Genomic DNA, 57,671 nt, shown 5'->3' with positions numbered 1-57,671 from the left:
GGCTCACTTGGCCAGCAAGCTAAGTTTTTCACATCAATTAATGGCTGATACTCTGATGAGTTATTTAAACTCACTTGCTGTTGTAATAACACAGAAGCAACACAGTTTTGGCCACTTTCATCAATCCCAGGTGTAAGTTGCTGTAGTTGATGGAAGAATTCAAAGTTAACGCCTCTTTGTTTTAATAGTTCATACAATGGCGCAAAAATAACATCGCCCATTCCCGCCTGCATTTTCCACATTACCCCACCGCGATAACACAATGCGATTCTAAGCATGGCAAGTGCAGCAACTCCAGCTTCTACATTTGGTTTTTTAAAATCACCTTGTGGGTAGGCAAACACTAAATCATAAAAACCACGCACGGGCGCAGAATCGACACTGTATTGTTTATTCGCACCATTTTTTAATAACCATTGACGAAAATCATACTTGTTAATGACCCCAAAACCATCGCGATAAACTTTATCTTTAATCAATCCAACCAGCATCGCTATCGCTAAATCGGCACAAATATAAATACGCCTCAACTCTGCATTGTCATCCAGTAACTCGGTTAACTCTTGGTTAATCCAGCGTTTTAGTTTTCTGACAATATACCAAATCACTAAACTATCTTTCTTCTCAGAAATTTGTGGCTGCAGTGTGTTGTTACTTTGCACAAAGCTATTTAATTTATCAACAAGTAAGCTAGGTGTTGAAGTGATTTCTTGATTGAGATTTTGTATATCGTTGGTAAAGGTTTGCCATGCATCACTGCCATCAGAAACCAAGGTCTGAATTTGTTGATGAAAATGGCGTAGTAGGTATCTATCTCGTGGTTTTTTTGTCGTTAATTGTGTGCTCTTAGCTTGGACTCTGGCGGCCAGTTCAAATTGTGGTATCCATTTTTTTAGCCATGCAAGGGTCATTTTTACAAAGTCCCACACGGTAATATCTAAACTCCCATTCGCTGGATTGCCAGGTAAAACAGGAAACTCTATAGGCCACGTTTGCCACTGTTCATCAATGTGCTCCTCAAGGGCAATAAAACTATGCGGTTTAAGTGCTTGTTGCCAGGTACTCAGTGCACTCGTTGGCGGACGCTGTAGCTTGTCGTATACAGTTTCAATGGTTTTAAAACTATTAACATAGGCACCAAACCAGACATGTAAACCATGCTCTTCTATGCGCTGCCCCATAACAGCATTACGGCCACTGGCTCCTTTTCCTCCTAAACGCCAACCTTGTTGGTACACTGTAATATGTCTTTTTTGCTGCCAATTAGGTTGTTCAGTCAGGTATAAAGCAGCCGTCATTGCGGCAACACCACCCCCTATAATAACTATTTTTTCTTGCTCCATAATGGATCCTTACTTAGGGAGTATTTGTGTAGCTTGAAGTTGGTCAAAATCCATCTTGATATAAAACGGCAAATACACAGCTTGCGCTCCTAGCTGTAAACCAAACATTTGCGCTAAAGGAAAACTATCTAGTTGCTGTAAATGTAGCTGATAAGCACCACTGAGTAGCTTAAATTGATGGATTTTCTTTATTTCTGAAGGAGAGTGCATAACCGCTTGAAAAACAGCCTTATCGCCTTGCCCGTCAGGTAATTGCTTAAATAGTATTTGATCCATCTGTGGATTCACAAAACCCTGTAACAGCTGCTTTAATAGCGAAAAATCAATACCAATATGATCCCCATCAAACAAATTGGCGACATGCTCGCCAAAGTCCTCTAATACAGATAATAAGCCATCGCTTTGCGTCTTGACGTTTTTGGTGACTGAAAATAAATGCTGTGATTGTAATTTTGACGTTGGCGAAAAATGCTTAAAACAATCCAATGAAACTGAAAAGTCGGTTATATCACTTACCGAACTGGGCATCTGGTAATCACATAAATATTTATTGTAACCCCATGTTTCTCTGCCGTTTATTAATGCATAAACATTATTTACGCAAATAAACGCCGGATACCAATAAAGATGAGTAATATCTTCATCATTGCCTTGCTTTTCTACCTTTGCAACTGGTAACCAAATAATAATATCAGTCTCTTGCATCCAACCGTGCTCACTAAAAGGCGGCGTTAATGAGGCAATTTTTTCTATGTCGGTAAAAGTTAATAATGCATATTCGCCTATGCCTTTAAAATATAACTCATCCGTTGCAACAATATTAAGCGTTGTATCGATATACTGTTGAACTTTATCCTGATCTATTTTTGCAAAAAAACCATACATATTTGCATTAGTCATTCGACATGGTGGCTTTGCAACAGGGTTTGATAAAAAGTGACTATAAGGAGGTAGTTGTACGGTCATGATTTATAATTATTTTATTGGATAAAAAATAAGTATAGCCAAGATTTTTTACAAGGTAGTAATTTCAGTTAATTATTTTCAGTGAGCAAGTATTGGCTATATTGTTGATAACCAAAGCTATCGAAGCCTTTTGACAAGGGATTCATAAACCCATGACCGTAGTCTGCACGCTGGCATTGCACTTTGATTTGCTGCTCTAAACAAGCGAGCACAGGATGAATATCAAAGTGCACTTCTTGCTTCGCAAAAATAAACTCGCAGGCCACGCTGGCAGACAAATCTAAATAATGACGAACTTGATTTGGATAAAATGCCACTAATCTTTTTATCTGTGAATTTTTCACAGTTGCTTGGCTTCGCCACGCAGCGGCTCCACCAGCACTAAAACCGATTACCGTAGTTGGTTTAGTTACTCTACTAAGAATGGTATTAAGCTTGTTGAAATAGTTATCGTGACCACACTCAGTGATAAATAAATCATACTGTAATTGCTCATCAATCACTGGCTGCAATTGCCCATCGTACGGATCGACAATTATGCTTTTAGCGTTAAATTGCCGTGCAAAGTGACTCAAATGAGCGGTTTTACCAAAAATATCACTAACGATAATGTATTCCATAGCCAAATCTTATTATTTACAGTTAAATTACCGCACAACAGTTAAAATACCGCTAAACGCCTTTTTCAGATTAGCTAATTAAAATACAGCAGTTAAAATACAATGGCTAGAATAAAGTTAAAATAATGCTTGCGTAAATAAAATTACTGGGGTAAATTGTCCTCTTGGTCCTAAAAAAGCCTCGCGGTTAACCTCTTTACCCTGATCCAGTAATCCCCGCAAAACGTATATTATAGAGCTAAGTTATTGTACGGCGAGAACCCCAATTCAGACTACGGCATATTTTTAAATAGTCGCATAAATGTCATAAAGATCGTCAACACTGTAATGAAGCTAAACACAACACGGTCTATCTAATTGTGCTTTGAAAGCTAATAAAGAAATTAGCGCACATTAAAGATAACAAGAAAAAAGTGAGTTTTATTATGTCTTATAGTTACAACGGATCTATGATCCAAATCGCACATCCAGTGCAATCAATTTCAGTAAATAAACAACGTGTTATTTTTTCTGATACACAAGGTTTAAAAAATACCTTATTTACAAAAGCAAGTGACGCACGTCAATTTGTTAAATGGTTAAAAGCCAATTAATCGATACTGATTTGCTTCCTCGCAATTTAAATGACGCCAGCTAATGCTGGCGTTTTGCTTTTTTTAAGCTAACTATTTAACAGCTGCTACACTTAGTATATTAATAATTTATCTGTGGTTGAATTAATGCATTATGCCTTTCGTTATGCTTTTTTATCATTGTTAATTAGCACTCCTTTGCATGCTAAAACAATTGATTGGATAGTCACTGACTTTGCCCCTTATTATATTTTTAACGATCAATACGCAGGAACAGGCCGCGATGAAGGTGTTATCGCCTTATTAGAACAACAGCTTCCTAGCTATACATTCAACCGTACTATTTTTCCATCAAGTCGCACAATACAGGAGCTGTCTAACCCAAATCATACTTACTGCATGCTCTCGCTATACCAAAGCCCGCACCGCAAACAACACATCAGCTTTAGTGAACAGACTTCGACGGTTGGCTTATCGCCTTCTATTGCTATTCACCAAGAGCTTGTGCAACATCTCAAGCTTGAAACAAGTACACCTGCATCATTGAAAACCCTACTCAATCAATACCAACTTGCACTGGGGATTTCTATGAGCCGATCATACGGTAATGCTATTGATGCAGTAATTAATAATAGTGCCGACGCATCGATAATTATTCGACCTGGTCGCGATACCCTTGCCAGTTTGACTTACATGTTAAAGAAAAAGCGCATTGATATTTTATTGGGCTACCCAAGCGAGCATTACTATTTAGCAAAATCGATGGGGTTTGAAGATCAGTTAATGCAATTGCCTCTGACTGAAGCTCCCGATCTGAGTTATGGCTATATTGGCTGTACTAATACCGAGCAAGGTATCGCGCAAGTTGAAGTGCTTAATGCAGCACTGAAAGAAATAAAACAACAACCAGCCTACCACGAAGTGTTATTACGTTGGTTACCAGATAATTTAAAACCGTTACTAGAGCAACGTTACAAGCAAACAAAAACGCCCCAACTGAGTGAGGCGTTTATCAATATTAGCATATTTATTTAACCTGAATTCAGGTTAGGTTTTACTTACGCACACCTTCAATATACAAACCAATATCAACATGTGTAGATGCAGGACCTAGGTTGTAATCAATACCAAAATCAGCAAGCTTTAAACTGGTTTCACCTTCAAAGCCAACTCGGTAACCACCCCATGGATCTTTACCTTCACCAATTTTATCGATTTCAAAGGTAATCGTTTTTGTTACACCATGAAGGGTAAACTCACCTGTTACATCAGCTTCATCACCCTCTTCATCAAACTTAATTGACGTACTTTTGAAGGTCGCTGTTGGAAACTTATCAACATTTAAAAACTCTTTACCACGTAAATGCTTATCACGTTCAGCATGGTTCGAATCGATACTTTTAGTATCAATATTAACCATGATCTGTGATGCGTCTGGGTTAGCTGCATCGTAGCTAAAGCCGCCGTCAAAAGTATTAAAACGACCGTGTAACCAGCTATAACCTAAATGCTTAATTTTAAAGTTTACAAATGCATGGGCACCTTGAGTGTCAATAACATAATCTGCAGCGTGTGCAGTATTAGCACCAAACAATGTTGCTGCTACTGCAGCTGAAAGTAATATTTTTTTCATTTATTAATCATCCTTTTGTGGTTTTATCATTCTAACTAAGGTTTTATCTTTATCGATAAAGTGATGTTTTAACGCCCCAAGAGCATGTAAAACCACTAATCCTATGAGGCTACACGCCACATAGTAGTGAACTTTACCTGCAATATCTGCTTGATTAGCTACTGAAAAATCAATTGCGGGAATACTAAATAAGGTAAACACCTCAATTGCACGACCATCCGCAGTAGAAATCAAATACCCTGAAATCACAATGACGCTAAGCAGTAGATATAAAAATATATGTACTGTATGCGCTACATTATTTAACGCTTTACTGCTGCCCGCTACTGGCTCAGGCTGCGTGCCCAATGCACGCCAAGCAAATCTAAAAATTAATAAAGCAACTAAGGTGATCCCTACGCTTTTATGTAAATCCAAAGAACCTTTATACCAACTATCGTAATAAGTAAGTTCAACCATGTACAAGCCAAGGCCAAATAAGCCAATCACCATTACCGCCATTAACCAATGTAATAAAATGGCAACCACACCGTACGAAGATTTTGTATTTTTAAGCATGTGTTATTAATTCCATTATCGAATGACATCAGAATAGCGCGTACCTAGATAGAAGAAAATAGCTAATAACAAACAAGTTATGTGCGTATATGCACAAGTAAGATTAAATTTAGCAAGTTAGCAAGTTAGCAAGTTAATCAATGATAAACATCATCACCCTAATAATTGTTTAATTATTTTCAACCAAACCGATATAAATTTGTGTTGTAGGATCGACTTGCAAGCAAGTGATAAGGTTTTCTTTGATGAGCTCTAGCATAGCAATAAAGCTAACCACTACACCACTGCGGCCTTCGTCAAGAGTGAATAAGTCAGTGAAAGGAAGTTGCGTGCCGACTGTCGATAACTTTTGCAAAATTAAACTCATTCTTTCGCGAGTTGATAAAGCTTCAGCGGTTATTTGATGATGCTCAAAAGTTTTAGCTCGCGCCATCACATCACTGAGCGCAAATAGTAAATCTTTTAAATCAACATCCGGTAACAATTGAGCATGCTCGCTCTGCTCAGGCACTAATGCGTGGGCAATAAAAATATCACGGCCAACACGTGGAATATCATCAAGGTTCTGCGCAGCTAGCTTAAATTGTTCATACTCTTGTAAACGACGAACTAATTCAGCCCGTGGATCTTCTTCTTCCTCAAGCTCTTCATGTTTTGGCAGTAATAGTCGTGATTTTATTTGTGCAAGTAATGCCGCCATCACCAAATATTCACCAGCAAGCTCCAATTGAAACTCGGTCATCATTTCAACATAACGGACGTATTGTTCAGTAATGCTAAAAATCGACAATTCCAGAATATCTAACTTATGTTTTTTTATTAAATATAGTAATAAATCAAGTGGCCCTTCAAAGGTTTCTAAAATTACTTCTAGAGCGTCTGGCGGAATATACAAATCTTCCGGGGTATTCATTACTTCTTTGCCATGCAAAAAAGCCAGCGGCAACTTTTGTTGCGCCGGCTCTCGTATTTGAGCTACATCATCAGTATGTAGTTCGTTCATGGTTTATCGGCGTAGTTATTCAAATGGAGCTGTATCGCCACAGCCTACACGCAGCACCTCAACAGTATCTTCTGACAGGTCGATCACTGTGGTTGCTTGCTCAGCTAAATAGCCGCCATGAATAATTAAATCAACTTGATTACCTATGCGATCACGTATCTCGTCCGGATCAGACTCAGTAAACTGCTCACCGGGTAAAATTAATGAACACGACATCAATGGCTCACCTAACTCGGCTAACAATGCGCAGGTAATTGGATGTTCTATTACACGAATACCAATGGTTTTTTTCTTGTCGTTTAACAAACGTTTTGGTACTTCTTTAGTGCCTTTAAAGATAAACGTATAAGGCCCGGGTGTATTGTTTTTAATTAATCTAAACAGTTGGTTATCTACTCGTGCATAAGTAGAAAGCTCAGATAGATCACGACATACTAAGGTAAAGTTATGGTGTTTTTCAATACCACGGATGCGCTCAATACGCTCTTTTGCTTGTTTGTTACCTAAATTACAGCCTATTGCATAGCCTGAATCGGTTGGGTATACCACCACACCACCTTGTTTGATAATGTCGACCGCTTGATTAATTAAGCGTGGTTGTGGATTATCTGGATGAATATGAAAAAAATCACTCATTTAGTTCTCCTGTTTGCCCTTCCCAAGTTTGCCAAACGCCTTGGCAATCTTTTGGCAAATATAAGTTTTTTCCTAATTCTAGCCAACTAGTAGGAAAATGAAAATCAGATCCTTGCGAACACAGTAAATCGTATTCACGGCTCAATTCGCCTAAAAACTGTCGCTCAGTTGGTGCTTGTTGTGGTTGTGCAACTTCCATTGCATCGCCACCGGCATCTTTAAACTGACTCAATAATTTGCGCAGCCATTTATTTGACATTTGATAACGCCCAGGGTGGGCAATCACAGCAACGCCACCTGCGGCATGAATGGCGGCAATGGCGGTTTGCATATCACACCAATCGCTTGGTACGTAACCCGTTTTAGCGCGGCCAAGGTATTTTTTAAACACCCCAGGAATTGTGGTTGCAACGCCACGAGCAATAAGTGCTCTTGCATAATGTGCACGGGTAATTTGTGCATCTGCGGCAAGCTCTTGCGCTTGTTGATAAATGCCATCAAAGCCATTTTTCTCTAAACGGCGACCAATCTCGACAGCTCTATCAGCACGTTTTTGCTGTTGGATAGTCAATAAGCTGGTCAGTGTTGACTCGTTGATATCTACGTTTAATGCCACGATGTGGATCTCAAAACTTTCCCACTTAGTGGAAATTTCAACCCCTGATATCAAGGTTAATGGTAGAGATTCGCTTTCTATATATGCTTGTGCAGGTTTAACCGCAGCAGTGGTGTCGTGATCAGTGATCGCAAACACATCTATCTTTTTTTCAACTGCACGCAATAATAATTGCTCAACAGTTAATTGCCCGTCAGAATGTGTGGTATGACTGTGTAAATCGTATTTTATCAAAAGAGAAGACTGCTCTTATTAAATGTGCGAAAGTTGTTATTAAGTATAACAAAATTTTTTAATAAATTGTTTTAAATAAATACTTGACACTAACGCCGTTGATACGGTTTACTGTAGTCACTTGAGACACAAATAGAACTACAACAATGATCAATTCAATCCAAAACACTATCTGGTGGTGGCACTCGTAAATTATCGGGTGACGAATTGTCGTGTCTAACACATTCTAAACCCGCTTATTGCGGGTTTTTTTATATTTAAATTTTAGGGTAACAAACATGAATAACGTAGCAACTCTTACACATCATTGGTGGTGGCGCCTGGTATAGCGGGACGGTAATGGTCTATCTGAAACATAGGTATCGTTATTCAAACCCCGCATAGCTTAGCTTGCGGGGTTTTATTTTTTTGAGGGAATGAGGTTTGATTTTTAGTCATATAACAACAACGCCAGGTGAAGTTACTAGCATCACCGAAGTGCGAGAATATATACATAGCCCATTGGCACTATATGGATTGCTTGATAAAGATAATTCATTACTGTTAGAGTCAGCAGAAATTGATTCTAAAGACAGTGTCAAAAGTTTAATTTTGGTAGATTGTGCACTAAAAATAATCTGCACAGGTAAAACAGTCACAGTAACGGCGCAATCTAATAATGGTCAGCAATTACTGCCTTATTTACAAACTAAATTAGAAAACTGCCATACTCAATTAAACAAGCAAACTCTCAGCATCGAATATCAAGGTATCGATCATAATATTGATGAAGCCTCAAAGCTGATTGCCGATAATGCTTTTAGTGCCTTGCGCTGTTGTATAAATAGTATCAGCAGCACCACAAACAATCCATTTTCGTTATTTTTAGGCGGTGTGTTTGCTTACGACATGGTAGCCAACTTTGAACAACTGAGTGATGTACCAGATGGAGAAAATAGCTGTCCTGATTACGTATTTTATTTAGCTGAAACCTTAGTGGTAATTGATCACCAAGCTAAAACCACTGAGCTGATTGGTAACGTTTTTAATGGCCCTGATGTGCATGCAAACTGTTTTGAAGTGGGTAAAAAGCTCGAACGTTTAAATACCTTATGCGACCAAGCCGATAGCTATAGTGCGCAGCAAAGTGCTGGCAGCAGTGACGTCAGTGTTGATATTAGTGACGAGCTCTATTGCCAACAGGTCAATAGTTTGAAAAAACACATTGTCGATGGCGATATTTTTCAAGTTGTGCCATCGCGTACCTTCTCGTTAGCTTGCGCCAACCCACTACATGCCTACAGCCAACTAAAAAAACAAAATCCAAGCCCGTACATGTTTTATATGCGCGACAGTGAATTTGCGTTATTTGGTGCCTCTCCTGAGTCAGCTTTAAAGTTTTGCGCTACATCACAACAAGTTGAAGTATATCCAATTGCAGGAACTCGCCCGCGAGGAAAGTTTGCTAATGGCCAAATTAATCCAGATTTAGACAGTCGTATTGAACTGGAACTGCGCAACGACCAAAAAGAGCGTGCTGAGCATTTAATGTTGGTTGATTTAGCACGAAATGACGTAGCTCGTATCAGTGTCCCGGGAACTCGCCACGCAAAAGAGCTATTAAAGGTCGACCGTTATTCGCAAGTAATGCATTTAGTGTCACGCGTTGTTGGTACATTAAAACCTCAGCTGGATGCCCTACACGCTTACCAAGCCTGTATGAACATGGGCACTTTAGTTGGTGCGCCTAAAGTCAGCGCGGCAGAGTTGGTAAGGCAAACTGAAGGTAAGCGCCGTGGTAGTTACGGTGGTGCGGTAGGTTATTTAACCGGTGACGGCGCCATGGACAGTTGCATTGTTATTCGCTCGGCCTTTGTTAAAAATAATACCGCGTATGTACAAGCCGGTGCCGGAGTTGTGTTTGACTCAGACCCTCAATCTGAAGCTAATGAGACTCGTGCTAAAGCACAAGCGGTTATTACAGCCATTCAATCGACGTACCAAGGACACTAAAATGAGTGAAAACATCAACAACTTAACGGACTTAAAAATCTACTTTTTAGATAATTTTGATTCATTTAGTTATAACTTAGTCGATGAACTTTCTATGTTAGGCAGCGATTTAGTGGTATATCGTAACAACATAGACGCGCAGGTGATTTATGACAAAATGTGTGCGGAAACTAAACCAGTGATCTTAGTACTGTCGCCGGGTCCAGGCACCCCCACTGCGGCGGGCTGCTTAATGGCATTGATTGAACTATGCAAAGGCCGTTTTCCAATGTTGGGGATTTGCCTTGGCCAGCAAGCACTAACACAAAGTTATGGCGGTATTATTGGCCATGCTGGAGAAACCGTACATGGTAAATCATCAATCATTGAGCTTGGTGAGCACCCAGTATTTGCAGGTATGGGTGAACGTATGCCTGTGGCACGTTATCATTCACTGATGGCCACGAAAGTACCCGACAGTGTTGCAGTGATAGCCCACTATGAGTCAATACCGATGGCAATTTATCATCGTGACGATAAAGCCCTTGGCTATCAATTTCATCCTGAGTCTATTTTGACGCCCAATGGCGCCGCGCTACTTCAACAAAGTATGCAATTTTTAGCCAGTGCACAGCAGTAGAGGATAGTATGTCAGTAAACCAACAATCAGCCAGTGAGGCGAGCATTGGCTCAATGATTGATGTGTTATTAACGCAAACATCATTAAGCTTTAGTCAAAGCCAACAGTTATTTGATGCCATTATGCAAGGCAAAGTAAATGACATCGAACTAGCAGCCATCTTAGTGGCACTGAAAATAAAAGGTGAAGTAAGCGACGAAATCGCAGGAGCTGCCGCATCGATGCGTGCTAATGCGATACCTTTTATTACTCACTTAACAAACCTTGTCGATAGTTGTGGCACTGGCGGCGATGGCTCAAACACTATTAATATTAGCACCACCGCCGCCATCGTTGCTGCAGCTTGCGGTATAAATATGGTCAAACACGGTAATCGCAGTGTTTCGAGTAACTCCGGCTCCGCTGATTTACTCAAAGCATTGGGCATCAATATAGACATGAACCCAGCACACGCGGCGCAGTGTTTAGAGCAAACCGGCTTTACATTCTTGTTTGCTCCGCATTATCACAGCGGCGTACGCCATGCTATGGGTGTGCGAACGACCTTAAAAACCCGTACTATTTTTAATATTTTAGGGCCATTGGCAAATCCAGCAGCACCGGATGTGCAATTATTGGGGGTATATGATGAAAGTTTATGCTTAGCGATGGCACACACCTTAAAAACGTTAGGTACACCGCGCGCAATGGTCGTTCATGGCTCGGGTACCGATGAAATAGCCTTGCACGGTGAAACGACCGTCGCAGAGCTTAACAACGGAAAAATCAGCCAGTACACACTTACCCCTGCCGATTTTGGTCTTGCAAACTATTCACTTGAACAACTTGCCGGTGAAGGGCCAGAATATAACGCCAAGGCTAGCATGGCTATTCTAGCTGGTAACGGCACCGACGCGCACAATGCGGCCATTATTGTTAACGTTGCTGCGTTGCTTTATTTAACCAATAAAGCCGACGATTTTAAAAGTGCCGCAATGCAAGTTAAAGAGGTTTTACAAAGCGGCCGTGCATTGAATACCTTAAATGCCATTGTCATAAGCAGTAATAAAGAATACGCAAACTCCGAGGTAAGTAATGGCTAATGTATTAGACAAAATAGTTGCAGATAAAAAAATAGAGCTCATTGAACGCAAATCCAAGCGCCCTCTTGAGAGCTTTAAGCATCAAGCAATACCCACAAATCGTGATTTTTATAAAGCCCTTGCAGCGCCTGGCACTCAGTTTATTTTGGAATGCAAAAAGGCCTCGCCGTCAAAAGGCCTTATTCGAGAGCCGTTTGATTTAGCCGAGATCACCCGTGTTTATAAAAACTACGCTAGCTGCATCAGTGTGTTAACCGATGAAAAATATTTTCAGGGTAGTTTTGATTATCTCGAATTTGTGCGCAGTCAAGTAGAGCAACCATTGATCTGTAAAGATTTCTTTATTGATGAATACCAAATTTATTTGGCCCGTATTTATGGCGGCGATGCTATTTTATTAATGTTGTCAGTACTCGATGATACGCAATATCAATCGCTTGAAAAAGTTGCAAAAAGCCTAAACATGGCAATCATCACCGAAGTGAGCAACGAAGCTGAAGTACATCGAGCCCTGGCACTCAATGCGCAAATTATTGGTATTAATAACCGTGATTTACGTGATTTGAGCACTAACTTAGCTACCACAGAGGCACTAAGAAAGCTTATTCCTGATAACAAAGTGGTTATTTCAGAATCAGGTATTTACACACACCAAGATGTAAAACGCTTGGCCCCGTTATGTAATGGCTTTTTAATCGGTAGTTCTCTGATGGCTGAGCGTGATTTAGAGCGCGCTTGTCGAAGCGTAATTTTAGGTGAAAACAAAGTTTGTGGCTTAACCCGTAGCCAAGATGCCATTGCCGCTTATGAAAGTGGTGCCGTTTATGGGGGGCTAATTTTTGCACCTAAATCCCCTCGTTTTGTTGATTTAGATTGTGCAAAACAAGTTATGCAAAGTGCCCCGCTTGCTTATGTAGGCGTATTTGTAAACGCAACAATCGCAGACGTTGTCAATCATGCTCAGAGCTTAAAGCTTGCAGCAGTGCAATTACATGGCCAAGAAGATGCAGTCTATATAAACGAACTGCGTCCTTTGCTACCAAGTAATTGCCAGATTTGGAAGGCACAAGCTGTGAAGGATAGCTTGCCAGCACCTGTCAATGGCGTTGATCGCCACTTATACGATACTCACAGCGATACGCAAGCCGGCGGTACCGGTAAGACCTTTGATTGGGCAATACTCAAAGAGACTAAGCAGCCATTTATGCTTGCTGGTGGCTTAAACCCAGAAAATATTCAAGGTGCATTATATCAAGGTGCGCATGGACTCGACCTAAATTCAGGGGTTGAGCAAAGCGCCGGTAAAAAATGCCCAAACAAATTAAATGATGCATTTATCAGCATCCGTAAATATTGAGGTTAATATGAATAATCCAGCTTATTTCGGCGAATTTGGCGGCATGTTTGTCCCAGAATTGCTAGTACCAGCACTTAAACAACTCGAAAACGAATTTAATAAATCGCAAACAGATCCGGCTTTTCAAGCTGAACTGGAAAAGTTACTTAATGAATATGCTGGCCGTCCTACGCCGCTGACATTAACGCGTAACTTAATTAAAAACCCAAAAGTAAAATTATACTTAAAGCGTGAAGACTTACTGCACGGTGGCGCGCACAAAACGAATCAGGTGTTAGGCCAAGCACTATTAACTCAACGCATGGGTAAAAAACAAGTTATTGCTGAAACAGGCGCAGGCCAACACGGCGTTGCAACGGCGCTTGCGTGTGCATTACTTGGTTTAAAATGCCGTATTTATATGGGCGCTAAAGACGTGGCACGCCAACAACCAAACGTATTTAGAATGAAACTAATGGGCGCTGAAGTGATCCCGGTTACTGCAGGCTCTGGCACATTAAAAGATGCCGTAAACGAAGCGCTTCGTGATTGGTCAGCAAATTATAAAGAAGCGCATTACTTACTTGGTACTGCTGCAGGTCCTCACCCATTCCCTACCATCGTTCGTGAGTTCCAAAAAGTGATTGGTGAAGAAGCGAAACAACAAGTATTAAAAGCTGAAGGTCGCCTCCCTGATGCGGTGCTTGCTTGTGTAGGCGGTGGCTCTAACGCCATTGGTATGTTTACAGATTTTATTGACGAGCCAAGTGTAAAACTCATTGGCGTAGAGCCCGCTGGCAAAGGGCTTGATACCCACGAGCACGGTGCAACAATCTGTAAAGGAACCAAAGGTATTTTGCACGGTACTTATACCTATATAATGCAAAATGATGATGGCCAGATTGAGGAATCATATTCTGTCTCAGCGGGTCTTGATTACCCAGCTGTTGGCCCACAACATGCGTTTTTACATGAAACTGGCCGTGCGCAATATGTGGGTATTACAGATACCGAAGCATTAGAAGCATTCCAATTACTGGCTAAAAACGAAGGGATTATTCCTGCGCTCGAATCAAGTCATGCACTAGCTTATGCACTGAAGTATGCAGAGCAGCAAACTGAAGAGTCAATTTTAGTAGTGAATTTAAGTGGTCGCGGCGACAAAGACTTATCACACGTTATGGATGTACTTTCTAAAGGGGATCAGTTATGAGCCAGACAGCAATTCAAAAAACAGACCGCTACGGTAAAATGTTCGCCCGTTTAAGCGAGCTAAATCAAGGTGCATTTGTGCCGTTTGTTACAATTGGCGATCCAAATAAAGAACTGAGCGTTGAAATAATCAAAAGCTTAATTGATGGCGGCGCTGATGGCTTAGAGCTGGGTATTCCATTTTCAGACCCAATAGCAGATGGCCCAGTTATTCAAGCTGCCAATATTCGCGCTCTTAAAGTAAATATAAATACCCAAGATTGCTTTGATATCATCAAACAAGTACGCCAGTACAATGCTGATATCCCAATTGGTTTATTGTTGTATTCGAACTTAGTTTTTAAACGCGGTTTAGAGGCTTTTTACCAAGATGCCAAAGCAGTTGGCGTTGACTCAATTCTAGTTGCAGATGTGCCGCTTCATGAATCTAAAATGTTTCGCAAAGCGGCAATGAGTAATGGCATTGACCCCATTTTTATAGCCACGCCTAACGCACCTGATGACACTTTACGCGAATGTGCCTCTTATGGCCGTGGTTATACTTATTTGCTATCTCGTGCGGGTGTAACAGGCACAGAAACTAAAGCACAAATGCCGGCGACATCAATTGTCACTAAACTAAAAGAATACCACAGCGCCCCTGCGTTATTAGGTTTTGGGATTTCAACCCCTGATGATGTAAAAGCAGCACTTAATGCCGGTGCAGCGGGTGCTATATCTGGCTCGGCGGTAGTGAAAATTATTGAAGCGAATCTCGATACCCCTCAAGCTATGCTCAGTGGTTTACAACAGTTCGTAGCGAGCATGAAAGCTGCAACTGCGCTGTAAATTCATACTTCGAAAATAAGAAAAGGGCCTGTTGCGGCCCTTTTCTGGTAATCAAACGCGTTAAAGACTCTCTTTCAACGCTTTTGCTGCTTTAAATACAGGCTTGTTAGCGCCTTCAATGTCTATTGCCTCTCCCGTTTGTGGGTTGCGTCCTGTACGTGCGGGATAATAACTTAACGCAAACGTGCCAAAGCCATTTACTTGCACTTGATCACCTTCTGATAATGATTTAGTGATGGCTGCAAGCATGCTTGATAAAGCCGCTTGAGAATCTTTTTTAGTTAATTCACTGTGTGCAGACATTGCACTAATCAGTTGTGCTTTATTCATAAAATGCTCCTAAAAATACCGCTTACTCAGTCACTGTTCAGCAGATTTTGGTAATGATTGAATACAAAGGCACGCAGGCTAAGGGTTAGTAACTACTAAGTCAACCTTGTAAACAACACAATAAGTTGATACAACCTCTGCAACTATTTTTGGTTTTAAATTTTTGGGCATTTTATGCATGCAATAATTGAGTTTATTCCGCTAATTTTATTTTTTGCGGTATTCAAGTTAGTTGATATTTACTGGGCAACGGCATTATTAATGGGCACCACTTTTCTGCAGGTCGCTTATTCTTATTTTAAAATAGGCAAAGTACCTACACGCCAATGGTTATTTTTTGCCATTGCAGTGATTTTAGGCACTCTTACGCTGGTGTTTCATGATGAACAATTTGTGAAGTGGAAAGCCACTATCATCTACGCTGTGCTCTCATTAAGCTTATTGATCAGTCGCTACTTTCTTGGTAAAAATTTAGTTAAACAAGCACTCAGTGCCATTTTAAATAATGCATCAGACTCTGAGCAAGAAATTACCGTACCTGAGTCGCTTTGGGATAAACTCAACATATTGTGGATAGCGATCACAGCGGGAATATCAGCGTTAAATATCTATATCGCTTATAACTTTTCTCTCGATTTTTGGGTTAACTTTAAAGTGTTTGGCTTAATGGGGATCACATTTGTCAGTCTTTTTGCCACTATCATCATGTTGTATAAATATTTACCCGATGAAGATGAGCCCAAAGTAGACAATAAAAAGCGCTCTTAATGTCATAAATATGTCGTCTTAGCTTGTTAGCCTAGTATACAAAATCACGCTGAGACGACCTTGAACGCCAATCAATACCGCTGGTTTGAATTTACCTTTATATTTGTATGCCTTCCTTTGCTGGGTTTTTACCTTCGTGCCTACCTTGCTAATTGGCTGATCCCCGCGTTAATCGTGTTAATGAGTGTCTGCGGTATGTTGCTGCTAGGCGATCCCCACTTTAAACGCTTTAGACTTACCAGCCTTGGTCAATTTTCCGCAGTGAAACGCCGACTGTTTAGTTTCTTTTTTATCGGCGCACTGTTTTCAGGGGTTTTTTACGGGATCATTAATCAAGGTAATTGGTTTATGCTGCCTCGAAACTCATTTAATGACTGGTTAATGTTACTCGCGTTCTATCCATTATTGTCAGTCATGCCGCAAGAGTTGATATTTCGAACTTATTTTTTTCATCGTTATAAACGCATCATGCCAAAAAAAACGGTGCGCATAATTGTTAGCGCCACAGTATTTGCTTTAGCGCATATTGTTTATGCTAATTGGGTGGCAGTACTACTGGCATTTATAGGCGGGTTATTATTTGCATTTACCTATGCTCAAAGCCGCTCCACGTTTGTCTGCGTTATCGAACACAGCTTATGGGGACTGTGGATGTTTACATTAGGAATAGGTCAGTACTTAGATTCGGCAACAATCTCTTAACTGAAAAAGCCGTGCTAATGATACTTAACACGGCTTAATTATGGGAAGCTCAATTAGTTGTATTAATTAAAAACCGAAAATGCTCATAGCAAAAAACTTAGTCGCTACGGTATTAATAAATATAACTACTAAAATTACCGGAATAAAGGTTGATAGCGAAAAATTAACGTATTTTTCAGTAAAGCTACCTGCATAGCCTGGACAACCTTGGCTTAGCTCTTCACTTAAACGTACTTTTTTCCAGCGATACATCACGAATAAACATACCATTAAACCATTCAATGGCAAGATAGTGTCGTAAAATACATCATACACAATATCAAATAAGCTTTTAGACGCTCCACCATAGTTAGTAAATGAAGTTAACCCTTCAACCATACCAAACGACATAGTACATAACACTGTCAGTACACCGATGCTACCAGTTAATATCAGTAACGCCATTTTACGACTTATGCCTTTACGGTCACTTAGCGTAGCTGTTGGCACCTCAACGATGGATACCAACGAGGTAATTGCAGCAAAAAATACCAGCAAGAAAAACACAAACGCAACAATTGATGCACCAACATAGCCAATATCAGTTTGTAGCGCGAGTAAAATCTTTGGTAAAAACTCAAAAATCATCGACACAGATGAGTCAGACAATTTAGTAGGATCAGTATCTGGGTTAAAGCTAAAGATAGCTGGTAGCACCATAAGACCAGCAATAAACGCCACCAGTGAATCAGTCAGTGCAACCATTTTAGCACTGCCAACAATGTCATCCTTTTTCGAGATATATGAAGCGTAAGTCATTAATATACCCATGCCCAACGACAATGAGAAAAACGCTTGCGCTAATGCACCGTTCAAGACACTGGCATTCATCTTAGAAAAATCAGGGATAATATAGTACTTAACGCCAGCAATAGCATTGTCCAGTGTCAGTACATACGCCACTAATGCGATTAGCAATACAAACAATGCGGGCATTAAAAACTTAGCTGCTTTTTCAATCCCTTGCTTAACACCACCGACTAAAATCAAATTAACAATTAATGCCACGGCAGCCATATACGCAAACACGCTGGAACTATTAATAAACACCCCAAAGCTTTTTGGATCAGCCAACACATCTAAGTTCCCAACCGCAACTTGGCTTAAGTAACCAAAAATCCAGACTGTAATAACCATGTAAAACACTGCAATCATAAACGGGGTTAATACTGCTAAAAAGCCAGCAAAACTCCACTTAGCATCATTACCTGATAATAACTTGTAAGAGCCTAGTGGATCTTTTTGTGCTTGGCGTCCCATTGCCATCTCTGCCATCATTACCGGCAAACAAATAAACACAACAAATAGCGCGTAAACGAGCAAAAATGCACCACCACCATTTTTTGTTGCTGAGACTGGAAAACCAACCAAGTTACCAATACCGACCGCAGAGCCAGCAGCTGCTAATATAAATCCGAGGCGGGAGCTAAAATGCTCACGAGTATCGCTCATTTAAAAACCTTATTATTATTTTGTACCATTCAAGCGACTCTACCAGTGTTGTGCTGGGCTTTTCAAGCAGATTCCACTTAAAAATATAATGATACTGTAAACCTTAGAGGTTGTTGTTCTTTTAAGATTAAAATTTGTTCAAGCTAACAGTGATTAAATCGCAGCATCAGTTTATAGCCTCGAAAGTTAACTAAAAACTGCGTAAAGCTTTCGCGCTTTAGTAAGACTCTAAACTAATCGCAATTTATTCGCCTATTAATTTTGCTGTGCTAATATCAGCATAATTCCAATAATATTGAAATCCAGAGAACACACCATGTTGTATATGATTTACTCAACTGATGTTGAAAATAGCTTAGAATTAAGAAAAGCCGCCCGCCCTGCTCATTTAGCACGCTTGCAAGAATTAGAGGAGCAAGGCCGATTACTGACAGCAGGTCCATTACCTGCCATTGATAGCGCCGAGCCAGCTGACGCTGGTTTTACTGGCTCTTTAGTGATTGCAGAATTTAGCTCATTAGAAGCGGCTCGCGAATGGGCTGCAGCAGATCCTTACGTAAACGGTGGCGTATATGAAAACTCACAAGTTAAACCGTTTAAGAAAGTTTTTCCTGGCTAAGTAAAACCAACAACCAAACTGGATTACACTGTTTAAATGAACCAGAATTTAATGCAATGGCTATAAGACTTAGAGCCAAATCACCACAATTCAGTGTTTGTTCACCGGATGTTAATTAAACTCTGTTGCATTGAATCATCAGATTTAGTGATTTTTCACTTGAATTATAGCTACTTGGTTCATTAAACTATTCAGGTCTGGTTTAGGAGTTTCTCATCATGCGTACTGTGTTAGCTCTCAGCGTCGCCATCACTGTGCTATTTTCGAGTGTTTTTTCGACTAGTAGCCAAGCTGCATCTCAAGTCAATAAAGCTGAGATCAATAAAAAACAAGCTGTTGAGCTTGCTAAAAAAGTCGAAGATGGTAAAACTCTTAAAATTACCGTACTTAACGATATTTATACTGTAAGAATATTAAAATCGGACGGCCATGTCGTCGACGTTCATGTCAATAAAAAGACCGGCGAAGTGAAGAAGGATTAAGAAATGCGAATTTTAGTAATTGAAGATGATTTACACTTAGCAGACAATCTGCGTAATGCATTAGAAAAAGAACGTTATAGTGTCGATCTCTGTCATGATGGCGAAGCTGGTTTATTTCACATCACAGAATATCCTCTTGATATGGCGGTAGTTGATTTAGGCTTACCAAAAATCGATGGTATTGAACTGATCAATAAAGCCCGTGCACAAGGGGTCACCATTCCAATCCTGATTTTAACAGCACGTGACCGTTGGCAAGATAAAGTTGAAGGACTTGATGCTGGTGCTGATGACTATTTAACTAAACCATTTCATGTTGAAGAGTTAATAGCGCGGTGTAATGCGTTAATTCGTCGTAGCGCAGGTAAAGCAAATCCTGAAATGACTGCTGGGCCTATTAAAATTCATACCCGCTCACAACAAGTGTGGGTTGATGACCGAGAACTAAGTCTCACCGCATACGAATACAAAGTGCTTGAGTATTTAATGGTTAATCCACAAAAAGTGATTTCTAAATCTGAGCTTACAGAGCACATATATGATCAAGACTTTGATTTAGATTCAAATGTAATCGAAGTATTCGTACTGCGCTTACGTAAAAAGCTTGACCCTGATGGTACTTTAAATCCAGTAGAAACACTACGCGGACGCGGTTACAGGCTTAAAAGTCAGTGGTAGCATCGCAAATACCGTTAAAAGTAAGGCAAGGATTTATCCTTGTCTTTGTTTTATTAGTCGCTTTACCTATCCTATTCTTCTCTATTGGTAAGGCGTACTACGCTTCATTAGTCGAAGCCACCGAAAAAACCCTCGAAGCCCATTTATATTCTTTAATTTCAGAAGTCGATTTTACTGAGCGCGGCATTATCATGCCCAGCACTATTTTAGCTCCTGAATTGAATCGTTTAAACTCTGATACTTATGCGATGATCTATCGTGAAGAGCAGCCTGTATGGCACTCTGAGTCGGCGGTAAATGTTAACTTTGTGCCTGACGAACTAGAAACCAAAGCAGGCGCTGCCGATTTTCGTCGTGTGGAATATAAAAATACCGTGTATTGGCAACTTAGCCTAACCGTTATTTTAAATAACATTGACCAGTCAGAGCATGCTCGCTTTATTTTATTAAAACGCAATGATGCTCTACTGCGCTTAATGGATGGTTTTAAACAAACCCTTGTAAACTGGATGTACGTCATGGGTGTAGCCATTGCAGCATTAATGGCTGTGGGTTTTGTGTGGAGCGCGCGGCCGTTGCAACGACTGGATAAAGAAATAAAAGCCATTGAGTCGGGTGATATTCAAGAAATTAAAGGACTTTATCCTGTTGAGCTGCAAACCATAAAAGCCGATTTAAATTTATTACTCGAAACTCAGCAACGCCAAAAAGAGCGCTATCGTGCGTCTTTAAGTGACTTAGCTCACGCACTTAAAACGCCACTGGCAGTATTAAAATCGAGCCCGCTTGCCAACGATGCCGATGCCCAAGAGCAGCTTGACCGTATAAATGTGATGATCGAACACCAATTAAAACGTGCTGCAACAGGTGCATCTGATACTTGGAAAAAACAAACAGCCATTAAGCCGGTGCTCGATTCAATCCTCAATGCAATGAGTAAAGTTTACCGCGATAAAGATATTATTTTTACCCATGCGGTTAAAGACAAAGATTACTTTTTAGGTGACAAAACTGATTTACTCGAACTACTCGGTAACTTAATTGATAACGCCTGTAAAGCTTGTCGTTCACAAGTCGATATCCAAGTCATTCAAAAACGCAATCTCACCATCGCTATTAGTGATGATGGGCCCGGTGTGCCGATTGATAAACGCGAATCCTTACTTACTCGAGGTACCCGCTTGGACACCTACGAAAGCGGGCATGGTGTCGGTATGGCGATTGTGTCAGATTTAGTAAAGTCGTATCACGGTACCCTGACTATTTTAGATGCTGATACCTTAGGCGGCGCGAAATTTATTTTAGAGTTTAACTATAATGATAAAAAATAGTCGGTTAACAACAATCTCAGCACTACTTTTAGCACTGAGTACAACAACGTTTGCAGCAGAAGAGCAATGTACTGTCGTTGAGCAAGCAACACCTGATGAAGCTAAAAAATATATTCAATGTTTAGATAAACAAATAGAAAGCTTAACCCGCATTCAACAAACCTGGATAAATAAAATCACTTTAGATTTAAATAAGATCCAAGAAGATAGCGGTAACACTCAGTTACTACCAATCTTTAAACGTAGCATTATTAGTCATGATAAGTACGTGGAAGACAGCTGTAAATGGCGTTATTTACACAAAGTACCTAACGCCACCCAAGCTGCTATTGTATATAAACGCTGTGAATTGCGTATGTTAGAGCAGCACATCACTGTATTAAAACAACCTATCTAACCACCAGTGTGGCTATTTAGACGGTGACTCAATTTCTTCACCATTACCCAAAAGAGTCGCTAACCAACGTCCTTCATCACTGGTTTCTAGGGCAATTTTAACAATCATCGTCAGTGGCACCGATAATAACATACCTACAGTGCCAATCAGCCAGCCCCAAAAGATCAGTGATAAAAATACCACTAAGGTCGACAACCCTAAACCTTTGCCCATGTACTTTGGTTCGACTATATTACCCATCACGGTATTAATAGTTAAATAACCTGCACCTACGATCCCTGCTACCAAGGGTCCTTGTGTGATCAAAGCTAATAAAACAGCTGGGATAGCGGCAATAATAGAGCCAATATTAGGGATGTAATTAAACATAAATGCCATTACTCCCCATAACACGAAGTAGTCAACATTTAAGATCCACAGTAGTAGCCCGGCTAATACACCAGTACCAACACTCACCACTGTTTTGATCGCTAAATAAGAATTAATAGAATTTAAAAAACGGTCTATTTGCTGCATTTTCATATCAGGATCGTCTAATGCCATATGAATTTTATGACTAAGCATAGGCCCTTCAAAAAGCATAAATACCACAGTTAAAATAATTAAGAACAAATTTGCCATCACGCCACCTAAGCCAGTCAGCATACCGGTGGCAACATCAATCATTTTTCCCGGGTCGAACATTGATATAACTTGCTCTTTATTGAGCAAAATATTGTACTTGGCAGCAACATCAACCAACCAAATAAACTCATCCTGTAACTTACTTTTATATTCAGGTAAATGCTGTGAAAAGTCAGTCAATGATTGCCCGACTAAGCTTGCAAGGCTAACCCCTAAGCCAACCACCATCAACATCACTAACATAATCGCGATGCCTTTAGGTATTTTGTACCGACCAAAAAAACTTAATAAAGGACTACAAATAATGGCAATAAATGCTGCAAGTACAAACGGAATGACAATTACACTTGCCGCTTTAATACCGGCTAAAGCAACCACCAACGCTGCAAAGATAACTAAACTTTTGTTTACCCCAGTTAAACTAGCCAAACTACAATCCTTTAAAATATAAACTGCAGCTAGTGTATGTGAAAAGTCTGTAGAATGAAATATTTGCAAAGTGATCAAAGCAGCCTACCCTACGTATAACCAATAAATAATTACTAAAAGAGTTTTATACTGCTATGCATATCTTAATAACCGGCGCAACAGGCCTGATCGGTCTTCATTTGTGCCCTGAGCTGAACAAAGACCATCAATTGACAGTACTCACCCGCAATCCTGCAAATGCGACAAAACTGTTAGGTGAGAACATTCATGCGACTGACTCCCTTGAAGAGGTTGATTTTAATAATCTCGATTGCATTATTAATTTAGCCGGTGAACCCATCGTAAATAAACGCTGGAGCGACAAACAAAAACAAATACTGCGAGACAGCCGTATTTCGCTCACTCAACAAATTAGCGCTGCAATTAACCAATGCGATACACCGCCGCATACTTTTATATCAGGCAGTGCGGTCGGATTTTACGGTCGCCAATCAACCACCGTAATTGACGAAAGCTTTGTTGATGTGACCCCTGAATTTAGTCATCAACTATGCCATGATTGGGAACAAGCCGCCCTGCAAGCAGAATCAGTCAATACTCGAGTATGTTTATTACGTACCGGTATCGTTTTAGCTAACAATGGTGGTGCATTAGCCAAAATGTTACCACCATTTAAATTAGCACTAGGTGGTCCTATTGCTGATGGCCAGCAAGGCATGTCATGGATACATATCGAGGATATGATTAATTTAATTATACATATTATCAATAACGTGCAACTCAGCGGCGCAATTAATATGACCGCTCCAACACCTGTATCAAATAGCGAATTTAGTCAAAGTTTAGGTAAGGTATTAAATCGACCAGCAAAAATAACTATGCCTGCATGGGTACTAAAATTAGTAATGGGTGAAATGGCAGATTTGCTGCTTTACGGACAATATGTACAACCAACTAAAGCACTTGATAGCAACTATTGCTTTCGTTATAAAAAATTAGACAGTGCACTTACAAACCTATTACAATAAATGCAGCAATTTAATACTACCTTGCTATTTAAATACTAATACATAATAATTATAACAACAGTGACTAAAGCAGCTCGATTAAACAAGGCAGATTCATAATGCTACATTTACCTACTGTGATGAGCATATCATTACTTTTGAATGTCCTGATCGGCGGCTTTTTTTTACCGTTTATAATTATAAAAAACAACCCTGTTATTTATACTTAGGCGGGTCGTGTATGGTATTTGTGGCCGCGCAAATTTTAGCATGCCTGCGAATAGTGCTCGATAACCCTTTTATTACGCACTATCTGGCTGATATGTGCATCATAATTAGTCCTATACTCGCTCTTATTGGTTTGCAGAAAGTAACTAACCTCACTAAAAATACTAACCGGCACTTTTTAACCTTAGTGATTGTCAGTGCAATTGTGTTACTACCAATCTATGCTATTACAGCAGGCCAATTGGTGACAAGTATTGTTATTGCAACACTCTTTATTTACGGCGCATGTTTAGTTCATAAGATGAAATGCGTAGCACCAATGCAACAAAAAATCTTGTCCGGCTGTTTTATTAGCCATTGTTTGATCATGTATATACAAGCATTTATGTTATTAGCTCCTTTGGTTAGTAATTCTGCAACTGATTATAGTCTTTGGCTACAAATAATTTTAGTAAGCCATGTCATTCTAGCGACTGCTACAGCTTTGGTATTGCCGTTTTTATTATTTGTAAATATTGAAGAAAACCTTCAGCGACTAGTCAATCACGATGTGCTCACCCGCCTCTTAAATCGACGTGGTTTTTTTATGCAAGGTGAAAAACTCCTCAAACAAGGCGTTGCATATCAGCAATCATTTTCGATAGTTATGATCGATATTGATTACTTCAAAAGTGTTAATGATAAATATGGTCACAGCACAGGTGATACCGCTATTAAATGGATCGCGCAACATATCATGGCACAGCTAAATGATAACGATATTGCTGCGCGAATTGGTGGTGAAGAGTTTGCTTTATTACTCCCTGATCAATCTCTTAATCAAGCTCAGGTAACTGCTCAAAAACTCTGTGATGCAATTAGAGGGCATAGCTTACGTTTTAAAGGAAACACTATTAATTTATCAGTAAGTGTGGGAATTAGCAGTAGTTATGATGCCAATGCTTCAATTAAAACACTGTTAGATCAAGCCGATAAACGCTTATATATCGCTAAAGCAAAAGGCCGAGATCAAGTGGTTATTAGTGATCAACAAACCGACCATGTTGCCAACGGTGTTATGTAACCGAACTGAATTGTAATTTTTTAAGCACTGAGTCCACTGAGTATAACCACTGATTAAACTTAGCCTGGTGTCTTTGTCATATACAAACAATTAGCAAGTGGTATTGGCTCTGGGTAATCAGCAAGCACAAAGCCAAGTTTTTTATACGCTTTAATCGCACTTTTGTTATGAGCTAATACAAATAAAGAACATGTTTGCGTAGCTAAAGTTAATTGACCTAGTTCACTGAGCTGCGTAATTAGTGTTGCTACAATGCCACCACCACGATACTCAGGGTTAACCACTAACCTACCTAGATGACAACGACCAATACGTAAATAAAACTGACCAAAAGCCATTAGCGTATTATCATCAGCAAGCAATACAAATGAGTTTATTTCATCAAGTTTTAAACCCTTTTTGAAAGAATTAAAATCGTACGGGTATCTAAAATTAGGCCCAGCCCATGCATGAACTTCTTCTTCATTTAAAAACCATGACATGATTTCTTTTATGTGGGTATTTCTGACGTGAGTTAACAACATAACGACTCTTACTTAATCTCGGGAAGTACGATATATTCCATGTTAATTGATAACAAACAATACGTTATAAATATACCAACCGCAATTAGATAATAACAATAAGGTACTTTTTACTTATGCTAATTGCTACTCCATCATTCAATTAGCCTCCCGTTTAAGTTCAGTTGTTTTCATATTTATGGGCATAAAAACCATGCGAACACTCATTTACCTAATAAAGTTACAAAGATGAAAATAAAAAATAATTGACCGATAATTATATATAAAACAATAAACACCACATCCAAACAAACAAATTTAATACATTTTAGCTGCAATAAATTAAACACAGTTGTTGACGCAACATAAAAATTACACTAGCCTTTCTGGAAGCGCTTCCACAGAAATTAATACAAGCCACTATGGAAGCGCTTCCACACACAGTGATACCGCCGCATTTTTGTGGCGAGTAAATAATAATGATAACAGTACGAGGGAAGTCTAATGTCCAAGCATATTTTAATGAAAACAAAGTTAGCCACCAGCTTATCTTTGATTTTAGGTGCCGCAACCACTATGTCTACGTTTGCCGCCGAGGTTGAACAACAAAGTGAATTAGAAGTGATTCAAGTCACCGGTTTTAAAGGCAGTATCAAAGAATCAACTCAGCTTAAGCGTTACTCTTCTGGGGTTGTTGATGCCATTTCTGCAGAAGACATTGGTAAATTTCCAGACACTAATTTAGCTGAATCGCTGCAACGCATTACCGGTGTTTCAATTGACCGCAGCAATGGTGAAGGTTCTAAAGTGACGGTGCGTGGTTTTGGTCCAGATTATAATATGGTGACATTAAACGGACGTACAATGCCTGCGGCCTCTCTTCCTGCTGGTGGTGGTGCTCCAAACTCTCGAGCCTATGATTTTGCTAATCTTTCCTCAGAAAGTGTGAAATCAGTGGAAGTATATAAAACAGGTAAAGCAAGCATCGCATCTGGTGGCATTGGTGCAACCATTAATATCAATACTGCTCGTCCGCTTGATAACCCTGGCCTAGTTGCCAATATTGGTGTTAAAGCACAGCACGATACAACTAACCGTGTCGGCGATGATGTTACTCCAGAAATTTCAGGGATCTTTAGCTGGACAGATGAAGATGCTAAATTTGGTGCTTCACTCACAGCAAGTATGCAACAGCGTGATAGTTCAGCAACCGGGGCATTTGTTGGCGAATGGCGCACCACAGAATATGATGGCACCATCCCTCAAGCAGCAGATGACATTGTATTAGAAAATGCTCCTGCGATGGGCCAGTATTATTCAATGCCATCAGACTTGCGCTACACCATTGCAGATCGTGAGCGAACTCGTACTAATGCTCAATTAACATTGCAATACAGCCCTATTGACTCGTTTACCGCAACACTTGATTATACTTACTCACAGCAAGAGTTATTTGAAGCCCGTGCAGAGCAATCAATTTGGATGGACAACTATAAAACCCATTTAACATTTGATGACAATGCTGTTAAAACACCTATTTATTACCGTGAAGAACGCCGCGACTTATCCACTCGCGACTTAGGCTTAGCATTACAAGAGCAAAATCAAGTAAACGAAAATAATTCAATCGGTTTAAACCTTCAATACTACTTTAGTGATCAACTGAACTTTACGTTTGATGCCCACAGCTCAAAAGCCACCAGCAAACCCGATGCGCCTTATGGTAGTTGGATAAATGCAGGCTTAGGTGCCAATGTCGTGGCCGCACAACAAGTTGACTTTAGCCGTGACTTACCCTCTATGGTAATAGATTTCGATGACTGTAGTCGCACAAATCTAAACTGCTCAGGAGCGCTTGATCAAGCTGATGTAGGTAGCTCAATTTTAGATGCAAACTTTGCAAGTCAAGAATCAACCGTTGATGAATTTCGACTACACGGTAGTTATCTCATAGACAACGGCAGTATCGACTTTGGTATTGAGTCACGCTCAATGGAAAGTCACTCTTTACAATCGCTAACACGTAATACAATGGGTAACTGGGGCATTGAAAACCCTGGTGAACTACCCGATGGCTATTTAGATCCAACTAATTTTTTAGCCGAATTTGATGATTACGATACCAGTGGTTCGTTTGATCAAGGCTTTACCGGTAGTGCTTCACAGATTGGTTACTGGGCGGCAGATCAATACGGGTTCAATTTTGCGGCTGATGGCGCCTTTGCAACAAATCGCACTATTGAAGAAGATATTCAAGCGGCATTTGTACAATATAATTACAGTAACGAAATCAATGGTATGGTATTTAACCTTGTGATTGGTGCGCGCTATGAAACAACCGATATTACCTCAACTGCTAATATTGATTTACCTGATGCAGTTGCATGGGAAGGTAACAACGACTTTAATGTGCGTTACGGCACCAATAAAGATGACTATTCCTTGAGCTCAAGCTATAACCATTTTTTACCTAGCTTAGATTTTAACATTAACGTTATTGAGGATGTGACTCTTCGCGCCTCTTACAGTACCACTATTGCCCGCCCTACTTACGACAATTTAAGTTCTGCGGCAACGGTAGGTGTACCTACCGGCCCTTCGATCATTCCAGGCACCACTAATGCACCAGCAGCAACTGGTAACCCTAGCCTTGTCCCACTTGAATCGAATAATTTTGATGTATCTGCTGAGTGGTACTTCACTGATCTAAGTTATGTGTCGATTGGTTACTTTAATAAAAAAGTAGATAATTTTATTGGTCTATCACCAATGACTCAAAACTACTACGGCTTACGCGATGCATCTGCGGGTCCAAGAGCACAAGCAGCCAAAGCAGAGCTTGAGGCACAAGGTCTTGCGTTTACTGATTCAAATTTATTCCAAATGGTCGCTGCAATGGAAAATGGTGTAGCATTTGACTCGATGAGCTATGAAGAATTTGAAGCCGCTTACGACGTTCTACCAAACAGTGATGACCCACTGATGGACTTTACGGCACAAGTACCAACCAACAGTAAAGATGCCAAAATTGATGGTTATGAATTTGCCGTACAACACTTCTTTGGCGACACGGGTTTTGGCTTACAAGCTAACTACACCATAGTAAATGGTGATATTGATTATAATGTAGCCGCTGATCCAACCGTCACACAATTTGCCCTTGTTGGCTTAAGCGACACAGCTAACTTTATAGCCATGTACGAAAACGATAAGTTTCAGGCGCGTATCGCCTATAACTGGCGTGATAAATTCTTAAACAGTGCTGCCCGTTACGTTAACGAACCGGGCTTTACAGAAGAGTATTACCAAATTGATTTTAATATTGCTTACAACTACAGTGAACAAATGTCGTTCTTTGTCGAAGGGCTTAACATTACTGAACAAAATATGCGCCAACATGGCCGGTATGAAGCACAGTTATGGAATTTAGAACAAAATGGTGCACGCTATAATATTGGTATGCGTTATAACTTCTAAGCAAGGGTTATTGACTCATTAACGCCATGAGTATTAAGCCGCTAGTTGTTAGCGGCTTTTTGCGTTGCAGGTTAATAGCAATTTTATTAAAACAACAGAGCACACAATGAATAATAAAATACAACACATTGTGGTATTAGGTGGTGGCGCAGCAGGTTGGCTAAGTGCAGGGCTATTAGCCGCTGAACACCCTAAACAAAAGGTTACCTTAATAGAGTCTGCAAACATTGCTATTTCAGGTGTAGGCGAAGGCACTTGGCCGTCTATGCGCAATACGCTCAAGCGAATTGGTATCGAAGAAATAGATTTTATACGTCACTGCGATGCTTCATTTAAGCAAGGTTCAAAATTTATAAACTGGCGTAACATAAATATAGGCGAAAACTACTATCATCCGTTTATGACTCCCGAAGGCTATTTAGAAACCGATTTACACGCTTACTGGCAACATCATGCAAGCACTCAAAAATATGCCGACGCCGTTAATATGCAAAGCTTTGTTTGCCAAGCAGCACTTGCACCTAAGCAGTTACACACACCAGAATACGCGGCGGTCACTAATTACGGCTATCATCTTGATGCCGGTAAGTTTGCCACATTTTTAAAACACCACTGCGTAGAAAAACTCAATGTGCATCATATTATTGATGACGTCATCGAAGTAAAAAATAGTCATGACGATTATATTCATTCACTCACCACCATAAAGCACGGTGACATAGACGGCGACTTATTCATTGATTGTACCGGTGCTCGGGCGCGTTTGATTGGTGAGCACTATGGCGCAACGCTTATCACACAAGATCATATTCTTTTTAATAATAGCGCTATCGCTGCACATCTCCCTTATAACGATAATCAACAAGAGATCGCCTCAGCCACTTTATCAACGGCGCAGCCACATGGTTGGATCTGGGATATTGGTCTACCGAGTCGTCGTGGTATCGGTTATACCTATAGCGATAAATACTGCGATGAACAAACCGCTGTGAACACCTTAAAGAGCTATGCTGCGCTATCTGTTGGTGAACAAGTCGCCGAGCAAATACAAACTCGCAAGCTGAGTTTTCTTCCTGGTTACCGCACACAGTTTTGGGTAAAAAACTGTGTTGCTGTTGGTATGTCGCAAGGTTTTATAGAGCCACTTGAAGCATCAGCACTGGCGATGGTGGAGCTTTCAATCAGCATGTTAAGCGAACAAATGCCGCAAAACCGTACTCATATGGACTTGCTGGCTAAACGATTTAATCAGCGCTTTAGTTATCGCTGGCAGCGAGTAATCGACTTTTTAAAGTTACATTACATATTAAGTGAACGTGATGATAGTCAATACTGGCGTGATATAAAAAAACCATCGAGCATTCCTACTCGTTTGAATGAATTGCTGGCACTTTGGCAATATCAACCACCAAGCAGGTTTGATTTAATTGAAAACGAAGAGGTATTCCCCTCTGCCAGCTATCAATATGTATTGTATGGAATGGGCTTTCACACGCAAAATACAACAGCAGAAAATACCTTTAATAACGCTAAAGCTGGGCAGTATTTTTATCAGCAAAACCGTGAAAAAATTGCCAAATACTTACAAGGGTTACCAACAAATCGCGCATTATTAAATCAACTTTTAAACAATAAGGCTTAACCTGACAATGACACACAACAAACCTATAAAAAATGTGGTGATCGCTGGCGGTGGTACAGCTGGTTGGATGGCTGCGGCTGCATTCAGTAAACTCGTTGGTAAAAATATCAATGTCACCCTTATCGAATCCGACGACATTGCTACGGTTGGTGTTGGTGAAGCTACTATTCCACCGATCCGCACTTTTCATAAATTACTTGGCATAAATGAGCAAGCATTTATGAAAGCTACCCAAGCAAGCTTTAAATTAGGGATCAGTTTTGAAAACTGGGGCGAAAAAAACACCGATTATATTCACTCATTTGGCATGACGGGCAAAGAATGCTGGGCAGGTGAATTTCATCATTTTTGGCTACACAGCTTAACATTAGGACTTGAATCCGAGTTTGGTGATTACTGTTATGAACTGCAAGCAGCTAAACAAGGTAAGTGTGCTTTTAATCAGCAAAATCCAATTAATTATGCATTTCATATGGATGCGAGTCGTTATGCATTATTCCTACGTGAATTTTCAGAACAACTAGGGGTTAAACGTCTAGAGGGAAAAATAATCCACGTTAATAAATGCGCCACTTCGGGCTTCATAAACAGCCTAACTCTTGCAGATGAAAGTATCGTAAATGGTGATTTTTTTATTGATTGTACCGGCTTTAATGGACTACTTATTGAACAGGCTTTGCATACCGGCTATGAAGATTGGTCACACTTACTGCCGTGCGATAGCGCAATTGCAGTACAAACTAGAGCCATTAGCGATGATATAGTGCCTTATACCCGCTCAATTGCACATGATGCAGGCTGGCAGTGGCAAATTCCTCTGCAACAGCGCGTAGGTAATGGTCTAGTGTATTGTAGCCGTTATTTAAACGATACTGATGCAAAGCAGCTTTTACTCAGTAATATTCAAGGTGAAACTCTCACTGAACCCAAAGTAATTAAATTTAAAACTGGCCGCCGACGCAAAGGCTGGAACAAAAACTGCCTTGCTCTGGGGCTTGCCAGTGGCTTTGTTGAACCCCTTGAATCTACCAGTATTCATTTAATTATGTCGGGCATTATTCGCTTTATCCGGCTATTTCCATTTGATGGTATTACCGAACAAGCAATCCACGAATACAACAAACAGCTAAAAAGTGAGATTGAAAACATTCGTGATTTTATTGTCTTGCATTATAAAGTCACTGATCGCACTGATAGCGAATTTTGGCGTCATTGTAAAAATATGGAAGTGCCTGATACCCTTGTTCATAAAATTAGTTTATTCAAAGAAACTGGGCGGGTATTTTTAGATGACGGCGATATTTTTAGAGTCGACTCATGGGTGCAAGTAATGTTGGGTCAAGGTCTCAAACCCAAACAATACCATTTAATTGCAAGCCTGATGAGTGATGATGAGTTAAGCCACTTTCTGAACAGTATCAAACAGCAAATTGCTCAACGCGTGGCACAATTGCCAACACATAAAGCATTCTTACAACAATATTGTCTTGCTGAATAATCTGAGTGAGCATAAAAAGCCCTTTAAAAACGTAAAGGGCTTTGCACAACACAACAAAATCAAAGACTAAGTTAACTATCTGGGCAGATAATTGTTGCCTGTTTTGCTCCTTCTGGCACAAAGTTGATATTCGCCACAGAAACCGAACCGTTACCCGTGATCTGTAATGAAAATGGGCTAGTCACTCTTGAAAAATCAACGCCTTGCTCAGTAAAGCAGGTTAAGTCTATGCTGAGTGTTTGCCATCTATTTAATGTAGCCTTTTTGAGTTCTGCGCTGATATCAACACGTCCACCACAACCATGCTCGCAACTCATAGCAACAAATAATGGAGCAGCAAATTCGCTATTTATCTTGTAATCAAAACTCAGCGCTGAGTTTGCTTCGATATAAGCCACTTTATCTTCAGTGAAGTTACTATTGATTTCGGCTGTAGTAAGGCCTATACCTGTAAATACAAATGCCATTGCATCTTCTTGAATATTTTTATCTTCAGTACGATAACTAATACCAGCTAATTCAACGCTATTGCTAGCTACTTGAACTTGCTGCTGTGCTGACTTTAAAAACAATCGCCATGGATCAGTCAGCACGCCATTAAAAATAGCCATATTAGGCAAACTAGCTATATCAACACCTGAGTCTTCATTTAAATTATCTGCCAGGGTATTTTTATCTGTATAGGTTAAACCAAAGCCATAAGGAAATAGTGGCGAATAGTCTACATCATCTCTATTTACTGCGGTTTGCAGTGGTGATTTTGGCCATGAAAACGACAATTTACCAGTAAAGTCATGCTGAATATCACCTCCTGCGTCAGTTAATAATACATCGGCCACACCTTGTCCTTCTGTACCCGGTAGCCATGCGGCGACAAACGCATCAGAGGCATTTAACTCAGCGTTAACCCACATTGGTCGACCTGAAATGAATACCGATACGACCGGCACGCCTTTTGATTTAAGCTGTTTTAATAACGCTAACGACTTTTTATTATTACGCTCAAACTCAAGATTATCCCTGTCACCGTGGCCTTCTGCATAAGGTTCTTCTCCAAACACCACAATCGCCACATCAGGTTTTTGTGTAAAGTGTCCATCAGGACTTAAAATGGCCTCTCCACCTGCGGCCGTGATCTGCGCTTTTAAACCCGCAAAGATTGACGTAGCACCAGGGAAATCGGTATTTTCGTTATTGGTGCCTTGCCAAGTAATACTCCAGCCCCCCGCTTGCTTAGCAATATTATCTGCGCCATCTCCGGCAATTAATACTCGTGAATTAGCCGCTATCGGCAAAGTATTGTTGTTGTTTTTTAATAACACCAGTGATCCACGCACAGCTTGTCGCGCAATATCGCGGTGCACTTGCGCGCCAATTAACTGCGTTTTACCTGAGAACTGACGTTTTGCAGGGCTCGGTTTATCAAATAAACCCGCTCTTAGTTTGACTCTTAAAATACGCGCAACAGCATCGTCAATTCGGCTCATGGCAATTTCACCGGCTTTTACTTGCGCTATCGTATTTTCATAAAGTGGTTTCCACGCCCCCGTAGGAACCATAAAAATATCAAGCCCCGCGTTTACAGCCTGTGGGCAGCTTTCGTTACTACAACCTACAACTTGTCCGTGGCCATTCCAATCACCAACAACAAAGCCATCAAAGCCCATTTTCGTTTTCAGTACATCGGTAAGCAGGTATTTATTGCCATGATTTTTCTTACCATGCCAGCTATTAAACGACGCCATAACAGATTGACTACCAGCCGACAAACCACCAATGTAGCCTTGAGCATGAGTATCAAACAAGGCTTGCTCTGAATCGATATTGTTACCTTGATCGTCACCATCGACGGTACCGCCATCACCTAAAAAGTGTTTAACTGTGCTAATCACCCGCTTATGACTTAAAAAATCACCATCTGCATGGCCTTGCAAGCCGTTAACAATGGCAACTGAGTACCGGCGGACAATCTCTGGATCTTCAGAATACCCTTCATAAGTTCGACCCCAGCGGTCATCACGTACAACAGCAACAGTCGGCGCAAATACCCAATCAATACCAGTAACCATCACTTCGATTGCCGTCGCAGCGGCTATTTTTTCTATTAAAGCGGGATTATTTGCTGCGCCTAAGCCAATGTTATGTGGAAATAACGTTGCACCAATCACGTTATTATGACCATGTACAGCATCGGTGCCCCACATGGTAGGAATATCGATGCCATCAAGAGAATCGTCAACCGATGCTTGATACATCTGTTCAGCAAGTGCAATCCAATCTTGTGGTGTGGCATGTTTATTCGCGTTCGGAAATGAGCCTCCGCCATTTAAATACGAGCCAAAACCATATTTACGCATATCATCAGTCGTTATATCGCGGATCTCAGGTTGAATCATCTGCGCAACTTTTTGCTCTAATGTCATCGTCTGCAAGTACTGAGCAATCTTAGACTCAATTTGCGGATCAGCTCGAACCACATTATTCAGCTTTGGCCAAATAGCTAGCGATTGTTGCTGCTGCATTTGTTCAACAGCTCTATTATTTTGAGACGTATCTTTACTTTCGCTTGCTGAACAACCAGCCAGAGTAACTAATCCAGCTAACAAACTTAGTGTAGGTAACTTAGCTGTGTGTAAGTGTGTTTTCATTTTTATATACCTATCTATTATCAACTCATTGCTGCTTAAAAGACTCTAAGTACCTGCTGTATTACAAAAGCGAGACCAAGCGGTTTATTCATCTAAGCAACGGTAGAACTATTTTTTGTCATCATTGAAATTAAAATTTAACTGTTGACCTGTTAAGAAATAGTCACTAACCTAAATATGGAAGCGCTTCCTTAAAGTCATTAAATACCATCTATTGGCATTAATCAAATTAAATATGGAAGCGCTTTCAGATATGTTAGCTTTAAAAGCTAAAAATAACAGCATCACGGACTATAAAAAGAAAGCAGAGGTTTTCTATTAATGAAACAATTATCTTTACCTAAACACTCGCCGCTACTGAGCAAAGACTTCACTTTTGGCGTAGCAACTGCTTCATTTCAAATTGAAGGTGGTGCAGCAGATCGTCTGCCATGTATTTGGGACACCTTTTGTGCTCAAGACGATAAAATTGCCGATAACTCAAATGGTCTAATCGCCTGTGAACACTACACTCGTTGGCCTCAAGATATTGAGTTAATAGATTCTCTGGGCGTTGATGCCTATCGTTTATCAATTTCTTGGCCACGCGTAATGCATCAAGATGGTAGTTTAAATCCATTAGGTGTGAAATTTTATACTGATCTTCTAGATGAACTTAAACGCCGCAACATCAAGGTATTTGTCACTTTATATCACTGGGATCTACCGCAGTATTTAGAAGATCAAGGCGGCTGGTTAAATCGTAATACCGCCTATGAATTTGCTCACTACACAGATCTTATTAGCAAAGCGTTTGGTGATCGTGTTTATTCATATTCAACCTTAAATGAACCTTTTTGCAGCTCTTATTTAGGGTATGAAATTGGTGTGCATGCCCCAGGTATTGTCGGTCGGGAATTTGGCCGAAAAGCTGCCCATCACTTATTACTAGGTCATGGTTTAGCGATGCAAATGCTGGCTAAAAATAGCCCACAGACACTTAATGGTATCGTACTCAACTTTACTCCCTGTTACCCGGTAACACAAAGTGACGCAGATCTTAAAGCCACAGCCTTTGCTGATGATTATATTAACCATTGGTATATGCGCCCTGTAATGACTGGCAAATACCCAGATATTATTGAGCAACTTCCAGCAGAGCAGCGTCCAGATATTCACCCCGGTGATATGGAAATTATTGCGCAGCCATTAGATTACCTTGGCGTTAATTTTTATACGCGTTTACATTACCAAGCAAGCGCTGATGATTTTTATGACGAGCGCCCACATCAAGGCCTATTAACTGATATTGGTTGGGAAATTTACCCGCAAGCACTTACTGAATTATTAGTATCGTTAAATGAGAAATATACCCTACCACCGATTTATATTACTGAAAATGGCGCAGCAATGGCCGACAAGATGATAGATGGTAAAGTTAACGATTCAGATCGCATAGCTTACTATCAGCAACACTTAAACGCATTGCATAACGCAACTGAACAAGGTGTGGTGATCCATGGCTACTTTGCATGGAGCCTAATGGATAACTTTGAATGGGCTGAAGGCTATTCAAAGCGATTTGGTATCGTTTATGTTGATTATCAAACTCAACAACGTACTGTAAAAGCCAGTGGCCTTGCGTATAGTAGTTTAATTACTAGCCGGTAAACTTAGCTAGTGCTCCTTTAAAAACAACAATAAGAAACACACAGTGAACAAAATTCCTTTATACGAAAAAATCGGTTATGCGATGGGTGATGCCGGAGCCAACTTGGTTTGGCGAGGTGCACTTGCCTACCTAGCAGTATTTTACACTGACACATTTGGCATATCGGCTGCGGCCGCAGCTATGTTATTTTTGGTGGTTAGGTTATCCGATGGTGTAACCGATATCATTATGGGAATGATTGCAGACAGAACCACCACTCGGTTTGGTAAATTTAGACCGTGGATTTTATGGTCTGCTCCTTTTTTAGGACTGTTCATGGTGTTGTGTTTCACCACACCTGATTTCAATGACACCAACAAGTTAATTTACGCCTACATTACCTACATAGGCTTAACGTTAGCTTATACGGTGAGTAACGTGCCTTACTCTGCATTAATGGGAGTAATGAGTCCAGACGATACCGAGCGCACGAAACTATCGAGTTTTCGCTTTGCCGGAGCCTTTGCAGGCGGTTTATTAGTGATGGGCTTTTTACCTGAACTGGTTGCTTATTTTGGCGATGGCGATAACGCCAAAGGTTATCAGTTAACCATGTACTTATTTGCAGCATTACTAATTGTTTTGATGGTGATCACTTTTGTTAGCACCAAAGAGCGGGTAATCCCCCACAAAACAACCAGTGGTAATTTAAAATCAGAGCTCAAAGATTTAACTAAAAACTTACCCTTTATTATTCTGCCATTATTGGCAACTACCTTGTTCTTTTATTATCGCGAAATCTACAGTGGGCTATTTTTTGCATTTATCATGACTATGATGACTGTTGTGATAAAAAAATTACTCAACAAAGATCATCAAAATCTCACCGGAACTCAACGTGATATGGTTGATTTGCTCACCAACAAGCCTTGGTTAATTTTATTAGGCATGGGCTTTTTGACCATGATGTTCAACGGTATAAAGTATGGTGTAATTGCTTATTACTTTAAATATCAGGTTGGCAGCGAACTGATGGCAGGCCAATACTTCGTTGCGTTATTAGTGGTGTCTATCCTCGGCGCTCTTGCCACTGGTAAACTTGCCGAACTAATAGGCAAACGTAATTTATTTATCATCTCTTTAATATTAAGTGGCTTATTAACCACAGCATTTTATTGGGTGCCTGCTGACAACATTGTTGCCATATTTACTTTTGGGTGTGCAGCTGAATTTTTTGCTGCCATGATGCCTACCCTGTTTTTTAGCATGTTAGGGGATGCTGCCGATTATTCTGAGTGGAAAAATAAACGCCGCGCCACGGGCTTAATTTATTCCGCAGGGACGTTTGTGCAAAAAACTGGCGGCGGTTTCGCTGGGGCATTAGTATTAGTGGTATTGGCAGGCTATGGCTATAACGGCATGAACGAAGCAACCATTACGCAATCATTACCTGGCATGCAACTATTAATGAGTTGGATCCCCGCAGCATTTGCTTTTTTAGGTGCCGCCTTGATGCTTATCTATCCGTTGACACCCGCAATGACGCAGAAAATCACGGAAGACTTGGCTTTTAGACGCAGTAATGTGTAAATTATATTTCATTATCAATACGTTTTTATAAAGTGCGAATAATCACGCTAGGAAATTAATGGCTACAATTTATCAAGTATCAGAACTTGCAGGTGTCTCTCTCTCTACGGTATCAAGGGTTCTGAACGACAATGATTATGTAAGTAAAAAAACCAAGAAAAAAGTGCTCGAAGCAATGCAGCAACTTGGCTATCAACCCAGTTCTATTGCCCGTTCTTTAGCATCGAGTCGTACCAGTAGTGTTGGTGTTTTAGTCTCTGAACTAGACGGCCCATTCTTTGGCCAAATGATGTCGGCGATAGAGCAGCAACTTCGTGCCGCAGGTAAGCATGTTATTATTACCGCAGGGCACAGTGACGAAGACAAAGAGAAAAATGGCTTTGAATTTTTAATCAGTCGTAACTGTGATGCCATAATTGCCCATGTGGAAATAGTATCGGACGAATATCTAATTGAACTTAGTAAGGGAAAAATCCCCATTTATTTAATGAGCCGTTATGTTGAGGAAATTAAAGACAACTGTATTAGTCTTGATAACGTTCTGGGCGGTTATCTTGCCACTAAAACGATGATCAATAAAGGTCACAAAAATATTGCTTATATTGCGGGTCCACAATTTAAAGTTGATGCGTCAGACCGACTCGTAGGACATAAAAAAGCGCTTGCTGAATACAATATAGCCTTTGATGAAAGCCTTTTTTACATTGGCGACTTTAAAGAAACCGGCGGCAATGATGGCTTAAAACATTTTATTGAAAATAAAGCGCAATTTAGCGCAATTGTCTGTGCCAATGATGAAATGGCCTCAGGTGCGATGAAGTTCGCCAGAGAACACGGTTTTAATTTACCGAAAGATCTCGCCATTATGGGCTACGATAACGTGATTTTCACCAATTACCTTTACCCAACTCTAACAACCATAGATAACCCAGTCCCAGAGATGGGCAGAATGGCGGCTAACCTTGTACTTAAAGACATTTACAAACGCCCTGGCATTACAATTAATCGTGTATTCCAGCCGACTCTCGTTTTAAGAGACTCCACGCCAGATATTAATTAATGCGGTAAAATCATTCGTTCACTAGGTTGAATTTTCAACTAACGAATTTGCTGATCAGCTAAACTTAGATTCAGCCCATGCAATTCATTACGTACCCATCGGCCATCTAAGTATTGTTCAAGGTGGTCTTGGGCAAATGTTAAAAAACTACGCGCAGCATGAGCAATATGCCGATCAGTGCGGATCACAAAGTACCAATGACTTGCTAAGCTTGCATCACTTACAGTTAATACTTTGAAGCCATGATCTCCTATTGGCAACACATGGCGAGACAGCACACCAATTCCCATTCCTGATGATACTGCAACGCGAATAGCCTCATTACTTGCCATTTGCACGCTGTTACTCAGTACTAAACCGCGTCTTTGCAGTTCGCTCTCAAATAACATCCGAGTTGCAGAGCCAGGCTCTCTTAATAAAAAGCGGTATTTCACTAGCTCAGAAAGTGCAACGTGTTGTTGATTAGCTAATGGATGATCAGTAGGCACAATAAACTCAAGCGGGTTTTTTAAAAAGCGTGCCGCTTTTGCATGTTCAAGTGACGGTGGATGGCTAAATACATAAATATCATCTTCACCGCGTTCAAAGCGCGCTAACACCTCTGCTCTATTGCCAATCTCAAGAGGCAACTCAACATGAGGATGCAAATTACTATAGGGCCCGAGTAATTTTGGCAAAATATATTGTGCGGTATTCACCATGGCGATTTTACATCGCCCGCGCTCGCCCCCTTTGAGTTCAGCTAAAAAATCGTTGTAATCATCAAAGTGGCCAAACACTCGTTGGCAAGTCCTAAATAACTCATGCCCGGCTTCTGTGACATGCAGTTTTTGTTGCTGTATAATCACCAGCGGCTCATCTACAGCCTCTTGTAAACGTTTAATTTGCAGCGACACCGTTGGCTGAGTTAAGTGTAAACGCCTTGCGGTTTCACTGATCGAGCCGGTTTTTACTACACTCATAAACACTTCAAGCAGCCGAAAAGAAATATGTCTTAAATCCATCGCTATCACATCCCCTTTGGTATTAATCAACCCATAGATAATAACCTATAACTAACTACCAATCATTTTATTATTTACAATGTATGATTTTATCTACAATAGCGCGACTTTAAATTAATAGGAGAAAGGTGTGCCAGATATTGTTGTAATGTTTTTTGTTTTGGGTTTAGTTGCGGGGATTTTACGTTCTGATCTCGTTATTCCAAAAGCAACTTACGAGACCTTAAGTTTGCTGCTGATGCTGACCATAGGCTTAAAAGGCGGCATGGTATTACACGGCAATCTTAGTTGGCAATTATTGCCAGAAATGGGCTCGGTGATGCTGCTTGGCGCATTTATACCTTTAATGCTCTACCCTATTTTAAAATATGTGATAAAACTTTCGGTAGCGAACAGCGCAAGTATCGCCGCCCATTATGGCTCCGTAAGCGCGGGGACATTTGCAGTCGCCCTCGCTTATGCTGAATCGGCGCAGCTAGCAGTAGGTGCTGAAGTAACCCTGTATTTAGTGATGCTAGAGCTTCCCGCGATTATCGTAGGGCTGTTAATTTATCGACGACTTGATAAACAACATAGTGCCGATAATACCTTATCGCTTAAAGCACTCTGGCATGAAACCTTAACCAATAAGAGCGTTATTCTCCTCGTAGGCGGTGTTGTTATTGGTATGATGTATGGCACACAGCAAGGCAGCCAAGTAACTGGATTATTAACCAATAGTTTTAAAGTCGTGCTTGCATTATTTTTACTCGAAATGGGTTTAACGGCAGCGCAAACATTACGCCCTATACCTTGGCATCACTGGAAACTGACACTATTTGCTATAATCAGTCCATTAATATTAGGCGCGATTGGAGTCAGTGTCGGCACTTTATTAGCGCTTGAGTTAGGCTCAATCGTTATCTTGGGGAGTTTAGTGGCCAGCGCATCTTATATTGCAGCGCCTGCCGCTATAAAAGCCGCAATCCCCAAAGCCGATATAGGTCTGGCTATGCTCAGTTCACTAGGCATCACTTTCCCATTTAACGTACTTATCGGTATCGGTTTGTATCATCAACTTGCTGTTGCGATGCAATAAATTAAACAATAGATAAGGGCTATTTAGCCCTTATCTATCTATAGGTTAAGCAAGCTCGGGCCATTGAATTGACTTACTGTCTTTGCCATTTTTACAGCTAAGTGGATCATTACCTTTATAATTTTTGCATCCCCAAAACTGCCCTTTTGCGCTATTGCGTAATACCATTTCAGCACCGCATTTATCACACGTTGGCACTAGATGGTTACAGGCTGTATTTATACATAATTTAAACCCTGTATAGCGACTGCGAGTCATTGGGCTTTGGCACTGCTCGCACGATTTTTCTTTATGCTCACAACGTGGAAATAACGAACAGCCGTAGAATGGCCCAAAACGACCATTGTGTTTTTTTAATACCCCGCTATCACAGCGCATACAGTTTATATCTGCGATATGTAATTGATCAACATCACTAGTAAATTCATCCAGTTCTATGTCATGTTCAGCAATTAACTCCGAGACAAAACAACTGCTATTGGTCATATCAGCAATGATGTAGGCGCGGTGTTTTGCGCGCGTTAGTGCAACGTAAAATAACCGTCGCTCTTGTGCGTAAGCGAAGTTTTCTGGCGCTGGTAATAAAGCTTCGATAATTGCGGGCGCAACTTTTTCAGATGGAAAACCATGTTTACCCTTTTGTAATCCGATAATAATAACATGATCGGCTTCTTTACCTTTTGAGGCGTGAAAAGACTGCGACTGAATTTTTAACAACGGATATTTAACACTCATGGTTTTAATATCCGTATTTGTTGGTAGCTGAAACCAAAATCGCGCTAAAAAATACACGGTTGTGGGTTTACATGCCTTGCTGTGTATTGTGCAGAGTATGTCATCAATCGCACCATTTAATAGTTCAGGAATGTCACTGTAATAACTATTTTTATAACCAATAGACGCATTACTACTGCGCCTTAATAACGACACACTAGGATGTGAAACCTGAGTTAAAGAAGTAATCGTTTTATCAAGCTGCGCGGGATTTTTTCTAATAAATGCTGAGGCAACTTCACCAATTTTATTATTAAAACGAAACGTAAGATCCAGCGCCGTTTGCGTAGTAAAGCCAAAATACGTTGCAAACTCAGTGGTCAACTTAATATCAGCGCCGCTGAATCGGTAAATTGCTTGCCAATCGTCACCCACTGCAAATGCTGAACTACCTTTGTTGCTATCGCGAAGTGCTTTAACCAATCGTGCTCTTGGCTGTGATATATCTTGAAATTCATCAACCATAATATAACGCCAAGGCGATTTAAACTTGCCCGACTCAACATACTCGATTGCCTTGATAATCATATCATCAAAGTCAATTTCACCGCGCTGCTGCAAGTGAGCGTTGTAGTTAGATAAAATTGGTTTTAATAGCGCCAACGCTTGGGTTGTTTGTTTGGCGTCAAGGGAGCGTTTAATGACATCAACTTCATCAGCATCAGTTAAATAAGCCGCCTTATATAAACTCAGCAATTGACTAAATAACGCAGCTAATACGGTGATCCTGCCAGTTTCTTTTAAGCTTTCGAGCAGTGATTCTAAGGGCAATATCTGTGTTTTCACGCTCGCACTTAAAAGCGCTTGTTCAAGTTCGTTTAACAGCTTACCTTGTTTATGTTGCCCATAAGTCAAAGCTATACAGTGAGTGTTATTACTGGCATGAGTGGTATTTTTCCAATCAATTTCGCTATGGTATTGCGCTTTATCAATGTAAGGCGCAGTATTGCCAGCGTCATCGATGCCGTAATATTCAATGTAAATATCGTACTCAGGTAAATAAAAATCAGGCTTGTACTGTCTGCGTTCAATGGTTTTTACGTCAACTTTATAAGGCGCTTCGTATTGATAATCTATGCCGTGATAAAACAGCCAATTAGCTATATATAACTCACCAAAGCTTTTTACCTTGTCGCCTTTTAGGCTACGGATATCGTTATCATTTAAGTAGCTGTAATAGTCACCCAATGTTTTAAAATCAAATTCATTTTTTTCAACATAATAGTATTTACTAAAATAATCTAAAACCAGATGACGATACTCGGCACTGTTTTCAATCAATGATTCAAAGCACTGCTGCACCCATTTTGCTTTCGCTTTTTCGTCTTCTGCAAATACACTCATAGTCGGTTTAGCACGTTCAACTTGTGAGATAATCGCCAGTCCGACACTATGAAAAGTAGCGGCTTTTATTTTATCGGTGGCGAGCTTATTTTCGATCCGTTGATCCATTTCATCAGCAGCTTTGCGACCATAGGCCAGCAATAAAATATCACTGTAACTTGCCTGCTGACTTTGCACTAAAAACCCAGCCCTGCCAATCATAACACTGGTTTTACCGGTGCCTGCGCCAGCCAATAACAAGTTATTATCGTCATCAATCACACAAGCACGTCTTTGACCTAGTGTTAATGGATTTGCTTCAACACGGTCAAAAAAAGCGTGGTGTAGGTTAAGTTGCTTAGTAACGTATTTTTGTTGTAGATACTGGGTAAGTGCAGCATCCCAGTTTGCATATTGCTCTAATACGTTTATTTTTTTATCCACTAAAACAAATGCGGGGCTGATTTTTATCCACGGCAACCAACGATCATGCTCTTGCTGTGCCAACCGCTGAATACGACTAACATAAGACTGGCGTAAATATCGCTGCTTGACCAGTTTTGTTATTTTATTAAGAAAAGTGTCAAGCTTAGCTTCATTAGCGTTCACCCAATAGCGTTCAAATTCAGTTTTAAATTTACGGTGAGCACCATATGCCAGCAGCGAAAATGTATGATTTTGTTGTGCCGTAACAAAAGAAATCGTTTGACCAAACAAGCCGAAAGCAAACGACGGCGGTGCCTCCAAATCACTCCAACTTATTTGTCTAGTTGAGTTACCTTGGAGAATAGTCAACATATGGTGATCAAACGCCAACATGGCTTTATTAGAAAACATCCTGCCAAACAGGCTAACTGCAATAGAATTCATTACTGCTGAATTCCTAAATAAAAAGAGTGAATTACCGGTATTTTAAGTTAATCAGCTGGATAAGTGTGAAAATAACGGCAATTATTTTAGCGTAGTTTTTCATCTGGATTTAAAAAGAACATTTTCTTCCAGCCTTGGCTTTGCGCGGTCATTAACCATGGGTACGGCAGTAGCGATAAAATAGAGTAATGTACGTGAGGTTGTTTACCTGCCGCATTCCCCGTGTCTCCTAAGCTACCAATCAGCTCACTGACTGCAACATAGTCTCCTGCACTTACCGAATAACTTTCTAAGTGGGCAAAGTAATGCAGTCGCCACTTAGGCCCAAGTAATGCCACCACTTTACCACCGCGCTTTAGCTCACCTGAATACAGCACCACACCACTTACCGAAGCAACCACTGCCGTGTGTTTTTTGCCAAAAATATCTATCCCTTTGTGTACACCTGATTTACCCCAAGGGCCATACCAAAAGGTATTATGATGCCAATCATTTGCTGTTGCACCTTTGACTGGGATCACTATTTTTTCAGGTATGAGCAGCCCAATAACAAGGACTGTCAAGAATGTTAGTCCCATGTACTTCATCACTTTCATTACAGCTTCCTTGAAATAGTTTAACAGTGAAATAGTTCATTATTGTTTGATACGTGTGCAACCAGCCACTCACACAACTCATGTGTTAAACTATCTTTTTTAAGCTGTAATTGGTCTACCTGCTGCGTTGTAACCGCCGTTAGCCATGCCTCTAGCATTGACTCAAAGCCCCGTTTATATAGTGTTGCTTGCCAATCATTTTGCATCGCGCTCTGCTGTATTCCATTGACCATAGAGGTCATATTGGTTAGCGATTCAAACCGCCACTTTTCATTCAAACCGGTTATTTCAACCACTTCTTCATTACAGCCACTTAATCTATCCATAGCGCCTTGAAATAACCGCCCCTGAAACTCAAAACTAACATGTATTGCTGCCAATAAGCCTTGTGGATCTAGCTGTGAAAACACCTGTAACTGGTTAAGTTGATCAAAACGCTCTACATTTGCAAAATGGCATAAACTATCAACCACATGGATGAAGTCATCAAAAATAAAAGTGCGCGGCTGTGCTGGTAAATTTAAGCGGTTTTTTTGCCATTTAAGATGGCGTATTTGTGGCTTTGCAATATCGGCCATAATTGGTAAAAAGCGACGATTAAAACCTAAAAATAATGGCGTGTTATGTTTAGTTGCTAACGCAATAAGTTCACTTACCTCACTAAAACTATACGCTAATGGCTTATCCACAAACGTAGCGATTTTTTGTTCAAGTGCCTGCTTCGCAAACGTAAAATGAGACTCAGTATTAGTGTGGATCATCACCCCATCGGGCTTACACGCCAGTACCGCTTGGTAATCTGTAAAGCACTTTTGAACCCGATACTGCTTCGCTAACTGCGTTAATGTTGTCAGGTTTCGTGTACAAAAAATAGGATCGATCTGTGCATGTTGCGTGGCAATAGGTAAATATGCTTTTTGTGCTATATCCCCAAGCCCGACTAAAGCGATTGTTAGCTGGTTCATTTTTACTACTGCCTCTTGATGAAAAATAAAAACACAGCATACCAAGTTATTATTTAGATTGATAAAACAACTACAAATTTTAAACAATTTCGCTAAAAAAATGATACCAAAATGACGTAAATAACCGGTTTATTTACCTAACTAAGTGTTCTAAATAAAATGTTGAGTAAATATTCAAATATAACTTTACTTGTGTTCAAAATCGGATTAAATTCGCCGCAAAATTAACCAACCAAAAATAATTGCCAGCTATTAAAACACTCCAACGCAATTATTTATGCCCTTTAAATCGGATTCTTTAATGGTTGAGCTCGCTGCCGGTCATAAACCAAATAACCCACTTGCACCTGTTATTGGTTTGTCTTTTTTTGCTATTGCCTCAGGCTTTTTAATGAGTCTAATTCCTTTATCATTGAGCGCCTTTGGGCTTGATAATGAACTTGCCTCTTGGTTAGCTAGTGTCTTTTATCTTGGCTTATTAATTGGTGCTTTTTTTATTGAGCGTATTGTTGCAAGAGTAGGCCACCGTCATGCTTTTCTGGCATTTCTGGGGTTATTAATTTTCAGTGTTGCAGCACAGCTTATTTTACCTAATGCCAACGTGTGGCTTTTAGCCCGCTTTGTAGCTGGTATCGCCGTAGCTGGGGTATTTGTGGTGGTTGAATCTTGGTTACTAATGACTGACACTGCCAAAGCACGAGCTAAACGATTAGGCCTGTATATGACATCCCTGTACGGTGGCAGCGCCGTTGGCCAACTAGCTATCGATCCGCTTGGCACCAGTGGCCCACTCCCCTATTTGTTTGTTATTGCTCTATTATTTTTAGCGATGTTAGCACCGCTGCTGATTAAATCAGGGCAACCGCAAAGTCAGCACTCGCAAAAGCTACAATTAACTGAGTTAAAAAAGCTCAGTCGCCCAGCAATTTTAGGCTGTTTGGTATCAGGATTAGTACTTGGCCCAATATACGGTTTAATGCCAGTATATATCGCTGCCCAAAGTGAGCAGGCCGCTTTTACTGGCACCTTGATGGCGGTGATTATTTTAGGCGGTATGTTAGTACAGCCGTTGGTGAGTTATTTATCAACACGAATGGCAAAAAGCTTATTAATGGCATTATTTTGTTTATTTGGCGCGATGGGTGTAGTTGGTATTATGCAAGCTGTACACTTCAACGTATTGATGGCCAGTTACTTTATTTTAGGGGCTGCAAGTTTTGCACTCTACCCCATTGCCATCACCTTAGCCTGTGACGCATTGCCAATCGAAAAAATAGTCTCAGCAACGGAAATTATGTTACTGAGTTACAGCTTTGGCTCGGTCTTTGGGCCTTTGCTTGCTGCCAACTTATTTGCTTCAGCTAACGGCATTATGTTGTATTTAGGCGGTTGTTTATTCACCACCTGTATTTATATGCTGATCAAAAGCCTTAAAGGCATCTCCACTGACAATACCCCTGTGGCAGGATAAGCCATAGCCTAATAACGCAAAAACCCCATGCTGAGTTAACAGTATGGGGCTTTAATTCAAGTAATAAGGCCTAATTTATAACGATAGGTATTCTTTAGCACGAGTAAGGTTATGCGATACCATCGCGCTATCAGCCATTTGTGCAGCTTCATATAAATCTGAAAGACCAGCGGTATCATTTTTAGCCATCATACGTGATACACCGCGATTACTTAATGCAAACGATGTTAATTCACGTAATTTCATTTTTGGGCCTTCGCTTTGTTTTAGCAACGCAATCGCTTTAGTACAAATAGTTTCTGCTTGCGCGTAATTTTTTGATTTAACGTTTAGTGCGCAATTATTAAATGATTGTTCAACTGGCTGTGGCGCTGTTGCTGTCTCAATAACCATTAATTTGTAATCACTTTGATCAGCCAGAGCAACAGCTGAACATGTTAATAGTGAGCTAAGAGCAATAGTTTTGATAAGTGTACGTTTCATGATTATATTCCTATTTGATTATTTGCCTAAATCGTGTCGTATCTGGTGCCTACAATTGAACTTTAGAGTGTTAGCTCAATTTCAACAAACGATAAAAATAAACCTAATAGGTGAAGAAAATTAACTTATAGACTTTAGTCTAATAAAACAGCTTCCTCGCTCTGTTAATATTAATTGCATTAAATTATTGACCTTATAGCTTCACGAAAATAACTCAATAACAGGGCAAAAATTATGACGTATAGTTGTTCTCTGCAATTGCTCTTGCATTGCTCTACCTTTTGCCTCCATGAATTTACTTTAACGCAATTAGTGAGCTATTTGATCAGCAAGAATGCCCATATTTTTAATAGATATACTATAGCTGCTTGAATAGCTAAATCGCGCAATTTTGTTCAAGTTTTTATATTTCAATCTGCTTATACTCAAGCAATAGGTGATTAGCGAAGAGTGCGAAGCAAATGAATCAATTTCAGTACATCAACGATAAAACATTAAACCAGTTTACTTTGCTTGATGCGAAGATGACCGACTTTAGCTACTCAAAACATGCCCATGAAGAGTACTCACTGGGTGTTACCTTAAAAGGTCGGCAAGATTTTTTTAGTCAAAGAGCCTTTTACAAAAGTCCAACTGGCGGAGTAATAGTATTTAACCCAGAAGACGTTCACGATGGTCACTCAGGTTTAACAGAACATCTTGAATACGTTATGCTCTATGTACACCCAAATGAATTTGAACCAATGTTTAAAGCATTGGGTTACACCAAACATGCAACGCCAAGAGTCGCTACACCTTTGCTGGCAGACCCACAATTAGCACAGCAGATTTTAGCGCTCAAACAACTTATCAGTGGTAACAATTACACAACCATTGATACCGAAAACACGCTGTTTAATATTGCTCATTCAATCATCAAACAGACAGGCTGCGCCATAGAGCCGCTGGGGCTCAGTTCAAGAAAAGACACTTTATTACTTAAAGCAAAAGACTACATTATGGCGAACTTAGGTCATGACATCTCAATTGATGATATCGCTGGTGTCGCTACTATGTCGAAATATCATTTCATTAGGCTGTTTAATAAGCAGTTTGGCCTAACGCCTTATCAATATGTGGTGAACTGTCGGATAAATATGGCCCGAAAATATATCGAATCAGGCGCACGAGCATCTCAGGTCGCATTAGATTCGGGCTTTGCCGATAACAGCCATTTAAATCGCCATTTCAAGCGTATTTATGGTTTAACTCCTAAACAATACCAATTACAACTTTCGCTCTAAACAATAAGGGATCAAAATGTTAGAAATATTCGCTTATGCAATAGGTATAATGTACACCCCTGGACCCATCAATCTGCTCGGTTTACAAAGTGGCATCAATAATAAAACCACGGCACATTTAGGCTTTTTCTCAGGTGTAGCCACCGCGATGCTAATCTTATTTATATTACTAGGCTATGTGGGTATAGAGTTGATCCCGGCGAAAATATTACCAGTTTTAAGCTTTGCAGGTTGTTTATATATACTATATATCGCGGTTAGAATTGCTAAAACACAGGTCAATTTTAACAATCAAAAAACCACTACAAAATCGCTGTCATTTAGTAACGGCTTATGGATGCAGCTACTTAATCCCAAAGCACTGGCTGCGACATTACCCATCACCACCATTCAATTTCCAGCAGCGGATATATCAGGCATGGCAGTCATCGTTTGGTCATGTATCCTCGCATTACTAGCGTTTGGCGCTCCTGCGAGTTACTCATTAGCTGGCCATGCTATTGGTAAACATATGACAAACTCAAAATACTTTAAAATAATTAACTTAGTCATGGCTGTTTTGCTGGTCGTGGTTGCCATTGATATAGCCCTCACACACGTATTAGTACAGTAATTATGATTATTACTTCACTCAGTATGAGTGAAGTAAACAGTTAACTATCCTGCTTGAATCTCTACCTGCTTAATCTAAACCTTTTGATGAACGCACCACTGAATTCTAGCTGTTAAAAATAACATCTTGAAGATTACTTTCTGATAATTTCACATTTTTAACACTACAACCTTGCAACTACACCTTTAAGAGTAAGCATAACGGTTATTAAAAACCATATAAATGTAATATAATACTATATGATTACTTTAGCTCCTCTGCTAATCTACAAAGGAAATTAGTTTTTCTATATCAACCTGAACTCTGGTTAACATTTTAACTAACAGTTTGTTCTTATTTTATAAACTTATATTTCACCTTTCCATCCATAGACTTCCAGTGATAATAAAACGAATTTAAGATATAAGTATTTGATTATTAAATAAATCGAACGCTGGAAATAGCTGCTGGAAATAGCTGCTGGAAATAGATTTATTATCCACAGTTCAAATTATATTAATGGTTCATATTGTGTTCTTAACAGCGTCCCAGTCTTCACTGTTAAGAATATAATATGCTTAACCCCAACTAGAAGGTGTGATTATCAATGTTCAAAAATTTAAACTTAGGGAAAAAAATAGGTGTTGGCTTTGCAACTGTACTTTGTTTGTTGTTAGTCGTCGTTGGCATCAGCATGGCAGCATTACAAAAAGCCAGTTCAGAAACAGGTGAATACCAAAAAATAACGCAAGTCACTACTCTAGCAGGTAGAATTCAGGCCAATATGCTGATGATGCGAATGTCAGCCTCTAAATTTCTGCGCAATAAGGATTCCGAGTCAGTAAAAAGCTTTAAAGAGCGCTTTAATGCCACAATGCAATTTACTACAGATAGTAAAAACGATATCAGCGACCCCAAAATGAATGCTGTAATTGACCAAATATTACAGTTGATAAAAGAATATAATCAGGCGTTTGAGAGCGTTGTAGTATTAATGGATGATATACAAAAAAAACGTATACCTGCCCTCAGTCAATACGGTGAAGATGTGCGCCGTGAATTAGATTCAATTACCGACACGGCGTTTACTGATAACAGCCTGACCTCTTCGTATCAGGGCGCAAGTGCACTAAGTTCAATGCTAACTGGCCGTATTTTTGTACTTAAGTTTATTGGGTCGGTTAACAACAAAGACTACCAAGCTGCAATGAACTTTTTAGTCAACGATCTAAAAGGCGAGTTAGACACGCTCGATAGCAATCTACAAAATCCGCAAAGAAGAGCATCTCTTAAAAAAGCGATGCAAAGCTATAACTCATATATTAATCACCTTAAAGAACTTAATGAGCAGTTAATTAAGCAGAACGATATTTCACAAAATACCTTAGATATGATTGGCCCAAAAGTCGCGAATCTAATTGAAGACATTAAGTTGGAAATGCTGAGTAAGCAAACCGCTCTTGGCACTGAATTAAAAGAGGCGATTAGTTATAGCTTCTATTTTTTATTATCAATATCGATGCTTGCTATCGTTATCGGTATTGCGGCTGCAATGATGTTATCCCGTATTATTACCAAGCCAATTCATGAAGCAGTAGCAGCTGCAAATCAGCTAGCAAAAGGTCAACTTAATATAAATATACAAAACACTGCAAACGACGAAACAGGCCTGTTACTTAATGCTATTAGCAATACAGCAAATAATTTAAAAACAATGATCTCTACAATTACAAATGCAAGTAAAGAGCTTGAGTCTGCTTCACAAGAGCTTGCTGCGGTAACAGATCAAACCTCGCAAGGGATCCGCAATCAAGAATCTGAAACAGATATGGTTGCAACCGCTATGAATGAGATGACCATAACTGTGCGTGATGTAGCTAATAACGCAGCTCAAGCAGCCGATGCAGCAAATACTGCAAGTAACGAAGCCGTATTGGGTTACCAAGTTGTCAAAGAAACTATTTCCTCAATAAATAAACTTTCAAGTAATATTAATGATTCATCGTCCGAGTTAAGCGGTGTGCAACAATCTGTTGAGAGCATTAGCACGATATTAGATGTGATCAAAGCGATTGCCGAGCAAACTAACTTATTAGCCTTAAATGCTGCTATTGAAGCTGCCAGAGCTGGTGAGCAAGGTAGAGGCTTTGCAGTTGTTGCCGATGAAGTTCGTTCACTAGCATCTAGAACGCAAAATTCAACGGGTGAAATACATAATATAATCAAACAACTACAAACTGGCACAAATAGCACAGTGGCAACAATGGGTATAGGTAAAGAAAATGCCTTAGTATGTGTTACTCAATCTGAAAAAGCCAGTGCAGCACTTGAGTCAATTACAAATAGTATTTCAATCATAAACGACATGAATATACAAATAGCCAGCGCCGCAGAGCAACAAAGCTCTGTCGCCGAAAGCATTAATCAAAATGTTGTCAATGTGAAAACTATTTCTCAAGAAAACTCAGTTGCAGCAAGTCAAACTAAGAGTTCGAGTGAGGATATCGCCCGTTTAGCAACGCAATTAAATCAATTGATCGTTAAATTTACTGTTTAATGTCATTTTTATATGTAACTGTCTGGTGAAGATTAATTACCGCACAGTTACAGTGCCAGCCAAAATGACTTGTAGAGCTCCATAACCCTTTACCAAATATATAGTTAGCTTGAGCTTTGGTTTAAATATTTAATAACATGTTGATTAAAAATCAATATTCGTTTTACTCTCCAGCCAGAGATAGATTTATCATCAACAGATCAGAATAATTAATGCTTGCTGTGGTCATACTGAATAAGCTAGATTACGCGCTTTTTAAACTATACTTGAGGGACTATTAAGCAGTGAGGAACTTTATGTCGGTATTCAACTGGTACAATGCGTCAATAAAGCAAAAAATTGGTGGATTATTTGTTTTTTTATTAACGTTTTTGTTTTGTGTTATTGTTTTTTCGGCCTATAAAGTAAATCAAATAGAGCGTGAAATGCGCGTAGTGGCTTTTCTGGATATTCCGTTAAGTCAGTTAATGCAACAAGTGGAATTCATAGAGCTTGAACAACACCTGCAATTTGAGCAATTCCAACTAAAAAACAAAATTGATGATAAGCCGCTCAACCCACATCAACAATTTGCTTTTGAAAAACAAAAAATAAAACAATTGCTCGATAAAGCGGTAGCAATGATTAATCACTCATTAGCATTAAAAGAAGTCATATTACAGCCTGAAGCACATCAAAAAGTGGCCACCACAATTGAAAACTATACGCAAAAAAGTGACGAGTTCGAAAACTATTTAGAAAATGTTTACCAACAAAATCAACTTACTGAGCAAGCGCGGTTGCAAGTCGAAACAATGGCAACTGAGCTAGAAAGTGCAGAAAAGCAAATAATAGCGCAATTAAATAAATTAACCTCTGATGATGCGTATTACACAGATCAGCACGAAAAAGACTTTCTATTTGTCAGCAGCTTACTTGGTATATGCGCCATCATTCTCGGCTTGCTGTTAACGACCTTTATTATTCAAATTATTTTACGTCGTATTCAACGCATCCAATCTAATATCGAAACATTAAACTCTTCTGTTGAACACCATGAGTTACCTTTGGAACTTCAAAAAAAGATCAAAACTAAAGATGAGCTTGCAGCATTAGAACACGATATAAAAATTGTTATATCACGTTTGAATCAGGAAATGACTAGCCGTGAGGAAATTGAAAAACAATTAATAATATTAGCAACCCAAGATCGTTTAACCGGTGTATTTAACCGACACAAGTGGGAAGAACAAATAGAAAACCAGATCAATATGGCAGCACGAAGCGAATATCTATTTGCTTTAATAATATTGGATATTGATCACTTTAAACAAGTTAACGACCAATTTGGCCATCAAATAGGTGATAAGTTATTAAAACATCTTGCGACACAATTACAGCCACAAATACGCACCATGGATATGCTGTTTCGTATCGGTGGCGAAGAGTTTGCAATTATTTCCCCCACACAAGATAAGCAACAAGCCCATCAACTTGCAGAGCGATTACGAGTGTATATTAGCGAATTAGATGAAGTGAGCTTACCTAAAGTGACCGCAAGCTTTGGGGTAACATGTTATCAGGCAGATGACTCGAGTTCAGTTATTTTTAATCGCGCAGATAAAGCACTCTATGAGGCAAAAGCACAAGGTCGTAATTGTATCGTAGTCGCTTAACTTGTATTGGCTGTATTAGTTCAGAGCAAATTTATATATTTAGGCTGGCTTTACACACATGTAAATATCTATGTTGATACTGTTAACTGGCAAACTCAATACAATATTCCGCCGGCTCTATTCGTACTTGAGTTACATACAAATCATTGGGTAGCTGCACATTATTAGGCATATCAGCTGAATTAAGCGCGTTGAGGTTAGCCATTAACGCTTGACGCTTTTCGATCCACTCACTAGGAAAGCACGGATTATCAATAAAATGTGATACTGCTCTGAACTCAAAATAGATCGTTCTACGTATAGCTGAACCTTTCTGTCTTCCTGATGCATGAACCGTGTTTACATGGTGAATTACCACATCACCTGCATTGGCCGTAATATCCACACTTTGTAATTGTGCAATGGATAGCTGGCGCTTTAAATCACACACACTTGCTTGGCTACAATGAGACTGCGGGATCACTGTTAACGCCCCTTGCTGCGCTATTGCATCATCTAAATACACCCCCACGGTAAAAATAGGCTCTTGAGTCCTCACCGACATATCGCGGTGCCAATCAAATCCGCGTGCATCTAATGAATTTTTTATCACAAGTGACTCATAGCTAGGCAAAACAGCTTCGCCGATAATCGCTTCAACGTAACTCATTAGTTCGGTTTGCGCTAGCAGTTGAGCAAATTGTGGCTGAAATTGAAAAAGCTCATTAACGCGATAAACAAAAGGCTCATCTGCAGTTTGCATAACAGCAATATTATCCAATGGTAAACCGGCTACATAGTGTGACTGTGCTTGAGCAACCAGCTCATCACAAAAGTGCTGCAGTTTTGTGATTACACTTGGTTTAAGTACTTGTTTAATTTTTACAAAACCCTGCTGCTTAAACCGTTCAACCACTAAATTGGTTTGCATATTTAATATCTCCTTTTAATATACAGGTACTTAAATTTGTAGTCCGGCGCTATTAATAACTAAACAGGCTGTATTTCACTTGCCCAACAGTTCAGAAAAGTAATAAAAAAGCATACTAACCTTGCTCAAATCTAGCTAGCACATATTCGATGAATAATCTGACGCGCAATGGTATATGGTCACGATCCCGATATAACATAAATAAAGTGCGTGCCTTGCTTTGCCAATCAGGCAAAACATGCTGAAGCTCACCTTGAGCTATCATTGGTAATGCATAATAGTCAGGAATATAACCAATCCCCAAGCCTTTTTTAACCGCGTGTGTGAGCATTTGAATTTCATCAAGCTCTAAACGAATGCCCTTACTGGGTTGAAAATCATAAGCGTCATCATTTTGTTTATTTACTAATTGCCAAATAGACATCGGCTGGCAAATCACAGCGCTTTTTGCACATAAATCAGTGGGATGCTTAACACTGTCGGCCACCGTCTGCGAATTACTGCACAAAATAAAGTGAATATCTTTTAGTGGCCTCGCAATCCAATTATCAACCACCGTATTACCCACCCTAAACACCACATCCATTGCTTGCGCTTCAATATCAATTAAAGTATTCGAGAGCCTAATATCTAGTTGGATCTCAGGATATTGCAGTAAAAAATCATAAAAAATATCCCTTAAAAATTGCGAGCCGGCATTAATAGGTGCACTGATTATGATCTTACCTTTCGGTTGATTCTTCTCGATATGAAGATCATCATTAATGCCATCTAACTCAGCAAACAATGCACTCGAACGTTGGTAATACAGCTCCCCCATATGGGTCAGCGATACGCGATGAGCATCACGGTTTAACAATCTAAGCTGTAAATCATCTTCAAGTTGTCGAATACGACGGCTCAATGTTGATAAAGGCACTGATAAAGCCAGTGCAGCATCTTTAAAACTTTTTAAATGGGCAACAATACAAAAATAGCGTAAATCGTCTAGTGAATATCTATATTTCATTTTTGGAATCTACCCTCTTATTTTTGCTTGTTTATCCACATTATGGAAAGTAATACACTTGCCGCAACTTTTCAACATCTCTGGATTGCTGATGAACTTCTCAGCCAACACAAAGGCTATTTTACTCTTGTTATTATGTGCATTTTTTTGGGGAAGTTGTTTTCCTATTGGTAAACATGCATTAAATCAAGTACACGCACTGACTTTAGTATTTTGGCGCTTTAGTATTGCCGCAACCTGCTTGGCTATCTACTTAAAAATAATTAACAGTGCAAAACCGAGTTTAACGTTCAACCAATGGGCTTGGGTGATTATTGTTAGTGCTGTTGGCGTAGGTGGCTTAAACCTAGGTTTATTTACCGGGCTGGAACATACCAGTGCCGCAAACGGCTCGTTAATAATGGCGCTGAGCCCACTTTCAACCTCATTAATAAGCTCAGTTGCAAAGCGCTCAATGCCTACTGCAGCACAATGTTTTAGCTTAATCGTTAGCCTATCAGGTGTATTATTAGTTATCACCAATGGCGACTTAGCCGTGCTTTTGAATATGCAAATCAATGCCGGCGACAAAATGATCTTTTTAGGTATGTTAGCTTGGAGTTCATACACTTACTTTAGCCAAGGTATCAATCAGTACATGCCTGTATTGCCTTATACTTTTGTTAGTATGCTAAGTGGTGCAACAATCATTGGCTTAATGTGTTTAGTGACCGCCAATGTACACCCGCTTAGCGAACTCAGTAATAGCTCAATGGTAGGTATTTTCGATGTTATTTATATTGGCTTATTTGGAACTGTTGCCGGCTATCTTCTGTGGCTGAATGGCATACGCCAACTTGGCTCAGCGAATGCGTCGTTATTTTTTAACTTCGTTCCGGTATTTGCCATGTTAACAGCATTTTTGATGGGCCAACCAATTACAGAACTACAATTAATTGGCATTATTGTTGTGATCATCGGCTTATTACTGCCACGAATTGTTACCCCAAAACGCATTCCTGAACCTTGTAAATAACAAGTAATACAGCACCAGCTCATGATATATAGCGATGGGTTACCTACAACTCTATCGCTATTTAACCGCGTATTATTTTAGGATAAACAAGTAAGTGTGGCAGTTACTCTTTAAATAGAAAGAGTTACAATAATGCATTAGCAGCACACATAAACACCAAAGAGCAAAAAAATGAAAAATAACGACACCTTTAAAACTATCGCCACCTTAATTTTTAAGCAGCTTTATCAGCAGTTTCCAACACCAGTCAATTTAGATCCGAAAGCTATTATAGAAAGTGCATCAGCAGAGCAAATCGAATCAGTTAAAGGCACAATTGCGTTTCTTAACTACGAAGGCTATATTTTTGCTACCCCAAGCGCGACTTTTTTATTAACTGAAAAAGGCTTTGATCACGCTTTATGTCCAAAGTTTTAAATATTAAATCAATACGTTAGCCTATAGTTTACTAAGGCTAATCACATAAAAAAGCCCTAGTTGACTAGGGCTATTAAATACAATTTACTGTTCTACTTTGTTTTTTTATCTTTATCTAAACGCTTTTGTAAGCTCAATGCTGCATCCGCTGCAAGTATGCGCATAAACTCAGAGCCATTGCTTTGCTCGCCCTGCCCGGCACCTATTACAATTTCAGGCACT

The 57,671-nt window shown here is 39.9% G+C and carries 52 protein-coding genes (2 of these 52 only partly in view); 31 read left to right on the top strand and 21 right to left on the bottom strand.

Features of this window, described 5'->3' with window-relative positions; translation table 11 throughout:
* From H5158_RS00590 to H5158_RS00580, 3 genes are all read right to left on the bottom strand, one after another.
* Nucleotides 1-1,343: the 5' portion of an NAD(P)-binding protein gene (locus tag H5158_RS00590; protein ID WP_182739226.1), read on the bottom strand. Its footprint begins 904 nt before the window's first position; only the first 1,343 of its 2,247 coding nucleotides appear in the window; the start codon lies at nt 1,341-1,343; its stop codon lies beyond the left edge, outside the window.
* A gap of 9 nt (nt 1,344-1,352) precedes the next feature.
* Nucleotides 1,353-2,309, bottom strand: coding sequence for an acetoacetate decarboxylase family protein (locus H5158_RS00585; RefSeq protein WP_182717918.1), 957 nt, complete (start codon nt 2,307-2,309; stop codon nt 1,353-1,355).
* A gap of 68 nt (nt 2,310-2,377) precedes the next feature.
* Nucleotides 2,378-2,929, bottom strand: coding sequence for a dienelactone hydrolase family protein (locus tag H5158_RS00580; protein ID WP_149981006.1), 552 nt, complete (start codon nt 2,927-2,929; stop codon nt 2,378-2,380).
* A gap of 449 nt (nt 2,930-3,378) precedes the next feature.
* On the opposite strand from H5158_RS00580, the gene H5158_RS00575 reads away from it, so the two are divergent.
* Nucleotides 3,379-3,522 carry a hypothetical protein gene (locus H5158_RS00575; protein WP_182717921.1) on the top strand — a complete coding sequence of 48 codons (144 nt, stop codon included), beginning with the start codon at nt 3,379-3,381 and terminating at the stop codon, nt 3,520-3,522.
* Between the two features lie 126 nt (nt 3,523-3,648).
* On the top strand, nt 3,649-4,536 hold the full coding sequence (locus tag H5158_RS00570) for a TIGR02285 family protein (protein ID WP_182717919.1): 888 nt from the start codon (nt 3,649-3,651) through the stop codon (nt 4,534-4,536).
* 19 nt (nt 4,537-4,555) lie between these two features.
* Here H5158_RS00570 and H5158_RS00565 read toward each other — a convergent pair whose 3' ends face one another.
* The 5 genes from H5158_RS00565 to rnm form a co-directional block, all read right to left on the bottom strand.
* Nucleotides 4,556-5,134, bottom strand: a complete 579-nt coding sequence (locus H5158_RS00565) for a YceI family protein (protein WP_145233661.1) — start codon at nt 5,132-5,134, stop codon at nt 4,556-4,558.
* Between the two features lie 3 nt (nt 5,135-5,137).
* Nucleotides 5,138-5,692, bottom strand: coding sequence for a cytochrome b (locus H5158_RS00560; RefSeq protein ID WP_149981004.1), 555 nt, complete (start codon nt 5,690-5,692; stop codon nt 5,138-5,140).
* A gap of 169 nt (nt 5,693-5,861) precedes the next feature.
* The gene (locus tag H5158_RS00555) at nt 5,862-6,695 is read right to left on the bottom strand and encodes a ScpA family protein (protein ID WP_182718908.1); all 834 of its coding nucleotides are present in this window, start codon (nt 6,693-6,695) and stop codon (nt 5,862-5,864) included.
* A 15-nt stretch (nt 6,696-6,710) separates the two neighbouring features.
* A complete protein-coding gene (locus tag H5158_RS00550) occupies nt 6,711-7,331 on the bottom strand; it encodes an L-threonylcarbamoyladenylate synthase (RefSeq protein ID WP_145233655.1) in 621 nt (206 codons plus the stop codon).
* Nucleotides 7,324-8,181 carry an RNase RNM gene (gene rnm / locus H5158_RS00545; RefSeq protein WP_182718907.1) on the bottom strand — a complete coding sequence of 286 codons (858 nt, stop codon included), beginning with the start codon at nt 8,179-8,181 and terminating at the stop codon, nt 7,324-7,326. Before rnm ends, H5158_RS00550 begins: the two co-directional genes overlap by 8 nt.
* Before the next feature lie 423 nt (nt 8,182-8,604).
* Between rnm and H5158_RS00540 the strand changes: the two genes are divergently transcribed.
* The 6 genes from H5158_RS00540 to trpA are packed head-to-tail and all read left to right on the top strand — an operon-like array spanning nt 8,605 to nt 15,250.
* Nucleotides 8,605-10,173 carry an anthranilate synthase component 1 gene (locus H5158_RS00540; protein ID WP_182734838.1) on the top strand — a complete coding sequence of 523 codons (1,569 nt, stop codon included), beginning with the start codon at nt 8,605-8,607 and terminating at the stop codon, nt 10,171-10,173.
* Nucleotide 10,174: 1 nt separating this feature from the next.
* The gene (locus H5158_RS00535) at nt 10,175-10,792 is read left to right on the top strand and encodes an aminodeoxychorismate/anthranilate synthase component II (protein ID WP_182718905.1); all 618 of its coding nucleotides are present in this window, start codon (nt 10,175-10,177) and stop codon (nt 10,790-10,792) included.
* Between the two features lie 53 nt (nt 10,793-10,845).
* A complete protein-coding gene (gene trpD / locus H5158_RS00530) occupies nt 10,846-11,874 on the top strand; it encodes an anthranilate phosphoribosyltransferase (protein ID WP_149981183.1) in 1,029 nt (342 codons plus the stop codon).
* Nucleotides 11,867-13,231, top strand: a complete 1,365-nt coding sequence (gene trpCF / locus H5158_RS00525; RefSeq protein WP_182739225.1) for a bifunctional indole-3-glycerol-phosphate synthase TrpC/phosphoribosylanthranilate isomerase TrpF — start codon at nt 11,867-11,869, stop codon at nt 13,229-13,231. Before trpD ends, trpCF begins: the two co-directional genes overlap by 8 nt.
* A gap of 7 nt (nt 13,232-13,238) precedes the next feature.
* Nucleotides 13,239-14,423 carry a tryptophan synthase subunit beta gene (gene trpB / locus H5158_RS00520; RefSeq protein WP_145233645.1) on the top strand — a complete coding sequence of 395 codons (1,185 nt, stop codon included), beginning with the start codon at nt 13,239-13,241 and terminating at the stop codon, nt 14,421-14,423.
* Nucleotides 14,420-15,250 (top strand): tryptophan synthase subunit alpha, encoded by an 831-nt coding sequence (gene trpA, locus H5158_RS00515; protein WP_149980999.1) that lies wholly within the window; start codon nt 14,420-14,422, stop codon nt 15,248-15,250. The genes trpB and trpA overlap by 4 nt, the downstream gene beginning before the upstream one ends.
* 60 nt (nt 15,251-15,310) lie before the next feature.
* On the opposite strand, the gene H5158_RS00510 is transcribed toward trpA, so the two are convergent.
* Nucleotides 15,311-15,580, bottom strand: coding sequence for an HU family DNA-binding protein (locus H5158_RS00510; protein ID WP_145233641.1), 270 nt, complete (start codon nt 15,578-15,580; stop codon nt 15,311-15,313).
* Nucleotides 15,581-15,754: 174 nt separating this feature from the next.
* Between H5158_RS00510 and H5158_RS00505 the strand changes: the two genes are divergently transcribed.
* A complete protein-coding gene (locus tag H5158_RS00505) occupies nt 15,755-16,348 on the top strand; it encodes an inner membrane-spanning protein YciB (protein ID WP_145233638.1) in 594 nt (197 codons plus the stop codon).
* A gap of 60 nt (nt 16,349-16,408) precedes the next feature.
* The gene (locus H5158_RS00500; protein WP_145233636.1) at nt 16,409-17,050 is read left to right on the top strand and encodes a CPBP family intramembrane glutamic endopeptidase; all 642 of its coding nucleotides are present in this window, start codon (nt 16,409-16,411) and stop codon (nt 17,048-17,050) included.
* Between the two features lie 66 nt (nt 17,051-17,116).
* On the opposite strand, the gene H5158_RS00495 is transcribed toward H5158_RS00500, so the two are convergent.
* Nucleotides 17,117-18,541 (bottom strand): sodium-dependent transporter, encoded by a 1,425-nt coding sequence (locus H5158_RS00495; protein WP_182739224.1) that lies wholly within the window; start codon nt 18,539-18,541, stop codon nt 17,117-17,119.
* Nucleotides 18,542-18,857: 316 nt separating this feature from the next.
* Between H5158_RS00495 and H5158_RS00490 the strand changes: the two genes are divergently transcribed.
* From H5158_RS00490 to H5158_RS00470, 5 genes are all read left to right on the top strand, one after another.
* Nucleotides 18,858-19,160 carry a YciI family protein gene (locus H5158_RS00490; RefSeq protein ID WP_182718901.1) on the top strand — a complete coding sequence of 101 codons (303 nt, stop codon included), beginning with the start codon at nt 18,858-18,860 and terminating at the stop codon, nt 19,158-19,160.
* Nucleotides 19,161-19,378: 218 nt separating this feature from the next.
* The gene (locus tag H5158_RS00485; RefSeq protein ID WP_145233630.1) at nt 19,379-19,642 is read left to right on the top strand and encodes a PepSY domain-containing protein; all 264 of its coding nucleotides are present in this window, start codon (nt 19,379-19,381) and stop codon (nt 19,640-19,642) included.
* Nucleotides 19,643-19,645: 3 nt separating this feature from the next.
* Complete coding sequence (locus H5158_RS00480; protein WP_058558569.1) at nt 19,646-20,320, top strand: response regulator transcription factor; 675 nt, start codon at nt 19,646-19,648, stop codon at nt 20,318-20,320.
* The gene (locus tag H5158_RS00475; RefSeq protein ID WP_149980994.1) at nt 20,314-21,651 is read left to right on the top strand and encodes an ATP-binding protein; all 1,338 of its coding nucleotides are present in this window, start codon (nt 20,314-20,316) and stop codon (nt 21,649-21,651) included. Before H5158_RS00480 ends, H5158_RS00475 begins: the two co-directional genes overlap by 7 nt.
* Nucleotides 21,638-22,048 carry a hypothetical protein gene (locus tag H5158_RS00470; RefSeq protein WP_149980993.1) on the top strand — a complete coding sequence of 137 codons (411 nt, stop codon included), beginning with the start codon at nt 21,638-21,640 and terminating at the stop codon, nt 22,046-22,048. The genes H5158_RS00475 and H5158_RS00470 overlap by 14 nt, the downstream gene beginning before the upstream one ends.
* 12 nt (nt 22,049-22,060) lie before the next feature.
* On the opposite strand, the gene H5158_RS00465 is transcribed toward H5158_RS00470, so the two are convergent.
* Nucleotides 22,061-23,101: an AI-2E family transporter gene (locus H5158_RS00465; RefSeq protein WP_149980992.1), complete on the bottom strand. Its 1,041-nt coding sequence runs from the start codon at nt 23,099-23,101 to the stop codon at nt 22,061-22,063.
* Nucleotides 23,102-23,235: 134 nt separating this feature from the next.
* Between H5158_RS00465 and H5158_RS00460 the strand changes: the two genes are divergently transcribed.
* Together H5158_RS00460 and H5158_RS00455 are read left to right on the top strand one after the other, a co-directional pair.
* Nucleotides 23,236-24,129, top strand: coding sequence for a TIGR01777 family oxidoreductase (locus tag H5158_RS00460; RefSeq protein WP_182718899.1), 894 nt, complete (start codon nt 23,236-23,238; stop codon nt 24,127-24,129).
* A 220-nt stretch (nt 24,130-24,349) separates the two neighbouring features.
* Nucleotides 24,350-25,399 (top strand): GGDEF domain-containing protein, encoded by a 1,050-nt coding sequence (locus H5158_RS00455; RefSeq protein WP_182718898.1) that lies wholly within the window; start codon nt 24,350-24,352, stop codon nt 25,397-25,399.
* A gap of 59 nt (nt 25,400-25,458) precedes the next feature.
* Here the strand turns inward: H5158_RS00455 and H5158_RS00450 are convergent, their stop codons facing one another.
* Nucleotides 25,459-25,923, bottom strand: a complete 465-nt coding sequence (locus H5158_RS00450; RefSeq protein ID WP_259398525.1) for an N-acetyltransferase — start codon at nt 25,921-25,923, stop codon at nt 25,459-25,461.
* 483 nt (nt 25,924-26,406) lie between these two features.
* On the opposite strand from H5158_RS00450, the gene H5158_RS00445 reads away from it, so the two are divergent.
* The 3 genes from H5158_RS00445 to H5158_RS00435 all read left to right on the top strand — a co-directional run bounded on the left by H5158_RS00445 (nt 26,407) and on the right by H5158_RS00435 (nt 32,519).
* Nucleotides 26,407-29,379 carry a TonB-dependent receptor gene (locus H5158_RS00445; RefSeq protein WP_182739223.1) on the top strand — a complete coding sequence of 991 codons (2,973 nt, stop codon included), beginning with the start codon at nt 26,407-26,409 and terminating at the stop codon, nt 29,377-29,379.
* A gap of 106 nt (nt 29,380-29,485) precedes the next feature.
* Nucleotides 29,486-31,021, top strand: a complete 1,536-nt coding sequence (locus H5158_RS00440) for a tryptophan halogenase family protein (protein ID WP_182739222.1) — start codon at nt 29,486-29,488, stop codon at nt 31,019-31,021.
* A gap of 7 nt (nt 31,022-31,028) precedes the next feature.
* Complete coding sequence (locus H5158_RS00435) at nt 31,029-32,519, top strand: tryptophan halogenase family protein (RefSeq protein ID WP_182739221.1); 1,491 nt, start codon at nt 31,029-31,031, stop codon at nt 32,517-32,519.
* A 71-nt stretch (nt 32,520-32,590) separates the two neighbouring features.
* Here the strand turns inward: H5158_RS00435 and H5158_RS00430 are convergent, their stop codons facing one another.
* The gene (locus H5158_RS00430; protein WP_182739220.1) at nt 32,591-35,167 is read right to left on the bottom strand and encodes an exo 1,3/1,4-beta-D-glucan glucohydrolase; all 2,577 of its coding nucleotides are present in this window, start codon (nt 35,165-35,167) and stop codon (nt 32,591-32,593) included.
* A gap of 321 nt (nt 35,168-35,488) precedes the next feature.
* On the opposite strand from H5158_RS00430, the gene H5158_RS00425 reads away from it, so the two are divergent.
* From H5158_RS00425 to H5158_RS00415, 3 genes are read left to right on the top strand one after another with little or no spacing between them, the layout of a single operon-like run.
* The gene (locus H5158_RS00425; RefSeq protein WP_182734311.1) at nt 35,489-36,817 is read left to right on the top strand and encodes a GH1 family beta-glucosidase; all 1,329 of its coding nucleotides are present in this window, start codon (nt 35,489-35,491) and stop codon (nt 36,815-36,817) included.
* A 43-nt stretch (nt 36,818-36,860) separates the two neighbouring features.
* A complete protein-coding gene (locus H5158_RS00420) occupies nt 36,861-38,387 on the top strand; it encodes an MFS transporter (RefSeq protein ID WP_182718893.1) in 1,527 nt (508 codons plus the stop codon).
* 58 nt (nt 38,388-38,445) lie between these two features.
* Nucleotides 38,446-39,447, top strand: a complete 1,002-nt coding sequence (locus tag H5158_RS00415) for a LacI family DNA-binding transcriptional regulator (RefSeq protein WP_145233053.1) — start codon at nt 38,446-38,448, stop codon at nt 39,445-39,447.
* A gap of 38 nt (nt 39,448-39,485) precedes the next feature.
* Here H5158_RS00415 and H5158_RS00410 read toward each other — a convergent pair whose 3' ends face one another.
* Nucleotides 39,486-40,451, bottom strand: coding sequence for a LysR family transcriptional regulator (locus H5158_RS00410; RefSeq protein ID WP_182739219.1), 966 nt, complete (start codon nt 40,449-40,451; stop codon nt 39,486-39,488).
* 130 nt (nt 40,452-40,581) lie between these two features.
* Between H5158_RS00410 and H5158_RS00405 the strand changes: the two genes are divergently transcribed.
* Nucleotides 40,582-41,529, top strand: coding sequence for a sodium-dependent bicarbonate transport family permease (locus tag H5158_RS00405; RefSeq protein WP_182718891.1), 948 nt, complete (start codon nt 40,582-40,584; stop codon nt 41,527-41,529).
* A 45-nt stretch (nt 41,530-41,574) separates the two neighbouring features.
* Here the strand turns inward: H5158_RS00405 and H5158_RS00400 are convergent, their stop codons facing one another.
* The 3 genes from H5158_RS00400 to H5158_RS00390 form a co-directional block, all read right to left on the bottom strand.
* Nucleotides 41,575-44,496, bottom strand: coding sequence for a UvrD-helicase domain-containing protein (locus H5158_RS00400; protein WP_182739218.1), 2,922 nt, complete (start codon nt 44,494-44,496; stop codon nt 41,575-41,577).
* 86 nt (nt 44,497-44,582) lie between these two features.
* A complete protein-coding gene (locus tag H5158_RS00395) occupies nt 44,583-45,092 on the bottom strand; it encodes a M23 family metallopeptidase (protein WP_182718889.1) in 510 nt (169 codons plus the stop codon).
* 20 nt (nt 45,093-45,112) lie between these two features.
* Nucleotides 45,113-46,057, bottom strand: coding sequence for a Gfo/Idh/MocA family protein (locus H5158_RS00390; protein WP_182718888.1), 945 nt, complete (start codon nt 46,055-46,057; stop codon nt 45,113-45,115).
* 301 nt (nt 46,058-46,358) lie between these two features.
* On the opposite strand from H5158_RS00390, the gene H5158_RS00385 reads away from it, so the two are divergent.
* Nucleotides 46,359-47,528, top strand: coding sequence for an MFS transporter (locus tag H5158_RS00385; RefSeq protein WP_149980981.1), 1,170 nt, complete (start codon nt 46,359-46,361; stop codon nt 47,526-47,528).
* Nucleotides 47,529-47,603: 75 nt separating this feature from the next.
* Here H5158_RS00385 and H5158_RS00380 read toward each other — a convergent pair whose 3' ends face one another.
* Nucleotides 47,604-48,011: a hypothetical protein gene (locus tag H5158_RS00380; protein ID WP_182718887.1), complete on the bottom strand. Its 408-nt coding sequence runs from the start codon at nt 48,009-48,011 to the stop codon at nt 47,604-47,606.
* Nucleotides 48,012-48,472: 461 nt separating this feature from the next.
* Here H5158_RS00380 and H5158_RS00375 point away from each other — a divergent pair, with 461 nt between their 5' ends.
* The 4 genes from H5158_RS00375 to H5158_RS00360 all read left to right on the top strand — a co-directional run bounded on the left by H5158_RS00375 (nt 48,473) and on the right by H5158_RS00360 (nt 54,098).
* Nucleotides 48,473-49,294: an AraC family transcriptional regulator gene (locus H5158_RS00375; protein ID WP_182739217.1), complete on the top strand. Its 822-nt coding sequence runs from the start codon at nt 48,473-48,475 to the stop codon at nt 49,292-49,294.
* A 16-nt stretch (nt 49,295-49,310) separates the two neighbouring features.
* Nucleotides 49,311-49,907 carry a LysE family translocator gene (locus H5158_RS00370; protein ID WP_182718885.1) on the top strand — a complete coding sequence of 199 codons (597 nt, stop codon included), beginning with the start codon at nt 49,311-49,313 and terminating at the stop codon, nt 49,905-49,907.
* 586 nt (nt 49,908-50,493) lie between these two features.
* Entirely contained in the window at nt 50,494-52,443 is a 1,950-nt protein-coding gene (locus H5158_RS00365) for a methyl-accepting chemotaxis protein (RefSeq protein ID WP_182739216.1), read from the top strand.
* Between the two features lie 296 nt (nt 52,444-52,739).
* Entirely contained in the window at nt 52,740-54,098 is a 1,359-nt protein-coding gene (locus tag H5158_RS00360; protein WP_182739215.1) for a GGDEF domain-containing protein, read from the top strand.
* Between the two features lie 82 nt (nt 54,099-54,180).
* Here the strand turns inward: H5158_RS00360 and H5158_RS00355 are convergent, their stop codons facing one another.
* Nucleotides 54,181-55,008 (bottom strand): phytanoyl-CoA dioxygenase family protein, encoded by an 828-nt coding sequence (locus H5158_RS00355; protein ID WP_182739214.1) that lies wholly within the window; start codon nt 55,006-55,008, stop codon nt 54,181-54,183.
* Between the two features lie 115 nt (nt 55,009-55,123).
* Complete coding sequence (locus tag H5158_RS00350) at nt 55,124-56,017, bottom strand: LysR family transcriptional regulator (protein ID WP_149980968.1); 894 nt, start codon at nt 56,015-56,017, stop codon at nt 55,124-55,126.
* 91 nt (nt 56,018-56,108) lie between these two features.
* Between H5158_RS00350 and H5158_RS00345 the strand changes: the two genes are divergently transcribed.
* Nucleotides 56,109-57,032: a DMT family transporter gene (locus tag H5158_RS00345; RefSeq protein ID WP_182739213.1), complete on the top strand. Its 924-nt coding sequence runs from the start codon at nt 56,109-56,111 to the stop codon at nt 57,030-57,032.
* 171 nt (nt 57,033-57,203) lie between these two features.
* Nucleotides 57,204-57,449 (top strand): hypothetical protein, encoded by a 246-nt coding sequence (locus H5158_RS00340; protein ID WP_145233036.1) that lies wholly within the window; start codon nt 57,204-57,206, stop codon nt 57,447-57,449.
* A gap of 92 nt (nt 57,450-57,541) precedes the next feature.
* Here H5158_RS00340 and H5158_RS00335 read toward each other — a convergent pair whose 3' ends face one another.
* A protein-coding gene (locus H5158_RS00335) for an SPFH domain-containing protein (protein WP_149980966.1) crosses the window boundary here: on the bottom strand, nt 57,542-57,671 show its 3' portion. Its footprint extends 1,220 nt past the window's final position; 130 of the gene's 1,350 nt are visible here — the last part of the coding sequence; its start codon lies beyond the right edge, outside the window; the stop codon is at nt 57,542-57,544.

The organism is Pseudoalteromonas sp. SR45-6, assembly GCF_014163545.1.
Lineage (GTDB): Bacteria > Pseudomonadota > Gammaproteobacteria > Enterobacterales > Alteromonadaceae > Pseudoalteromonas > Pseudoalteromonas rhizosphaerae.
The sequence above is the reverse complement of the archived record's forward strand: the minus strand, read 5'-3'. Positions and strand labels throughout refer to the sequence as shown.

Coding starts and splice junctions, on each gene's coding strand:
- H5158_RS00395 (WP_182718889.1), bottom strand. CDS start 45,092: ATGAAAGTGATGAAGTACATGGGACTAACATTCTTGACAGTCCTTGTT.
- H5158_RS00535 (WP_182718905.1), top strand. CDS start 10,175: ATGAGTGAAAACATCAACAACTTAACGGACTTAAAAATCTACTTTTTA.
- trpCF (WP_182739225.1), top strand. CDS start 11,867: ATGGCTAATGTATTAGACAAAATAGTTGCAGATAAAAAAATAGAGCTC.
- trpD (WP_149981183.1), top strand. CDS start 10,846: ATGATTGATGTGTTATTAACGCAAACATCATTAAGCTTTAGTCAAAGC.
- H5158_RS00440 (WP_182739222.1), top strand. CDS start 29,486: ATGAATAATAAAATACAACACATTGTGGTATTAGGTGGTGGCGCAGCA.
- H5158_RS00485 (WP_145233630.1), top strand. CDS start 19,379: ATGCGTACTGTGTTAGCTCTCAGCGTCGCCATCACTGTGCTATTTTCG.
- H5158_RS00400 (WP_182739218.1), bottom strand. CDS start 44,496: ATGAATTCTATTGCAGTTAGCCTGTTTGGCAGGATGTTTTCTAATAAA.
- trpB (WP_145233645.1), top strand. CDS start 13,239: ATGAATAATCCAGCTTATTTCGGCGAATTTGGCGGCATGTTTGTCCCA.
- H5158_RS00510 (WP_145233641.1), bottom strand. CDS start 15,580: ATGAATAAAGCACAACTGATTAGTGCAATGTCTGCACACAGTGAATTA.
- H5158_RS00355 (WP_182739214.1), bottom strand. CDS start 55,008: ATGCAAACCAATTTAGTGGTTGAACGGTTTAAGCAGCAGGGTTTTGTA.
- H5158_RS00365 (WP_182739216.1), top strand. CDS start 50,494: ATGTTCAAAAATTTAAACTTAGGGAAAAAAATAGGTGTTGGCTTTGCA.
- H5158_RS00375 (WP_182739217.1), top strand. CDS start 48,473: ATGAATCAATTTCAGTACATCAACGATAAAACATTAAACCAGTTTACT.
- H5158_RS00505 (WP_145233638.1), top strand. CDS start 15,755: ATGCATGCAATAATTGAGTTTATTCCGCTAATTTTATTTTTTGCGGTA.
- H5158_RS00575 (WP_182717921.1), top strand. CDS start 3,379: ATGATCCAAATCGCACATCCAGTGCAATCAATTTCAGTAAATAAACAA.
- H5158_RS00415 (WP_145233053.1), top strand. CDS start 38,446: ATGGCTACAATTTATCAAGTATCAGAACTTGCAGGTGTCTCTCTCTCT.
- H5158_RS00425 (WP_182734311.1), top strand. CDS start 35,489: ATGAAACAATTATCTTTACCTAAACACTCGCCGCTACTGAGCAAAGAC.
- H5158_RS00430 (WP_182739220.1), bottom strand. CDS start 35,167: ATGAAAACACACTTACACACAGCTAAGTTACCTACACTAAGTTTGTTA.
- H5158_RS00495 (WP_182739224.1), bottom strand. CDS start 18,541: ATGAGCGATACTCGTGAGCATTTTAGCTCCCGCCTCGGATTTATATTA.
- H5158_RS00390 (WP_182718888.1), bottom strand. CDS start 46,057: ATGAACCAGCTAACAATCGCTTTAGTCGGGCTTGGGGATATAGCACAA.
- H5158_RS00385 (WP_149980981.1), top strand. CDS start 46,359: ATGGTTGAGCTCGCTGCCGGTCATAAACCAAATAACCCACTTGCACCT.
- H5158_RS00410 (WP_182739219.1), bottom strand. CDS start 40,451: ATGGATTTAAGACATATTTCTTTTCGGCTGCTTGAAGTGTTTATGAGT.
- H5158_RS00555 (WP_182718908.1), bottom strand. CDS start 6,695: ATGAACGAACTACATACTGATGATGTAGCTCAAATACGAGAGCCGGCG.
- H5158_RS00360 (WP_182739215.1), top strand. CDS start 52,740: ATGTCGGTATTCAACTGGTACAATGCGTCAATAAAGCAAAAAATTGGT.
- H5158_RS00450 (WP_259398525.1), bottom strand. CDS start 25,923: ATGTTGTTAACTCACGTCAGAAATACCCACATAAAAGAAATCATGTCA.
- H5158_RS00580 (WP_149981006.1), bottom strand. CDS start 2,929: ATGGAATACATTATCGTTAGTGATATTTTTGGTAAAACCGCTCATTTG.
- H5158_RS00550 (WP_145233655.1), bottom strand. CDS start 7,331: ATGAGTGATTTTTTTCATATTCATCCAGATAATCCACAACCACGCTTA.
- H5158_RS00490 (WP_182718901.1), top strand. CDS start 18,858: ATGTTGTATATGATTTACTCAACTGATGTTGAAAATAGCTTAGAATTA.
- H5158_RS00570 (WP_182717919.1), top strand. CDS start 3,649: ATGCATTATGCCTTTCGTTATGCTTTTTTATCATTGTTAATTAGCACT.
- H5158_RS00455 (WP_182718898.1), top strand. CDS start 24,350: ATGGTATTTGTGGCCGCGCAAATTTTAGCATGCCTGCGAATAGTGCTC.
- trpA (WP_149980999.1), top strand. CDS start 14,420: ATGAGCCAGACAGCAATTCAAAAAACAGACCGCTACGGTAAAATGTTC.
- H5158_RS00560 (WP_149981004.1), bottom strand. CDS start 5,692: ATGCTTAAAAATACAAAATCTTCGTACGGTGTGGTTGCCATTTTATTA.
- H5158_RS00435 (WP_182739221.1), top strand. CDS start 31,029: ATGACACACAACAAACCTATAAAAAATGTGGTGATCGCTGGCGGTGGT.
- H5158_RS00565 (WP_145233661.1), bottom strand. CDS start 5,134: ATGAAAAAAATATTACTTTCAGCTGCAGTAGCAGCAACATTGTTTGGT.
- H5158_RS00380 (WP_182718887.1), bottom strand. CDS start 48,011: ATGAAACGTACACTTATCAAAACTATTGCTCTTAGCTCACTATTAACA.
- H5158_RS00585 (WP_182717918.1), bottom strand. CDS start 2,309: ATGACCGTACAACTACCTCCTTATAGTCACTTTTTATCAAACCCTGTT.
- H5158_RS00460 (WP_182718899.1), top strand. CDS start 23,236: ATGCATATCTTAATAACCGGCGCAACAGGCCTGATCGGTCTTCATTTG.
- H5158_RS00340 (WP_145233036.1), top strand. CDS start 57,204: ATGAAAAATAACGACACCTTTAAAACTATCGCCACCTTAATTTTTAAG.
- H5158_RS00370 (WP_182718885.1), top strand. CDS start 49,311: ATGTTAGAAATATTCGCTTATGCAATAGGTATAATGTACACCCCTGGA.
- H5158_RS00470 (WP_149980993.1), top strand. CDS start 21,638: ATGATAAAAAATAGTCGGTTAACAACAATCTCAGCACTACTTTTAGCA.
- H5158_RS00480 (WP_058558569.1), top strand. CDS start 19,646: ATGCGAATTTTAGTAATTGAAGATGATTTACACTTAGCAGACAATCTG.
- H5158_RS00350 (WP_149980968.1), bottom strand. CDS start 56,017: ATGAAATATAGATATTCACTAGACGATTTACGCTATTTTTGTATTGTT.
- H5158_RS00345 (WP_182739213.1), top strand. CDS start 56,109: ATGAACTTCTCAGCCAACACAAAGGCTATTTTACTCTTGTTATTATGT.
- H5158_RS00445 (WP_182739223.1), top strand. CDS start 26,407: ATGTCCAAGCATATTTTAATGAAAACAAAGTTAGCCACCAGCTTATCT.